58 protein-coding genes, 2 tRNA genes and 1 other RNA gene (2 of these 61 only partly in view) are annotated in these 54,272 nt (G+C 67.7%); 27 read left to right on the top strand and 34 right to left on the bottom strand.

Annotation, left to right across the window (positions count from 1 at the left end; translation table 11 throughout):
* Positions 1–642 carry the 3' portion of a CehA/McbA family metallohydrolase gene (locus BM337_RS16740; protein ID WP_089818015.1) on the top strand. The gene continues 45 nt to the left of window position 1, outside the view, so 642 of the gene's 687 nt are visible here — the last part of the coding sequence; the start codon falls outside the window, past its left edge; its stop codon occupies positions 640–642.
* Positions 642–1,730: an asparagine synthase C-terminal domain-containing protein gene (locus tag BM337_RS16745; RefSeq protein WP_089818017.1), complete on the top strand. Its 1,089-nt coding sequence runs from the start codon at positions 642–644 to the stop codon at positions 1,728–1,730. The genes BM337_RS16740 and BM337_RS16745 overlap by 1 nt, the downstream gene beginning before the upstream one ends.
* Before the next feature lie 161 nt (positions 1,731–1,891).
* Here BM337_RS16745 and BM337_RS16750 read toward each other — a convergent pair whose 3' ends face one another.
* The 4 genes from BM337_RS16750 to BM337_RS16765 form a co-directional block, all read right to left on the bottom strand.
* The gene (locus BM337_RS16750) at positions 1,892–2,101 is read right to left on the bottom strand and encodes a hypothetical protein (protein WP_089818020.1); all 210 of its coding nucleotides are present in this window, start codon (positions 2,099–2,101) and stop codon (positions 1,892–1,894) included.
* 123 nt (positions 2,102–2,224) lie between these two features.
* Complete coding sequence (locus BM337_RS16755; protein WP_089818022.1) at positions 2,225–2,425, bottom strand: hypothetical protein; 201 nt, start codon at positions 2,423–2,425, stop codon at positions 2,225–2,227.
* A gap of 37 nt (positions 2,426–2,462) precedes the next feature.
* Positions 2,463–2,945: an NUDIX hydrolase gene (locus BM337_RS16760; protein WP_089818024.1), complete on the bottom strand. Its 483-nt coding sequence runs from the start codon at positions 2,943–2,945 to the stop codon at positions 2,463–2,465.
* Positions 2,946–3,002: 57 nt separating this feature from the next.
* Positions 3,003–3,983 (bottom strand): transcription initiation factor IIB, encoded by a 981-nt coding sequence (locus tag BM337_RS16765; RefSeq protein WP_089818026.1) that lies wholly within the window; start codon positions 3,981–3,983, stop codon positions 3,003–3,005.
* A 235-nt stretch (positions 3,984–4,218) separates the two neighbouring features.
* On the opposite strand from BM337_RS16765, the gene gatC reads away from it, so the two are divergent.
* From gatC to BM337_RS16785, 4 genes are all read left to right on the top strand, one after another.
* Complete coding sequence (gene gatC, locus BM337_RS16770; protein ID WP_089818028.1) at positions 4,219–4,497, top strand: Asp-tRNA(Asn)/Glu-tRNA(Gln) amidotransferase subunit GatC; 279 nt, start codon at positions 4,219–4,221, stop codon at positions 4,495–4,497.
* Between the two features lie 2 nt (positions 4,498–4,499).
* Positions 4,500–5,834, top strand: coding sequence for an Asp-tRNA(Asn)/Glu-tRNA(Gln) amidotransferase subunit GatA (gene gatA, locus BM337_RS16775; RefSeq protein WP_089818030.1), 1,335 nt, complete (start codon positions 4,500–4,502; stop codon positions 5,832–5,834).
* Between the two features lie 81 nt (positions 5,835–5,915).
* Positions 5,916–7,022 carry a M48 family metallopeptidase gene (locus BM337_RS16780; protein ID WP_089818032.1) on the top strand — a complete coding sequence of 369 codons (1,107 nt, stop codon included), beginning with the start codon at positions 5,916–5,918 and terminating at the stop codon, positions 7,020–7,022.
* A gap of 131 nt (positions 7,023–7,153) precedes the next feature.
* Positions 7,154–7,228: transfer RNA gene (locus BM337_RS16785), tRNA-Glu, on the top strand.
* A 302-nt stretch (positions 7,229–7,530) separates the two neighbouring features.
* On the opposite strand, the gene BM337_RS16790 is transcribed toward BM337_RS16785, so the two are convergent.
* Both BM337_RS16790 and BM337_RS16795 read right to left on the bottom strand, forming a co-directional pair.
* Positions 7,531–7,854 (bottom strand): DUF5783 family protein, encoded by a 324-nt coding sequence (locus BM337_RS16790; protein ID WP_089818034.1) that lies wholly within the window; start codon positions 7,852–7,854, stop codon positions 7,531–7,533.
* A 130-nt stretch (positions 7,855–7,984) separates the two neighbouring features.
* Positions 7,985–8,341, bottom strand: a complete 357-nt coding sequence (locus BM337_RS16795; RefSeq protein WP_089818036.1) for a four-helix bundle copper-binding protein — start codon at positions 8,339–8,341, stop codon at positions 7,985–7,987.
* A gap of 180 nt (positions 8,342–8,521) precedes the next feature.
* Here BM337_RS16795 and glmU point away from each other — a divergent pair, with 180 nt between their 5' ends.
* Both glmU and BM337_RS16805 read left to right on the top strand, forming a co-directional pair.
* Positions 8,522–9,712, top strand: coding sequence for a bifunctional sugar-1-phosphate nucleotidylyltransferase/acetyltransferase (gene glmU / locus BM337_RS16800; RefSeq protein WP_089818037.1), 1,191 nt, complete (start codon positions 8,522–8,524; stop codon positions 9,710–9,712).
* Between the two features lie 64 nt (positions 9,713–9,776).
* Positions 9,777–9,968, top strand: coding sequence for a DUF7576 family protein (locus BM337_RS16805; protein WP_089818038.1), 192 nt, complete (start codon positions 9,777–9,779; stop codon positions 9,966–9,968).
* 37 nt (positions 9,969–10,005) lie between these two features.
* On the opposite strand, the gene ddh is transcribed toward BM337_RS16805, so the two are convergent.
* Positions 10,006–10,926: a D-2-hydroxyacid dehydrogenase gene (ddh, locus tag BM337_RS16810; protein WP_089818039.1), complete on the bottom strand. Its 921-nt coding sequence runs from the start codon at positions 10,924–10,926 to the stop codon at positions 10,006–10,008.
* Between the two features lie 177 nt (positions 10,927–11,103).
* Between ddh and BM337_RS16815 the strand changes: the two genes are divergently transcribed.
* Entirely contained in the window at positions 11,104–11,889 is a 786-nt protein-coding gene (locus tag BM337_RS16815) for a CbiX/SirB N-terminal domain-containing protein (RefSeq protein WP_089818040.1), read from the top strand.
* 92 nt (positions 11,890–11,981) lie between these two features.
* Here BM337_RS16815 and BM337_RS16820 read toward each other — a convergent pair whose 3' ends face one another.
* Complete coding sequence (locus tag BM337_RS16820; protein ID WP_089818041.1) at positions 11,982–12,701, bottom strand: precorrin-8X methylmutase; 720 nt, start codon at positions 12,699–12,701, stop codon at positions 11,982–11,984.
* Complete coding sequence (cobN, locus tag BM337_RS16825) at positions 12,691–16,614, bottom strand: cobaltochelatase subunit CobN (protein ID WP_089818043.1); 3,924 nt, start codon at positions 16,612–16,614, stop codon at positions 12,691–12,693. The genes BM337_RS16820 and cobN overlap by 11 nt, the downstream gene beginning before the upstream one ends.
* Positions 16,615–16,649: 35 nt before the next feature.
* Here cobN and BM337_RS16830 point away from each other — a divergent pair, with 35 nt between their 5' ends.
* From BM337_RS16830 to BM337_RS16840, 3 genes are all read left to right on the top strand, one after another.
* A complete protein-coding gene (locus tag BM337_RS16830; RefSeq protein ID WP_089818045.1) occupies positions 16,650–18,842 on the top strand; it encodes a VWA domain-containing protein in 2,193 nt (730 codons plus the stop codon).
* A gap of 89 nt (positions 18,843–18,931) precedes the next feature.
* Positions 18,932–19,120, top strand: coding sequence for a CbtB domain-containing protein (locus BM337_RS16835; RefSeq protein ID WP_089818047.1), 189 nt, complete (start codon positions 18,932–18,934; stop codon positions 19,118–19,120).
* 22 nt (positions 19,121–19,142) lie between these two features.
* Positions 19,143–19,856, top strand: a complete 714-nt coding sequence (locus tag BM337_RS16840) for a CbtA family protein (RefSeq protein ID WP_089818049.1) — start codon at positions 19,143–19,145, stop codon at positions 19,854–19,856.
* Positions 19,857–19,953: 97 nt separating this feature from the next.
* Here BM337_RS16840 and BM337_RS16845 read toward each other — a convergent pair whose 3' ends face one another.
* From BM337_RS16845 to cbiT, 10 genes are all read right to left on the bottom strand, one after another.
* Positions 19,954–20,325 (bottom strand): DUF3209 family protein, encoded by a 372-nt coding sequence (locus tag BM337_RS16845; protein ID WP_089818051.1) that lies wholly within the window; start codon positions 20,323–20,325, stop codon positions 19,954–19,956.
* A gap of 26 nt (positions 20,326–20,351) precedes the next feature.
* Positions 20,352–21,575 carry a CbiX/SirB N-terminal domain-containing protein gene (locus tag BM337_RS16850; protein ID WP_089818053.1) on the bottom strand — a complete coding sequence of 408 codons (1,224 nt, stop codon included), beginning with the start codon at positions 21,573–21,575 and terminating at the stop codon, positions 20,352–20,354.
* The gene (locus tag BM337_RS16855) at positions 21,572–22,234 is read right to left on the bottom strand and encodes a cobalamin biosynthesis protein (protein WP_089818055.1); all 663 of its coding nucleotides are present in this window, start codon (positions 22,232–22,234) and stop codon (positions 21,572–21,574) included. Before BM337_RS16855 ends, BM337_RS16850 begins: the two co-directional genes overlap by 4 nt.
* Positions 22,231–22,494: a ferredoxin gene (locus tag BM337_RS16860; protein WP_089818057.1), complete on the bottom strand. Its 264-nt coding sequence runs from the start codon at positions 22,492–22,494 to the stop codon at positions 22,231–22,233. The genes BM337_RS16855 and BM337_RS16860 overlap by 4 nt, the downstream gene beginning before the upstream one ends.
* Positions 22,495–22,497: 3 nt before the next feature.
* Entirely contained in the window at positions 22,498–23,493 is a 996-nt protein-coding gene (cobJ, locus tag BM337_RS16865; protein WP_089818059.1) for a precorrin-3B C(17)-methyltransferase, read from the bottom strand.
* A 2-nt stretch (positions 23,494–23,495) separates the two neighbouring features.
* Positions 23,496–24,425: a precorrin-3B C(17)-methyltransferase gene (locus BM337_RS16870; protein ID WP_089818061.1), complete on the bottom strand. Its 930-nt coding sequence runs from the start codon at positions 24,423–24,425 to the stop codon at positions 23,496–23,498.
* 1 nt (position 24,426) lies between these two features.
* Positions 24,427–25,422 (bottom strand): cobalt-precorrin 5A hydrolase, encoded by a 996-nt coding sequence (gene cbiG / locus BM337_RS16875; RefSeq protein WP_089818063.1) that lies wholly within the window; start codon positions 25,420–25,422, stop codon positions 24,427–24,429.
* 252 nt (positions 25,423–25,674) lie between these two features.
* On the bottom strand, positions 25,675–26,553 hold the full coding sequence (locus BM337_RS16880; RefSeq protein WP_089818065.1) for a cobalt-precorrin-4/precorrin-4 C(11)-methyltransferase: 879 nt from the start codon (positions 26,551–26,553) through the stop codon (positions 25,675–25,677).
* Entirely contained in the window at positions 26,550–27,344 is a 795-nt protein-coding gene (locus BM337_RS16885; protein WP_089818067.1) for a cobalt-factor II C(20)-methyltransferase, read from the bottom strand. Before BM337_RS16885 ends, BM337_RS16880 begins: the two co-directional genes overlap by 4 nt.
* On the bottom strand, positions 27,341–27,976 hold the full coding sequence (gene cbiT / locus BM337_RS16890) for a precorrin-6Y C5,15-methyltransferase (decarboxylating) subunit CbiT (RefSeq protein WP_089818068.1): 636 nt from the start codon (positions 27,974–27,976) through the stop codon (positions 27,341–27,343). The genes BM337_RS16885 and cbiT overlap by 4 nt, the downstream gene beginning before the upstream one ends.
* A 149-nt stretch (positions 27,977–28,125) precedes the next feature.
* Here cbiT and BM337_RS16895 point away from each other — a divergent pair, with 149 nt between their 5' ends.
* The 4 genes from BM337_RS16895 to BM337_RS16905 all read left to right on the top strand — a co-directional run bounded on the left by BM337_RS16895 (position 28,126) and on the right by BM337_RS16905 (position 31,996).
* A complete protein-coding gene (locus BM337_RS16895) occupies positions 28,126–28,947 on the top strand; it encodes a DUF7839 domain-containing protein (protein WP_089818070.1) in 822 nt (273 codons plus the stop codon).
* 131 nt (positions 28,948–29,078) lie between these two features.
* Positions 29,079–29,228, top strand: coding sequence for a DUF7557 family protein (locus BM337_RS21255; RefSeq protein WP_177227590.1), 150 nt, complete (start codon positions 29,079–29,081; stop codon positions 29,226–29,228).
* A gap of 177 nt (positions 29,229–29,405) precedes the next feature.
* Positions 29,406–29,744, top strand: a complete 339-nt coding sequence (locus BM337_RS16900) for a hypothetical protein (protein ID WP_143117734.1) — start codon at positions 29,406–29,408, stop codon at positions 29,742–29,744.
* A 125-nt stretch (positions 29,745–29,869) separates the two neighbouring features.
* Complete coding sequence (locus tag BM337_RS16905; protein ID WP_089818075.1) at positions 29,870–31,996, top strand: beta-glucosidase; 2,127 nt, start codon at positions 29,870–29,872, stop codon at positions 31,994–31,996.
* Positions 31,997–32,051: 55 nt separating this feature from the next.
* On the opposite strand, the gene BM337_RS16910 is transcribed toward BM337_RS16905, so the two are convergent.
* Both BM337_RS16910 and BM337_RS16915 read right to left on the bottom strand, forming a co-directional pair.
* Positions 32,052–32,570 carry a hypothetical protein gene (locus tag BM337_RS16910; RefSeq protein ID WP_089818077.1) on the bottom strand — a complete coding sequence of 173 codons (519 nt, stop codon included), beginning with the start codon at positions 32,568–32,570 and terminating at the stop codon, positions 32,052–32,054.
* Between the two features lie 283 nt (positions 32,571–32,853).
* Positions 32,854–32,928: transfer RNA gene (locus BM337_RS16915), tRNA-Arg, on the bottom strand.
* A gap of 154 nt (positions 32,929–33,082) precedes the next feature.
* Here BM337_RS16915 and BM337_RS16920 point away from each other — a divergent pair.
* Positions 33,083–33,724: an RAD55 family ATPase gene (locus BM337_RS16920; RefSeq protein ID WP_089818079.1), complete on the top strand. Its 642-nt coding sequence runs from the start codon at positions 33,083–33,085 to the stop codon at positions 33,722–33,724.
* A gap of 100 nt (positions 33,725–33,824) precedes the next feature.
* The gene (locus BM337_RS16925; protein ID WP_089818080.1) at positions 33,825–34,232 is read left to right on the top strand and encodes a CoA-binding protein; all 408 of its coding nucleotides are present in this window, start codon (positions 33,825–33,827) and stop codon (positions 34,230–34,232) included.
* 103 nt (positions 34,233–34,335) lie between these two features.
* Here the strand turns inward: BM337_RS16925 and BM337_RS16930 are convergent, their stop codons facing one another.
* The 3 genes from BM337_RS16930 to BM337_RS16940 all read right to left on the bottom strand — a co-directional run bounded on the left by BM337_RS16930 (position 34,336) and on the right by BM337_RS16940 (position 37,135).
* A complete protein-coding gene (locus BM337_RS16930) occupies positions 34,336–34,632 on the bottom strand; it encodes a DUF5798 family protein (RefSeq protein WP_089818082.1) in 297 nt (98 codons plus the stop codon).
* Between the two features lie 123 nt (positions 34,633–34,755).
* On the bottom strand, positions 34,756–35,856 hold the full coding sequence (locus tag BM337_RS16935) for a glycosyltransferase (RefSeq protein WP_089818084.1): 1,101 nt from the start codon (positions 35,854–35,856) through the stop codon (positions 34,756–34,758).
* A 232-nt stretch (positions 35,857–36,088) separates the two neighbouring features.
* Positions 36,089–37,135 carry a glycosyltransferase family 4 protein gene (locus tag BM337_RS16940; protein ID WP_089818085.1) on the bottom strand — a complete coding sequence of 349 codons (1,047 nt, stop codon included), beginning with the start codon at positions 37,133–37,135 and terminating at the stop codon, positions 36,089–36,091.
* Between the two features lie 126 nt (positions 37,136–37,261).
* On the opposite strand from BM337_RS16940, the gene BM337_RS16945 reads away from it, so the two are divergent.
* From BM337_RS16945 to BM337_RS16955, 3 genes are all read left to right on the top strand, one after another.
* On the top strand, positions 37,262–37,552 hold the full coding sequence (locus BM337_RS16945) for a ribonuclease P protein component 4 (RefSeq protein WP_089818087.1): 291 nt from the start codon (positions 37,262–37,264) through the stop codon (positions 37,550–37,552).
* Positions 37,553–38,284: 732 nt separating this feature from the next.
* A complete protein-coding gene (locus BM337_RS16950) occupies positions 38,285–38,530 on the top strand; it encodes a YhbY family RNA-binding protein (protein ID WP_089818089.1) in 246 nt (81 codons plus the stop codon).
* Complete coding sequence (locus BM337_RS16955; RefSeq protein ID WP_089818091.1) at positions 38,527–39,423, top strand: mechanosensitive ion channel family protein; 897 nt, start codon at positions 38,527–38,529, stop codon at positions 39,421–39,423. The genes BM337_RS16950 and BM337_RS16955 overlap by 4 nt, the downstream gene beginning before the upstream one ends.
* Positions 39,424–39,462: 39 nt before the next feature.
* On the opposite strand, the gene BM337_RS16960 is transcribed toward BM337_RS16955, so the two are convergent.
* The 4 genes from BM337_RS16960 to BM337_RS16975 all read right to left on the bottom strand — a co-directional run bounded on the left by BM337_RS16960 (position 39,463) and on the right by BM337_RS16975 (position 41,090).
* Positions 39,463–39,675, bottom strand: a complete 213-nt coding sequence (locus BM337_RS16960) for a hypothetical protein (RefSeq protein ID WP_089818093.1) — start codon at positions 39,673–39,675, stop codon at positions 39,463–39,465.
* A 102-nt stretch (positions 39,676–39,777) separates the two neighbouring features.
* A complete protein-coding gene (locus BM337_RS16965) occupies positions 39,778–40,179 on the bottom strand; it encodes a response regulator (protein WP_089818095.1) in 402 nt (133 codons plus the stop codon).
* Between the two features lie 135 nt (positions 40,180–40,314).
* Positions 40,315–40,626, bottom strand: an RNA gene (gene ffs, locus BM337_RS16970) — signal recognition particle sRNA.
* Between the two features lie 257 nt (positions 40,627–40,883).
* A complete protein-coding gene (locus BM337_RS16975) occupies positions 40,884–41,090 on the bottom strand; it encodes a DUF7550 family protein (protein WP_089818097.1) in 207 nt (68 codons plus the stop codon).
* 238 nt (positions 41,091–41,328) lie between these two features.
* Here BM337_RS16975 and BM337_RS16980 point away from each other — a divergent pair, with 238 nt between their 5' ends.
* Positions 41,329–42,462: a S1C family serine protease gene (locus BM337_RS16980; RefSeq protein ID WP_089818099.1), complete on the top strand. Its 1,134-nt coding sequence runs from the start codon at positions 41,329–41,331 to the stop codon at positions 42,460–42,462.
* Between the two features lie 106 nt (positions 42,463–42,568).
* Entirely contained in the window at positions 42,569–43,384 is an 816-nt protein-coding gene (gene hisF, locus BM337_RS16985; RefSeq protein ID WP_089818101.1) for an imidazole glycerol phosphate synthase subunit HisF, read from the top strand.
* A 45-nt stretch (positions 43,385–43,429) separates the two neighbouring features.
* On the opposite strand, the gene gfo6 is transcribed toward hisF, so the two are convergent.
* From gfo6 to BM337_RS17000, 3 genes are all read right to left on the bottom strand, one after another.
* Positions 43,430–44,497 (bottom strand): D-xylose 1-dehydrogenase Gfo6, encoded by a 1,068-nt coding sequence (gene gfo6 / locus BM337_RS16990; protein ID WP_089818103.1) that lies wholly within the window; start codon positions 44,495–44,497, stop codon positions 43,430–43,432.
* Between the two features lie 129 nt (positions 44,498–44,626).
* Positions 44,627–46,579 (bottom strand): HEAT repeat domain-containing protein, encoded by a 1,953-nt coding sequence (locus tag BM337_RS16995; RefSeq protein ID WP_089818105.1) that lies wholly within the window; start codon positions 46,577–46,579, stop codon positions 44,627–44,629.
* 44 nt (positions 46,580–46,623) lie between these two features.
* A complete protein-coding gene (locus BM337_RS17000) occupies positions 46,624–47,496 on the bottom strand; it encodes a M48 family metallopeptidase (RefSeq protein WP_089818107.1) in 873 nt (290 codons plus the stop codon).
* 140 nt (positions 47,497–47,636) lie between these two features.
* On the opposite strand from BM337_RS17000, the gene BM337_RS17005 reads away from it, so the two are divergent.
* Entirely contained in the window at positions 47,637–48,479 is an 843-nt protein-coding gene (locus BM337_RS17005; RefSeq protein ID WP_089818109.1) for a CAP domain-containing protein, read from the top strand.
* A 93-nt stretch (positions 48,480–48,572) separates the two neighbouring features.
* Here BM337_RS17005 and BM337_RS17010 read toward each other — a convergent pair whose 3' ends face one another.
* Positions 48,573–48,857, bottom strand: a complete 285-nt coding sequence (locus BM337_RS17010) for a DNA-directed RNA polymerase subunit L (protein WP_089818111.1) — start codon at positions 48,855–48,857, stop codon at positions 48,573–48,575.
* A 111-nt stretch (positions 48,858–48,968) separates the two neighbouring features.
* Between BM337_RS17010 and BM337_RS17015 the strand changes: the two genes are divergently transcribed.
* Positions 48,969–50,357 carry a chymotrypsin family serine protease gene (locus BM337_RS17015; protein WP_089818113.1) on the top strand — a complete coding sequence of 463 codons (1,389 nt, stop codon included), beginning with the start codon at positions 48,969–48,971 and terminating at the stop codon, positions 50,355–50,357.
* Positions 50,358–50,384: 27 nt separating this feature from the next.
* Here the strand turns inward: BM337_RS17015 and BM337_RS17020 are convergent, their stop codons facing one another.
* Positions 50,385–50,687: a C2H2-type zinc finger protein gene (locus BM337_RS17020; RefSeq protein ID WP_089818116.1), complete on the bottom strand. Its 303-nt coding sequence runs from the start codon at positions 50,685–50,687 to the stop codon at positions 50,385–50,387.
* Positions 50,684–52,123 (bottom strand): hypothetical protein, encoded by a 1,440-nt coding sequence (locus BM337_RS17025; protein WP_089818118.1) that lies wholly within the window; start codon positions 52,121–52,123, stop codon positions 50,684–50,686. Before BM337_RS17025 ends, BM337_RS17020 begins: the two co-directional genes overlap by 4 nt.
* Positions 52,124–52,221: 98 nt before the next feature.
* On the opposite strand from BM337_RS17025, the gene BM337_RS17030 reads away from it, so the two are divergent.
* Positions 52,222–53,088: a cytochrome c oxidase subunit 3 gene (locus BM337_RS17030; RefSeq protein WP_089818120.1), complete on the top strand. Its 867-nt coding sequence runs from the start codon at positions 52,222–52,224 to the stop codon at positions 53,086–53,088.
* A gap of 115 nt (positions 53,089–53,203) precedes the next feature.
* Positions 53,204–54,272, top strand: partial view of a DUF1508 domain-containing protein gene (locus BM337_RS17035; RefSeq protein WP_089818122.1) — the 5' portion only. The gene runs 1,736 nt beyond the window's last position; only the first 1,069 of its 2,805 coding nucleotides appear in the window; the start codon lies at positions 53,204–53,206; its stop codon lies beyond the right edge, outside the window.

Raw genomic sequence — 54,272 nt, forward strand, 5'->3', positions numbered from 1 at the left:
GGCCGCGACCCGGTCGAACTCCTGCTCGAACAGGCGGCGGCCGTCGGGCTCGACGCGCTGGCGATCACCGACCACGACGAGATCGACGCGAGCCTCGAAGCGGCCGAACTGGCCCCGGAGTACGGGCTGGTCGGCATCCCGGGGATGGAGGTGACCAGTCGCGCCGGCCACGTGCTCGCGCTCGGCATCCACGAGGCGATCCCTGCCGGTCTCCCGTTTCACGAGACGCTCGCCGCCATCCGCGACCAGGGCGGGATCGCCGTCGTTCCTCACCCGTTCCAGGAGTCCCGCAGCGGCGTCCTCGCGAACATCTCGAAGGAAGACCTCGCCGACGCGGACGCCATCGAGGTGTACAACTCCAGGTTACTGACCGGCCGGGCGAACCGCCAGGCTGCCCGGTACGCCCGCCGACGTAGCCTGCCGATGACCGCCGGCAGCGACGCCCACATCAGCGAGATGGTCGGCCAGGCCGTCACCCTGGTCGACGCCGAAGCGTCGTCGGCAGACGCGATTCTCGACGCGGTCGCCGACGGACAGACGACAGTGGAGGGAAAGCGGACGCCGTGGCGCATCAGCTTCCGGCAGGCGGCCGGCGGGGCGAAACGGCGCGCCAGAAACTGGCTCACGCAGTTCCTCGCATGATGGACGGCGCCGACCCAGCAGTCGTGCGTCGCGCGCTCTCCGACAGAGACCCGCTGTCGGGTACGGACGGCTTCGCCGGCGAACTGGACGGCGCGCTCGTCCGCGACGTCCTCGGCCGCTATCCGGCGTTCTACGAGCGCGAAGCGGGAGACCCGGCCGCTTCGGGCGACTGGAGTTTCGACCCGACCGAGTTGACCGACCCGGAGAGCGTTCCCGCTGGACATCGCGTGGACGCGTCCAGGAGCGAGCAGGTGCTCTCGCTCCCCGACCCATCGCCGTGTCCGGACGACGCAGCAGCCGTCGCGGCGGTCCGCGACGCCGTCTCGGAGAGCGTCGACGCCGTCTCGACGGACGGCCTCGCGATCGCGTTCTCCGGCGGCCTCGACTCGGCGATTCTGGCCGCCCGACTGGACGCGCCGCTGTACGTCGCCGGGTTCCCGGACAGCCACGACGTCGAGGCGGCTCGATCCGCAGCCGAACTGCTGGACGCGGACCTGACCGTCGTCGAACTCACCCACGACGACCTCGTGGATGCGGTCCCGCGAATCGCCCGCGCCACCGGCCGGACCAACGCGATGGACGTCCAGATAGCGCTGGGCCTGTTCCTGGCCGCGGACCGGGCCGCCGGCGACGGGTTCGACCGCCTCGCCGTCGGGCAGGGCGCCGACGAACTGTTCGGCGGCTACGCGAAGGTCGCCAAAGCGCCCGACGACCCCCGCGTCGACGCCGACACCGTTCGTGGCGCGCGACGCGAGGTCGTGCTGGGGCTCCCCGACCAGCTGGAACGGGACGTGCTCACGTTACGGGCCGCGGGCGTCGAACCGGTCGCGCCGCTGCTCCACGATTCAGTGGTCGAGGCGGCACTCGAACTCCCGGGCGACCTGCTCGTTGCCAGTGACGGAACCCGAAAGGTCGCGCTCCGGCGGGCAGCGCGCGAGTGGCTTCCGGACGAAATCGCCGAGCGCGACAAGAAGGCGGTCCAGTACGGGAGCCTGGTCTCCCGAGAACTGGACCGACTTGCCCGTCAGGCCGGGTTCAAACGCCGGATGGACGACCACGTCGGCAAGTACGTGGCGTCGCTGCTGTAGCGAACGGACGGCACGATTGTTGTCCGTGACGGTGTGCCGCCGGCGTCGCGAGGCCGTCACGGGGAGATCCTCAGCGCACGCGCTTTCTGGCCCCGTGTTCTTACTTGAAGCTGAGGGCGGGGTGTCGCTGGTCGACCAAGTTTGACATCGCGCACGTTCCATCAAACGTCGGCGTAGAGCAACACCCTCCCACAGTCGGGACAGAGATGTGCATCGACGTCGTTTTTCTTTGAAACGCCGAGCGTTCCGAGCAATCCACCACTGGATCGTTCGGTCTTGACGTACGGACTCCAGGCGTCGTTGACGCCAACCTTCATGCCGAAGCTGACCGTCTGGAGGGCGACGTCGCAGTCGGGGCAGTTCCTGTCCATGAACTGCAACCCTCACCTGTTTGCCAATAAACTCCCGAAATCGAGCGTCAGTGACTGCCACAATCGTCACGCCGTCGCTACTCCGTACGACGGCTACCGCCACCGCTGTTCGCCTCGCCCGGACTATTCGATGTCCGCGTAGAACCGGAGCAGTCCGCACTCCGGGCACATGAACACCGAGACGTCGCGTCGCTCCTTCACGCCCAGCGACCCGAGGATACCCTCGCTTCGCTCGGGGAGCTTGACGTTCGGATGGTAGGCGTTACTCATCTGGAAGTCGACCTCGCCCATCTCGACGCCGCAGTCGGGACACCGTCGGGGCATGGCTTCGAATTGGGGCCGCGCCGTCTTTTCCCTGGTGCTATTGCTGGGCGACAGTCCGGATGGCCCGCCGTCCGATCTCGGTCACGTCGGACGGGATCTCTTCGCGGTCCGCCAGTTCCGCGTTCGTGACCCACTCCCAGTGATCGGCCGGCTGTTCGCCGGGTTCCGGGTCGATGTCACGGTGTGGAGCCTCGGCGTAGTAGATCAGGTCGATATGCTGGTGGCCGATTCCCTCGTCAGTGACGTTGATGTCGGCCAGTTGCACGTGGGTGGGCTGGGGGAGCGACCGGGTGGTTTCGCTCTCGACGTCGTCCCGGTCGGCGACGAGTTCCACCTCGAAGCCGAGTTCTTCCCGAACCTCGCGGAGGCCGGCCTCGTGGGGGAGTTCGTCGCGTTCGACGTGGCCGCCCGGGGCGAGCCAGAGCCCGTGCTTGTCGTGTTCGTGCAGGGCGACCGCGTCACCGCTGTCGCTCGGATGTACGACGTAGACGGTCGCGGTAAAATGGCGCGTCGTCTCCATGCCATCGCCGTGGGCGACGGGGGAGATTGGCGTTTCGGTCTCGCTGAAAAAGTGTCCTCAGACCGCCTGGATGTCCTCTTCCGTCTCGAGCAGCTCGTGGTACCGGTTGCGGATGGTCACTTCCGAGATGTTCGCGACGTCGCTGACCTGGCTCTGGGTCACCTTCTCGTTGGTGAGCAGCGAGGCGGCGTACACCGCCGCGGCAGCGAGGCCGACGGGGGACTTGCCGGAGTGGACGCCCTCGGCCTTGGCGTTCTGGAGGAGCTGTCGGGCGCGGCGTTCCACCTCCTCGGAGAGGTCCAGATCGCTGGCGAAGCGGGGGACGTAGCTCTCCGGGTCAGCTGGCTGGATCTCGAGGCCGAGTTCGCGGATGACGTACCGGTACGTGCGGGCGATCTCGTCTTTCTCCACGCGGGAGACGGCCGTCAACTCGTCGAGCGACCGGGGCGTGCCCGCCTGTCGCGCGGCGGCGTAGAGCGACGACGTCGCCACGCCCTCGATGGAGCGGCCGGGAAGCAGGTCGTCGTCGAGCGCGCGGCGGTAGATGACGGAGGCGGTCTCGCGAACGTTCTCGGGCAGGCCGAGGGCGCTCGCCATGCGGTCGATCTCGCCGAGCGCCTGCTTGAGGTTGCGCTCCTTGGAGTCGCGGGTCCGGAAGCGCTCGTTCCAGGTACGCAGTCGCTGCATCTTCTCGCGCTGGCGCGAGGACAGGGAGTTGCCGTAGGCGTCCTTGTCCTGCCAGCCGATGTTGGTCGACAGGCCCTTGTCGTGCATCATGTTCGTCGTGGGGGCACCGACGCGAGACTTCTGATCTTTCTCGGCGGCGTCGAAGGCGCGCCACTCCGGCCCGGGGTCGATCTCGTCCTCGTCGACGACGAGCCCGCAGTCCTCACACACGGTCTCGCCACGCTCCCCGTCCGAAACGAGATTCCCGCTACATTCCGGACAGACCATCTGCTCTCCCTGCGTCTCGTCCGCTCGGCTCTCCTCGTCGTCCTCCTCCTCGCTCGTATAACGCCGGATGGTAGTGTCTGTCATTGGTTACTGACTGACGGGTCGGACACCCGCAAAACTCACTGTACAGTAGATATATTGTGAGTGTCAGAACTTAAAACCTTTCCCTATCTGTGAAGGCCTGTTTTCGATTCGGAAACTCAGGTTTGCGTAACTGTTCATATCGTTTGTTCGCGGCTCGCGTACCGGGCTGTGGGCCGTCGGTTACCACACCCGCGGTATCGAAACGCTTACCGCTGGGCCAGCGTTTCGAAGCGATATGAGCGACGACGCCGTCGACCCGGAGGACGTCCGCCACGTCGCGGACCTGGCCCGGGTCGACCTCGACGACGAGGAGGTCGACCGGTTCACCGACCAGTTCGCCGACATCCTCGAATCGTTCGACCGCCTCGACGCGGTCCCAGAAGTCGACCGGGAGGAGGAACTGGCGAACGTGATGCGACCGGACGAACCGCACGACTGCCTCAGCCAGGAGGAGGCGCTCCGGAACGCGCCCGAGTCCGAGGAGGGCCACTTCAAGGGCCCGAAGGTGTCCTGACCATGGCGACGGATCCAGCCGACGCCGTCGACGTGGGCGACGAAACGGACGACGCCACCGACTACAACGGCTACGTCACCACGACGGAGATAGCCGGCGACGACGACGGACCGCTCGCCGGGAAGACGATCGCTGTCAAGGACAACATCTCCACCGAGGGCGTCCGGACGACCTGTGGCTCCGCGATGCTGGCGGACTACGTCCCGCCGTACGACGCCACCGTCGTCGAGCGCCTGAAGCAGGCCGGCGCGACCATCACCGGCAAGACGAACATGGACGAGTTCGGGATGGGCAGCACGACCGAGACCTCGGCGTTCGGCCCGACCGACAACCCCGCGGCGCCGGGACACGTCCCCGGAGGGTCCTCCGGTGGGTCGGCCGCCGTCGTCGCCGCCGGTGACGCCGACCTCGCGCTGGGGACCGACACCGGTGGGTCGGTCCGGAACCCCGCCGCCTTCTGCGGCGTCGTCGGCATCAAACCGACGTACGGCCTGGTTTCGCGCTACGGCCTGGTCGCCTACGCCAACAGTCTCGAGCAGATCGGTCCCATCGCCCCCAGCGTCGAGGAGGCCGCCGAACTGCTGGAGGTCGTCGCCGGGCCCGACCCGAACGACGCGACGACCGAAGACGCGACCGACCACGGCACCGACTACGACTTCGCCGCCGCCGCGGACGGCGACGTCGACGGCCTCTCAATCGGCGTCCCGACGGAACTGGTCGAACCCGCCGACGAGGCGGTCACCGACTCGTTCTGGTCGGCCATCGACGACCTCGAATCCCAGGGCGCGTCCTACCACGACGTCGACCTTCCCTCCGTCGAGCACGCCGTCGAGGCCTACTACGTCATCGCGATGTCCGAGGCGTCCTCGAACCTCGCCCGCTTCGACGGCGTCCGCTACGGCTACTCCAGTGATTCGGACGGGAACTGGAACGAGGCCTTCGCCGAGACGCGCGAGGAGGGCTTCGGCAAGGAGGTCAAGCGCCGCGTCGTCCTCGGCACGTACGCCCTCTCCGCGGGCTACCACGACAAGTACTACAAGCAGGCCCAGGACGCCCGCGCCTGGGTCAAGCAGGACTTCGACGAGTCCCTCTCGGACGCGGACGTGCTCGCCGCGCCGACGATGCCCGTCCCGCCGATGGAGCGGGGCGAGAACCTCGAGGACCCGATGGCGCTGTACCTCGCCGACGCCAACACGACGCCGGTTAACCTCGCCGACCTGCCCGCCATCTCGGTCCCCATCGAGGAGACCAGCGACGGCCTCCCGGTCGGGATGCAGTTCGTCGGCCCTGCCTTCGGCGAGAAGGCGATTATCCGCGCCGGCAGCGCACTCGCGTAGTCCGGTACGGTTTGCAGACGATTCGCCAGACGTTCGTTTCGTTCGACAGTTTTTTCGTTCGCCGACGAGTGGCGTCGAACGATGGCCCTGCGTCACCGATCCTCGCTCCGACGTCACCTCCGCCTCGTCGCCCTCCTCGCCGTCCTCGTCGCTTTCGACGTCGTCGCGGTCGTCGCCGCGTACGTGCTCGGACACCTCTTTTTCGCCGTCATGATGGCGACGCAGTTCAATCCCGACCTGGCTGCCGCGACGCTCGCGATGGACGTCGTCCCGCTCGACCTGTTCGTCCTCCTCGGGACGCCCGCCGTCCTGGTCGCCCAGTCCGTGTTCGGCTACCGGAAGACACTGCGTCACGTCGAGACGATCGACGCATCGGCTGACGACGCGCCCGTGGACGAAGCGCGGGTCGCCGCGCTCGAAGGACGCGTCACGAAGTTAGCGCACACGGCCAGCATGTCGCCCCCGAGCGTCTCCGTCGTCCCCGACGAGACGCCGAACAGCTTCGTCGTCAGTCGCCCTGGCAAGCGGACGCTGTTCGTGACGACGGGCCTCCTCGACACATTCGACGACGACGTCCTCGACGGCGACGAACTCGACGCCATACTGGCCCACGAACTCGCGCACCTCGACAACGGCGACGCGTTCGTGATGACGGCCGCAGCGTTCCTCCCGACGGCAACGCGCCGAGTCGTCCGCTCGTTCGGAACCGAACTAGGCGACGGATGGTTGAGCGCCAGACTCCGCGGCGAGGACGCCGAGTGGCGGTGGCGAGACGTGGTTCACGGCTACAATACGCTCAGGAACCTGCTGTTCGTGGTCGTCCTCGTACCGGTCGCGGGCGTCATCTACTTCGCCAGCTCGGGCTGCTATCGCCTCCTCTCCCGCGTTCGAGAGTACGGGGCCGACGCCGGTGGGGTCGCCATCTGCGGGTCGCCCGCGGCGCTGGCGAGCGCGCTCGAGACCCTGACCGGAGACCGTCGGCCGGAGGCCGACCTGCGGACTGCGACGCCCGGCATCAGGGAACTGTGTATCCTCCCGTACGCGGTCGGTGAATCCACGAGCCCCGACGACGGCGACGCGGACCGGTTCGACCGCATCGCCGCCCGCTGGGACCGGTTCTGCGAACGGACCCTTCCGAGTTCCCATCCAGAACCCGACGAACGGATCGCCGCGCTCCGGGACCGATAGGCGACACCGGGCTGGTTTCGGAGGCGGCTGTCGGTGGCCGCGAACACTGACGGGGGTCCGAGTCACGCCCTTGCATACCCGACGAAGAAAGACGATTTTTTATACCCCCAGCCGAACCATTCTATTGCAGCGCTCGGTTGGTGTAGTCCGGCCAATCATTTCGGCCTTTCGAGCCGATGACCGGGGTTCAAATCCCCGACCGAGCATGGATTTTCGAGCGACCAACGGGAGCGAGAAACATCCACGCGCAGGGAGCGGGATTTGAACACGCGAGTCGCAGCCCGGCCGGCCGAGCGAAGCGAGGCCGCACGCCCGGACCGTCTCGCCTCGGTTCAAATCCCCGACCGAGCATGTTTCTGAGGAACGCAGTGACGAAGAAACAGCACAGGGAGCGGGATTTGAAGTAGACCAGACGCAGCCCGCGCAGTGAGCGAAGCGAACGAGCAGGAACGTCTGGGCGTGGTTCAAAATATCCCCGACCGAGCAATTTCTCTGGTTTAGCGCGCCGTCACTCCTCTTCGAACCCGAAGACGCGTCGCAACTCGACCTCGATTTGCTCGGTGAACTCCCGGAGGACGTCGTCGAATCGCTCGTCGCTGACGGAGAGGTCGCCGACTCGCTCACGGGGATTCTCGGGAAGTTCGACGCGGAACTCGCCGTCCCCTTCGTAGAACGGCTCGCTCCCGTCGAGCACCTGTCGGTCGATGGCCCTCAGAAGTGAGGAGTCGTACCGCCCGTGGAAGTGCTGGTAGGCGTCGTGGTAGGCGGTCTGGAGTTCGTCCATGTAGTGGACGTACTTGTCCTCGAACTTCTCGGGGTCGAAGGTCGTCATGGGTCCCCGTTGGTCCGGTGGCCTGTAAACAACCAGCGTTCGGGACTCCGTGGTGCTTCGAGACCAGAATACACCATCGACTTCGGTGAGTAGCGCCGGGCGAAAAAAGCGGGGACCTCGGTGACGGCCGTTACGCGCCTGCCATCCTCCGGCAACTCTCGGCGCAGTCCTGGAGGACGTCGGCACAGACCTGGCAGTGATTCGCATCGTGCTGGCTGCACTCTTCGGCGCAGGCCTCACAGGCCTCGGCGCAGGTCTCCGCGAGGTCGCTGCTGTAGTCCGACCCGCGAGCCATGAACCGGGCGTGCAGCGACGCGATGTCGGCGACGTCGCGACAGAGGCGGGCGCACTCCTCCATATCGGCGTCGCCGAGACACTCGTCGGCGCACCACTCGCACACCTCTGTGGCCTCGTTGCAGTTCTCGATACACTCGCGCTGGTCGTCGTTCAGTCGGTCGATTTTGGAGACCGTCTCTGCCAAGGACATAGCAGGTCTTCGTTCGGGCGAGAGAGACTTCATCAGACGGCCTGCGTGTTCAGGGTTATGTCAACAGGCAATAGATCGGCGGGATCGGACCGCTATTGGGCACCGGTTCGCGAGGTGCTCGGGACCCGTTGTCGTGCGAATGGCGGTAGGCATATACCGGGTCCCTGCGACCTGTCGGGCATGCAAGCAGTCATCCTCGCCGCGGGTGAGGGAACCAGGATGCGGCCGCTGACGGAGTCGACGCCGAAACCGATGCTGCCCGTCGCGGACCGACCGCTGGTCGCGCACACGGTCGACGCCGCCGTCGACGCCGGCGTCACGGACCTGGTCCTGGTCGTCGGCTACGAGGCGGAGGAGGTCCGGGGCTACTTCGGCGACGAGTACCGGGGCGTCCCCGTCGACTACGCCGTCCAGGAGGAGCAACTCGGGACCGCACACGCCGTCCGGTCGGCTCGCGAACACCTCGAGGGAGCGTTCATCGTCCTCAACGGCGACGACCTCTACGACGACGAGAGCGTGGCCGAACTCGTCGAGGCCGGTGAGCGCGGGCCCGTAGTGGGGACCTATCGGGTCGACGACCCGACGAGCTACGGCGTGTTCGAACTCGAGGACGACGTCGTCACCGGCATCGTCGAGAAGCCCGCCGACCCGCCGAGTGACCTGGTCAACGTCGGCGCCTACGTCTTCCCCGCCGAAGCCAGAGACTGGCTGGACGTCGAGATGAGCGAACGCGGCGAGTACGAGATCACCGACGTCCTCGCGCGCGTCATCGACGAGCGCTCCGTCGGGACGGTCGAAGTCGACCGCTGGCTCGGCTGCGGGCGGCCCTGGGAACTGCTGGAGGCCAACGAGTGGAAGATCGGGGAACTCGACCGTCGCATCGACGGCGAGGTCCGCGGCGACGCGGAACTGCGCGGCGACGTCGTCGTCGAAGCGGGGGCGACTGTCGAACACGGCGTCGTTATCGAGGGCCCGGTGCTCGTCCGCGCGGGCGCCGAAATCGGACCGAACGCCTACGTCCGGGGCGCAACGCTGCTCGGCGAGGATACCCACGTCGGCCACGGCGTCGAGATAAAGAACTCGGTCGTCCGCGCGGGGTCGGCCGTCCCGCACGTCTCCTACGTCGGCGACAGCGTGCTCGGGAAAGACGTCAACTTCGGCGCCGGGACGCAGGTGGCGAACCTGCGACACGACGACGCCACCGTCTCCCACACCGTCAAGGGTGAACGCGTCTCGACCGGTCGCCGAAAGTTCGGCGTCGTCGCGGGCGACGGCGTCAAGACCGGCATCAACACCAGCATCAACCCCGGTGTGACGCTGTCGACCGGCGCTGTGTCCAGGCCCGGCGAATCGGTCACTCGCGACCGCTGACGGCCGCTGGCCATTTTCGCACCAACCGGTGACTTGAGACCTATCCCCGCCGTGTGAAGACGTAATGGTAGATCCGACTTCGGACCTCAACGAGGACGTCGACGACGCCGACGCGCCGACGTGTGCGACGTGCGGGGCGACGGTCGCGATGGAATCGACCCACCGGGTGACCACCAGCGTCGAAGACGGCGCAGTGGAGACGGTGCACTTCTGCGACGACGACTGTCGCGATAGCTGGGACGCCGACGGCCTCTAGCACCGGACCGCGACCGCGAGGGACCGGTATTCCCTGTTCACACGACTTCGTTCGCCAGCGACCGACCGGCTTCCAGGCGACGGCAGTTCTCCCGGACCAAAGCCGCGATGCGGTCCGCGTAGTCCCGCGTCGCGGCCGCGACGTGCGGTGTAACGACCACGTCGTCCATCTCCCAGAGCGGTGAGTCGGCCGGGAGCGGTTCGTCTTCGAAGACGTCCAGGGCCGCGCCGGCGAGCCCACCCGATTCGAGCGCATCGAGGAGCGCCGCCTGGTCGACGACGGCGCCGCGGGCGACGTTGATCAGGTAGGCGTCGGACCGCATCGCGTCGAGTTCGAACTCGCCGACCAGTTTCCGCGTCTCTTCTGTCAGCGGGACTGTGAGGACGACGAATCGCGCGTCGGCGACGGCCTCGGTCAGGTCCGTCGGCGTGTAGACGCGCTCGACGTGGTCGACGGGTGTCGGTGTGCGCCGGACCCCCGTGACGTGCATCCCCAGGCAGTCGGCCCGGCTGGCCACCCCGCGGCCGAGCGTCCCGAGGCCGACGACGGTGACGGACTGTCCGGCGAGCGTGAACGCCTCGTCCCACGCCGGCGGCCCCCACTCCCGTCGCTCCTGATTCGACCGGTAGACGTGGAGGCGACGGGCGAAGCTCGTCATGTAGCCGAAGACCGTCTCGCCGACGGCGTCGCCGTGGATGCCGGTGCTGTTCGTCAACCGGATCCCACGGTCCGAGAGGTCCTCGAAGGGAAATCGGTCGACGCCCGCCTGGACGGAGTGGATCCAGTCGAGATCGGCGTCGAGGAACGCCGGCTCGTAGGCGAAGGTGACCAGCGCGTCGCAGTCCTCCACCGGCCGGTCGTCCGGGACGACGGCGACCGAGCCGACGTCGGCGATCAGTTCGCGGAGGTGGCCCGGTGGGAAGATCTGCCGAACCGAGCGGTGGATACCGACGTCCATGTGCGACCGGTACACACGCGAGGTCCTAAACTGTCGTCCTCGGCCGTGAGCATGGCGACTCCGGATCCTGATCCCGGAGTCGGCCGGGACCCCAACGTATATGTGAGTCCCCGTCGTCGCCCATACCAAGCCAGTTTGGGTTAACCAAAGCGAGCTTGTTAACCCGCGAATCCACCCATGCCACGAGACACGCTCCTTCTCGTCTGTCGCGAGAGCGAGGGTCGGTCCGCCGTCGAAACGCACCGCGAGCGCCTGCGAACCCGCGGCGTGGCCGACGCCGTCGAAGTCGCCAGGTACCAGCACGAGCCCGTCCGGGAGCTCCGCGACCGGCTCGCCGGCCTCGACGCGGACCGCGTGTTCGCGATTCCGATGTGTCTGTCACACTCACGCGAGACCACGGACGCCATCCCGTCGGCGCTGTCGGCCGTCTCCGCTCCAGTCACCTACTGCGAGCCGGTCGGTCACAGTCCGGCCGTCACCGGGGCGGTCCTGGAACGCGCGACGAGCCACGTCGCGGCCGGCGCTAATGCGTCAATCGTCCTCGTCGGGTTCGGCTCCGGCGGGACGCCGTACAACCGCCAGGCCGTCGAGTACCACGCCGCCCGGATCCGCCGCCAGTCCGACTACGGCGAGGTGATGGCGTGCTACCTGATGCAGAACCCCGCCGTCGAGTGCGTCCGGTACAACGTCTCGACGGACCGCGCCGTCGCCGCACCGATGTTCGTCGATCCCGGCGCGGCGACGGAGGAAGAGATTCCCGCGAAGCTCGAACTCGAGCGCGGCGGTATCGAGTACGCGGACCCACTCGGCGACCACTCGCTGGTGACGGATGCCATCGAGGCGGAGGTCGCCAGGCAACGGGTGTTGACGGACGCGAGGAGAGGGAGCCCGCACTCCTTCGAAGCCGCGCTGAGGTCGGGGGCGCACGCTCTCGCTAGCGACGGCGAGGGCGAGCCGCTGTAGCCCGCCGGAGAATCTTCTCGGCCAACGCCGTTCGGGATAGCGCAGGCCTCCGTCGCGGTCAGAGTGAAAGAACTGTGAGCGGCCGGCGTAACCTATAGCCCGACCTCGCCCTCCCGGACGTCGCTCGCGACGTGGACCAGTTCGTTTGTCAGCCCGGCGGCGAGTCCGCTGCCGCCGCGCCGACCGACGTTGGTGATAGCGGGAACGCCGTGGTCGGCCGCCACCTCCCGCAGTCGCTCGCGGCTCTCCGCGGCTTTGACGAACCCCACGGGCGTCGCGACCACGACGGCGGGCCGAGTGCCCTGTTCGATGCAGTCCGCGAGGGCGAGCGCGGCGGTCGGCGCGTTCCCGACGACGGCTATCGCGCCGTCGTAGACGCCCTCGCTGTCGAGTTCGAGGACGGAGGCCGCCGTCCGCGTCATCCCCGTCTCGGCGGCCAGTTCCGCGCCGTTGCCGATGGCCTTCCGGACCGGGCAGTCGTGGCCGCGGCCGGTGATCCCCGCCTGCACCATCGTGATGTCCGTGACGATGGGCTGTTCGTCGAGAACCGCGCGCGCTCCCACTCTGACGGGTTCGTCCTCGTCCGCGCCAGTGAACCGGACGAGATACTGAAATTCGGGGTCGCCGGTGGCGTGGACGGACTTCTGGCGGATCCGGTCGGCCAGCGTCTCGTCGGGGACGAGCTCCCGGACGCGGTCCATGCTCGTCTCGGCGATCTCCATCGCGTCCGCGGTGGTCGCCCCGAGGTCGGCGTACTCTTCGAACGCTTCGTCATGCCCTTTACCGGCCTCGTTTTCCGGGTTAGTCGTCATCGCTGGTCACCTCCGATTGATTCGCACCACTCGCTCTGGCCTCCAGATCACCGTCCACCTGCAAATTGACGTCTCGTAGCCTGTCTCGCATCTCGTCGTCGGCCTCCCAGAGGTCGCGGTTGATGGCCTCCAGCAGGGTTTCAGTGATGGAGTCGAGCGCCCAGGGATTGACCTCGCGGAGCCACTCCTGGCGGTCCTCGTCGAGCGCGTAGCGCTCGGCCACGTCCTCCCAGAGCCGATCACTGACGACGCCAGTCGTCGCGTCCCAGCCCAGCACCACGTCGACCGTCGTCGAGAGGTCGCCGGCGCCCTTGTAGCCGTGTTCCTCCATGGAGTCGAGCCAGTCGGGGTTGAGCACGCGGGCGCGCATCGCCTTCCGGACCTTCTCCTCGTTGGTGTAGACGTCGACGTTATCGGGGTCGCTGGAGTCGCCGACGTAGGAGGCCGGCTCCTCGCCCGCCATCTCCGTGACGGCGGTGATGAAGCCGCCGTGGAAGGCGTACCAGTCCGAGGAGTCGAACTCGTCCTGTTCGGCCGTGTCCTCTATCTTGACGGTGGCCTCGACCGACGAGAGGCGTCGCTCGAAGGCGTCGTGGGCCTCGCTGACGTTCCCTCTGGAGCCCATCGCGTAGCCGCCCCACTGGACGTACACCGACGCGAGGTCCGAGCGGTCGTCCCAGTTGCCCTCGTCGACGGCCTTGTTCGTCCCCGCGCCGTAGCCGCCGGGTCGGGTCGTGAACACGCGGTGCTTCGCGGTGGCCCGGGCGTCGCTCTCGTCGAATCCCGGATCGTCGGCCTCCGCGAGGAGGCGCTCCGTCTCCGCCTCGACGTGCTTCTTGACGTAGTTCATCTCCAGGGGTTCGTCGAGGTCGACCACCGCGTCGACCGCGTCGTGGACGACGCTCGCCGCGGCGGGGAACGCGTCCCGGAACAGCCCGGAGACGCGCGTCGTCACGTCGATTCTCGGCCTATTCAGTTCGTCCAGTGGGATCGGTTCGACGTCGTCGACCCGGCCAGCGTCGGTCCACACCGGCTCGACGCCCATCAGCGCGAGCACCTGGGCGATGGTCTCCCCGCGCGTACGGATGGTGGGTGTCCCCCACGCGACCACGCCGACTTCTTCGGGATACTCGCCGTCGTTCTCGTCGTGGTGACGCTCTGCAACCCCGTCTGCCACCTCGCTACCCACTTCCCAGGCCGACTTTGCGGGGACCTTCCGCGGGTCGAGGGTGTAGAAGTTCCGGGCAGTGGGCAGCAGGTCGACGCCGCCGCGGGTCGGCGCGCCGCTCCCGCCCGGCGGGACGTACTCGCCGTTCAGCGCGTCCGCCGTCCGCGGTACTTCGTCTTCGGCACCCCGGACGCGGGGCGCCGCCTCCTCGCAGATGTAGGCCAGGACTTCGCGCAGGTCGTCGTGCGCCCCGGACTGGGCCTTCGCGTCGCCGAGCGGGTCGACGTCCACGACGAGGAGGTTCATGTTGACCTCCTCGTCCGCGGTGGCGTCGACGTTCGATTCCGGGACGTTGAAGTCGTGTGCGGCCAGGGTCGAGACCAGATCGAGGCTCGTCTCGAACACTTCGTCGGCTGCCTGGGCGTAGGTCATCCCCAGGTCCTCGTCGTAGGCCCCGGGCTCGTCGAGCATCGTCCGGTAGTCGACGCCGAGAACGCCGGCGACGCTCTCGCGGAGGCTCGGCGCGCCTGGATTCTCCAGGCGCGTGAGCGCGACGAGGTACTCCACGAGTCGCTCCTCGGCCGGCGGTTCGCTCATCGTGTGCAGGCCCATCCTGATCTGGGTGGTCTTGACGTCGGTGAGGTACTCGTGGACGCGTTCGACGAGTTCGTCGATGGAGACGTCGTCGCCGTCCACGTCGCCTTCGGCAACTTCGGCGCCTGCCTCGTCCGGACCGCGCACGTCGGCCTGTTCGTCGATGGTCCCGGAGATCCCCAGCTCCACCGCCAGATCCAGATCGTCGACGGTCTCGCGGATCAACTGTTCGAGGTGCTCGCCGTCGTCCGCGCGGGCGTCCTCCATCCCGGCCTCGCGGTACTGGTCGGCCAGTTCCTCCAGGTCGGCCAGGTCGTCGTACGTGCCCGCGTTGCGCATCACGGGCGTGAGGTAGTCGACGATGGCGGCGTAGGAGCGGCGCTTGGCCTGGGTCCCCTCACCGGGGTTGTTGACGATGTAGGGGTAGACGTTCGGGACGTCGTCGATCAACTGGTCCGGCGCGCTCTCGCCGTTCAATCCGACGGTCTTGCCGGGCAGCCACTCCAGGCTGCCGTGGGTCCCCAGGTGGACGACGGCGTCGGCTTCGAACTGGTTGCGGAGCCACGCGTAGAAGGCGACGTAGTCGTGGGGCGGCTGCAGGTCCGAGTCGTGGTACACCTTCGAGGGATCCATGCCGAAGCCGCGCGGCGGCTGGACCGTCACGAGGACGTTGCCCAGTTCGACGCCGGGGACGGCGAACGGTCGGTCCGGAGCCTCGCCCCACTCCTCGACGACGTTCTCGCGGAAGCGCTCGTCGTGGTCGGCGAACCAGGCGTCGTACTGGTCGGGACTGACCGTATCCACGGAGAGGTCACGGACGTCTTCCGGCGCGACCCAGCGGTCGTCGAGGGTGAGCTGGGCGGTCAGTGTCTCGACGAGGGACTGGCCGTCGTCTGGGATCGGGGCGGGGTCCCCCGCGCCCGCTCCGAGGTCGTACCCACGCGCCGCGAGTTCGGCGAGCAGGTTGACGGTGCTCGCCGGCGAGTCCAGGCCGAACGCGGTGCCGATGCCGTCGTCGCTCGGCGGGTAGTTGTGGAGGACGACGGCCACCTGTTTCTCGTCGTTGTCGAGGTAGCGGAGGCGGGCCCAGTTGACCGCCAGGCGGGCGGCGTGGTCGACGCGGTCTTCGATCGGGAAGTGCTGTTTCGGGGCGCTCCCGATACCGGCCTCGTCCTCGGTGCGTTCCTTCCCCGAGATCGGATGGGTGATCACGTTACCGTCGAACTCCGGTAGCGCGACGGAGAGGGCGAGTTCGAAGCCCATGACGCCCGTGTCGCTTCCCTCGTAGCGCGAGCGCGAGCGCATGGTCGTGACGGTCTGGATGACGGGAACTCCGAGTTCGTCGAGGAAGACGTCCTCCGCGGAGTCGCCCTCGTCGCTGGCGCTCCGGCCCCGCTCGTCCATCGAGAGCGAGAACATGAACGACGAGCAGACGGCGTCGACGACCGGATTCCCGTCCGCGTCGAGCAGCCACTCCCTGGTCACTTTCTCCGCGTTCCACTGGCCCTCGTCGTCGGTCGCGGGTTCGCAGAAAATCGGGAGGGCGTTCGCCCCCTGGGCCTCGATGGCCCGAACCTGCGCGTCGACGTAGCGGGTGTTCTCGTGGGTCCAGTGGGATTCGTAGAACCAGACCGCGACGGTCGGCGCCTGGGGGTCGAACGTCGCCACGAGTTCCTCGTAGCCGGTTCCGGGATAGTCCGGGTGGTAGACGCCCTCCGTCGGGAGCGCGACGGGGTCGTCGAACTCGGGGTCGGCGTCGCCGTAGCGTGCGACGAGGTAGCGGACGCAGTTCGCGACGTTGCTCGTCCCGCCGCGGTCCAGGTACTCGCAAACCCTCTCCCGTTCCTCGCCCGGGACCGACGTGTCCTCGACGGCGAAGGCGTCGCCGGTGGCCTTGACGACCAGCGGGACGCCGGCGTCGCGGAGGCGTTCGACGGCGCGTTCGTACCCCGGCATGCTGTCCTCGGCGCCGTGGAGCCAGAAGAGAGCGGCCGTGGCGTCTTCGAGTTCGTCGAGAAACGACTCGACGGCGGGTTCGTCGTCGAGGTCGCTCTCCGAGCGGACGACCAGGTCGGCGTCGACCTCGCCCGCGGCGCGCTGGACGGCGCCCAGTTCGTTCTCCGTCGCGGTGTAGAGTCCGATGGATGACATAAGCTTGTTAAACCTCTGCTTTCACTAATACAAGTATGGTTGAGTTGCGCGCGGGGCAAAAAGGTTCGGGGCCGCCGTCCTTCGCTGATATCGTCGGCCAGGACGACCTCAAGGAGGCCCTGCTCGCGGTGGGGGTCAACGACGCGCTGGACGGCCTCCTCGTCCGTGGCGAGAAGGGGACGGCGAAGTCGACCGCAGTCCGCTGCCTCGCCGACCTGCTCCCGGACCAGCGCGCCGTCGCCGACTGTCCGTACGGCTGCCCGCCGGAAAATCCCAGCAGTCAGTGCGAGAACTGTCGGAAACGGTCCGACCCACCGGTCGAGGAACGGCCAGTCCCGCTGGTGACGCTCCCGCTCGGCGCGACGCGCGAACGCGTCGTCGGCACGCTCTCCGTCGCCGACGCGATGGACGGCGCGGCGGAGTTCGACCCCGGACTGCTCGCCCGTGCCAACCGGGGTATCCTCTACGTCGACGAGGTGAACCTCCTCGACGACCACCTCGTCGACGTCTTACTGGACGCCGCGGCGAGCGGACGGAACCGCGTCGAACGCGACGGGATGAGCGTCGCCCACCCCGCCGAGTTCACTCTCGTGGGGACGATGAACCCCGAGGAGGGCGACCTCCGCCCCCAGCTCCGGGACCGCTTCGCCATCCAGGCGACCGTCACTGCGTGCGACGACGTCGACGACCGCGTCGCCATCATCCGGCAGGCCATCGACGGGGAGCGGCGCGAGGCCGCGCCGGAGTCGACCGAACCGGCGCGTCGGCTCCGCGACGCACGCGAGCGGTTGCACGGCGACGTCGTGCTCCCCCGGGAATTCGCCGAGACGGCCGCCGAGATCTCCCGGGACGCGGGCGTCGACGGCCACCGCGGCGATATCGCCATTGCCCGAACCGCCCGGACGCTCGCGGCGCTCGACGGGCGGGACCGCGTGCTGGAGTCCGACGTCGAACGCGCTGCCGAGTTCGCCCTCCCACATCGCCTCCAATCGCGTCCCTTCGAGGAGGGAGCCGACCTCGACGACGTCCTCGACGACCACTTCGAGAGCGACGACGGCGAGGGCGAACCGGAACACGACGGCGACGAGGGAGACGGCGGTGGAGAACCCAATTCCGACGCCGGAGACGGGAACAGTGACGAGGGAGAAGCTGACGCCGACGAAACCGGCGGTAGCGAACCCGAGTCGGGAACTGACGACGTGGGATCCGACGGTGGGGGTTCCGGCGAGAAACGCGACGGGGAGTCCCCGGGTGAGGACTCCGACAGCGATGGCGATGCCGGACGGGACTCTCCGTCACCGTCTGCAGCGCCCGACAGCGGGCCGGACGATGCGGATTCGTCATCGACCGCCTGTGGTGGTGGACGGGACGACGGTGTCGCCGACGACGGCGCCTCCCCGGAAGACGACCCGGTGGACTCCACGCCGCTCGTTCCGGGGCAGAACCGTGCTGGCGTCGGGGAGGCGTCGAGTCCCGACCTCTCCCTCGATGTCGACGCCGATGCGGTTGCGGCGAGCGGTTCGCGAGCCAGCGGGCAGTCCAGCACGGGTGCGAACGGCGCACGGGTCCGGACGACCCCAGCCGGCGACGGCGACGCCATCGACGCCGCCGCGTCGGTCCGGGCCGCCGCACAGCGCGGGAACGACTCGGTCGGCCAGCGGGACCTCCGGGCGTCCGTCAGGGAGAGCGACGCCTCCGCGCTGGTCGTGTTCGCGGTCGACGCGAGCGCCTCCATGCGACCGGCGATGCGGACTGCCAAGGGCGTCGTGCTCGAACTGCTCGAAGACGCCTACCAGCACCGGGACGAGGTGGCGTTCGTCGCCTTCTCCGGAGACGACGCCGAGGTGCTGTTGCCGCCGACGGACAGCGTGACGCTCGCCGCGCGGCACCTGAAGGACCTCCCGACCGCCGACCGGACGCCGCTGCCCGCGGGCCTGCGGACGGCGACGGACGTGATCGACCGGGCCGACCCGGACGTCGGCGTCGCGGTCGTCGTCACGGACGGCCGGGCGAACGTCGGCGAGCGGCCGACGGCGGCCACCCGCGCCGCCGCCGAGGGGCTTCGGCAGGTCAGCGACGAGGTGCTCGTCGTCGACGCGGGCGAGGACGGGCGCGCCAGTCTGGCCGACGTGATCCTGGATGCGACGGGCGGATCGGTGGTCCCGCTCTCGGAACTCCGTGCGAGTGGTGTCGACAGCGTCGCTTCCGTGGCCCACAGCGACGACTGACCTGTGGGCCGCCCCCGCTGGTCGAGAAGCGATCGAGTCGGACGCGAAAGTTTTACAATCTGGTTTGTTCTAATGAAATTGTGATTTAGATGGCCGGAGATACAGACACCGTTCGTCGACGTATCGACCACGCGAGAGCGACGCTGACGCCGGCACAGATGGCCGTCGGTGTGGGGCTAATCGCCGCGCTCGGGTTCACGCTCCTGTTCGTCCAGGACCCGCTGGTCCACGACGGACTCCACAACATCCGGCACGGCGCCGGCGTGACCTGCCACTGATGGCCCGGGAGGAGTTCCACCGATGACGACCGACTATCTCGAACGCGGCGCGCTCGCGGGTGCGGTCGGCGGCCTCGCCTACGGGCTGTTCGTCGCGCTCGTCGCCAACCCGTTCGTCACCGGGCTGGAGACGTTCGAGTCCGGGCACGCTCACGCTGGGGAGCCGGCCGTCTCGTCGCTGACGACCAGCGCCGTCAGTATCGGGGGTGGCGTCCTCTGGGGGCTCCTGTTCGGGATCGTCGCGTTCGGTGTCGCCTACTACTTCCTGGAACCCGTTCTTCCCGGCGGTCCGGTGACGAAGCGGCTGATCCTCGCCGGCGCCGGGTTCCTGACCGTCTCGGGGGCGCCGTGGCTCGTCCTGCCGCCCCAGCCGCCGGGCGTCGAGCAATCGCTCGCGACCGGGAGTCGGACCGCCTGGTACGCCGGGATGATGGTCGCCGGTGCCGGCGTGGCGGTGGTGGCGGGGGTCGTCTACAGTCGTCTTGACGAGCACCGTCTGGCTCTCCGGTCTGTGGCTTCGCTGGCCCCGCTCTGTCTGCTCGCCGTTCCGGTCGCACTCGCGCCGAGCAACGTCGTCCACGGTGACGTTCCCGCCGGCCTGGTCGCCGCGTTCCGCTGGACAGTCGTCTTCGGACAGGCCGGCCTGTGGGCGACGCTCGCCGGGGTGCACGCGTGGCTCGGCGATTCCACGGTACAACCCGTCGAAGCGGCGGATTTCGTTGCCCCGAGCGACTGAACGACGCTGTGCGTTTACGGTCCCTCCGGGAGAATTTCTCAGGCCCGTCCCGCAGAACTGTGTCGAGACAAAAGTAGATCTCGCGAGGGCGTCGATTTCAGTCCTCGACCGGGAACGTCTCGTGGAGGACGTGGTGGGCCTCGCCGAGGCCCGCCAGGACGTCCTCGCCCTGGCTCCGGAGCCGGCGGACTGCGCGCTCGGCGTCCCGAACAGCCACGAGACGGCCCCGCAGGTAGTCGTACTCCTGGCTGTCGGCGTCCGCGGCGGCGACCTGCTCCTCCAGGTCCACCAGCGCGGCGTCGAAGTGGCGTTCGATTTCGGCGAGCGACTGGGCGTTCGCGAGGGCCTCGATAGGCCCAGACAGTTCGCCGTCCAGTTCGGCCTCTGCGTGCTCGCGGACGCTCTGGTCTTCGGTACCGAGGACGTTCAGCAGGCCGAGTCTGAGCGCTTCGAGTTCGTGGCAAGTCATAGCTGTGAGTGTCTGTATACGACGTATTATAACGTCTGATCGACGAGATCGCCGACGATTCGGTCCCGGTCGAGGTGGGACGAGACGATGCGGTCAGCGTCGGCCGAATCGAGGCCGCCGTACCAGACGCCGTCGGGGTAGACGGCGACCATCGGGCCGTCGCCGCAGCGACCGAGGCACGAGGAGCGCGTGATGCGCGCGTCGCACTCCTCGGAGTCGCGGGCGGCCTGTCGGAGTCGTTCGAGGACTGCTGGCGCGCCGTCGGCCGCGCAGGTCTGGTTCGTGCAGACGGCGACGTGCTTCTCCGGGGCGTCGTGGACGTGCGGGTCGTCGTCGACGTTCTCGCGGTCCGCGTGGCTCGCCTGGTGGGTCAGCGCGCGCAGCATCGCCCGCGCGCCGCCGGTATCCTCCTCGTACCCGTCGAGTTCGACCTTGTACTTGCACGTGTCACACGACATGTCGACGCTCTCGGTGCGGGCCTCCTGCCAGCGGTCGCCAAGCACGTCGAGCAACCGGTCGTCGGTGCCCAGTGGGTCACCCGGCGCGGCCGACACGTAGGGGTACTCGTCGTCGAACTCTCGGGTCCGCTCCCGGATGCGCTCGGTCAGCACGCCGTCGCCGAGCATGTAGGGAAGCACGACGACGGTGTCGGGCCGGTGTTTGGCGACGTCGTGCAGCGTCGTCGGGAGGTCCGGCTCCGTCACGCCGATGAACGTCGCGTCGACGCGCGAAAACTCGCGACCCTCGTACAACAACCGGGCGAGTTTGTGGACATCCGCGTTCGCGTCCGGATCGCTGGACCCGCGGCCGCAGAGGACGACGGCGACGTCGTCCGTCTCCCGGTCTGCGTCCATCTCCGCCTCCACGGCGGCGACGCGGTCGTCCAGCAGGTCGACGAGTGCCGGGTGGATGCCCAGGTGGGCGCCGTTGCGGATGGTGAGGTCCGGATGACGGCTCCGGGCCTGCTGGACCGCCAGCGGCACGTCGTTCTTGACGTGGCTGGCCGCGAACAGCGAGAGGTGGACGACGGTGACTCGCGAGACGGTCGGTGCGAGGCCGGCGATGGCCTCGTCGATGGCCGGCGATGCGAGTTCCAGAAAGGCGGCGTCCACTGGGAGCCGGAGCCGCGATTCGAGCGCACCAGCGAGTTCCCTGACCTGTTCGTTGGACTTCTCACGACGGGAGCCGTGGCCGACGAGCAACACGGCCTCGTCGTCGAGCGTCTCGGGGGCTGCAGTCGCTTCGCTCATCGGTCTATCCGATCCAGGCTCTTCCGGAGTTTCCGCCGGCGGGACGGTGCGAACAGCCCGGACTCGTCCGTCCCGTCGTAGACCCACTCGCCGAGCGCCGGGACGCGGTCGTCGTCGACGCCGAACCAGTAGCCCGACGAGGCGTCGGCGAGGTCGTCGTGGGGCGAGTCGACCGGAATGCGGTCGAGCACCGACTGGACGGTCCGGAGGAGTCGCTCGTCCTCGTGGACGAAGGAAACGCCGACGGCACCGGCGTCAGATTTGAAGCAGACCGTACCACAGCCCTCCAGCAGTCCGCGGAGGAGCTGTCGGTCGTGGTCGGCGAAGACGTCGAACCGGTAGCCGCCGGGCTGGCCGTCGAATGGAAGCCCGAGCGCGGCGCCGGCCCGGTCGGCCAGGTCGCCGAGCACCTGCACGACGTACTCGTCTGCTTTCCGGGTGATGGCCGTGTCGTGGGCGTACTCGCGTTCGAGGATCCGCCTGTCTATCTGGTCCGCGCCAGCGATGGCGGCCAGGCGTCGCGCGGCTGTCTCGTCGGTGGTTCTGACGGTGACGCACCCTTCTTCGCACTCGCCATCCCCGGCGACGCGGCCCCAGAAGTACGCCGTCTCCGGGTGGGCGGCGAGCAGGTCCCTCGGCGTTTCCGACTGGATACTCATCCGTCCACCTCCGTGACTGATATCGCGTCCAGGGGGCAAGCAGCAGCCGCCTGTCCCGCGTCGTCGAGGGCCCCGTCGTCGAACCGTGCGGTGACGAACTCGCCGTCTGATTCGACCGACACGGCCAACTCCGGGTCGACGTTGGCGAGGCCGTCCTCGTCCTCGACGAACCGCGGGTCGCGGACGAGGCAGGCGAACACGCCGTCGCAGGCCTCGCGGTCGACGGTGACGTCGTAAGTCGCTGTTTCAGTGTCGGTCATGGTTCAGTAGTCGTACTTGGTCTCGTAGCCCCGCGGCGTCACCATTCGGTCGTCCCAGACGTAGGTGTCCTCGTTGCCGACGAGGATCGTCGTGGTCATGTCGACCAGGTCGGTCTCGCCGAGGTCGGGGAGGCCCCCGAGGTGGACGATTTCGACCCGTTCGTCCTCGCGGCCGGCGCCGTGGACGACGCCGACGGGCGTTTCGGGGTCGCGGTGTTCGAGCAGGATCTCACAACAGGTCTGGTAGTTCTCCCGGCGCTTGCGGCTCCACGGGTTGTAGATAGCTATCGTGAACCCCTCGCTCGCGACGGCCTCCAGCCGTGACTCGATGTCCTCCATCGGCGTCAGGTGGTCCGACAGCGAGATGGTGACGGTGTCGTTGACCAGCGGTGCGCCGAGGCGGGCGCCGCAGGACTGTGCCGCCGGCACGCCGGGGACGACCTCGAAGTCGACCATCGACGCCGTCCCGCCCTTGGACTCGATGATCTCCAGGGCGAGGCCGGCGAGCGCGTACACGTTAGGGTCGCCGCTGCCGACGATGGCGACGTCGTTGCCGGCCAGCGCCCGGTCGATGGCCTCCTCGGTCCGGGAGACCTCGCCGCACATCGGCGTGTCGTACAGTTCGTCCGCGGCCTCGGTTATCTCGTCGGGGATCAGGTCGATGTAGGTGGTGTAACCGACGATGTGTTCGGCCTCCATCAGTGCCGCTCGCGCGCGCTGGGTCATGCCCTCCGGTTGCCCAGGGCCGAGTCCCACCGCGAGGAGCCGGCCGGGCTCCGCGTCGAAGTCCTCGACGGTCGAGCCGACTTCCTCTTCCTCACTGCTGGAGACAGTATTCGACGAGGAGGCGCCACAGTCCGACGACGAGGGATTGGGGTCACCGGTCGATGCCCCGCACTTCGAAGCGTTGTCGTCGGTGGTCGTTTCGCTGCTCGATGCGCCGCACTTCGGTTCGGTCTCTGTGCTCGCGTCCGTCTCGGTGTCGCTGTCAGTACTCATGTTCAGAAATCCTCCACGTCACGCCCGCCGCGCGGGGTGACGAGGTACCGCTCGTAGTCGTTGGCCCATTCCTCCGTCTCGGCGTTGCCGACGACCAGCGAGGTTCCCATGCCGCCGACCTCGTCGTCGTGGTCGGCGGCCTCGCCGAGCGTCGTGATGGTGTGCGTCTCGTCGTCGAGGTTGCGTCCGGCATCGCCGCGACCGGCGTCGTTGACGATGGCGACGGGGACGTCGTCGTGGCGTTCCTCTCGCAGAATCTCGACCGCTCGTTCGTAGTTGCGCCAGCAGTTGTAGAGGACGACGACGAACCCCGAGATGGCGGCGGCCCGCAGTTTCTCCGCTATCTCGTCCCAGCCGCGCCACTTGTCCGAGAGCGATATCGTGCAGAAGTCGTTCGACAGCGGCGCGCCGAGGTTGGCGGCCGCGCCCAGCGCCGCCGTGACGCCGGGGACGATCTCGATAGGGACGTCCGTCGCGTCGTCGGCGTCGGCCATCGTGAACACCAGGTCGCTCTTGCCGTACACGTTCGGGTCGCCGCCGGAGACGTGGGCGACGTCCTGGCCGTCGCGAACCCGCTCGAAGGCGTCCCGGGCTAGCTCAACCTGGCGGCCCATCGACGAGCGGATCAGGAGCTGTCGGGAGCCGTCGGGCCGTTCGAGGACGGTGCCCTCCTCGCCGGCTGCCGTCAGGTCGTTCCCACTGGCCACGGCACCGCTGCCACCGTCCGCGGCGGCCTCCACCGCAGCGCTCTCCGGCGGGAGTGTCCCATCCTTCCGGAGGAACTCCTGGTAGAGGTTCGAGGCGACGACGACGTCGGCGGACTGGATGACGTCTTTCGCTCGCTGGGTCATCGCGTGGGGAAGGCCGGGACCGATGCCGACGACGTACAGGGTGCCGTAGTCGTCGGCCGATTGCTCGCTGGTTTCGGCCATGCTACCGCCCCACCGCCACGGTCACGGCGTCGTCGTGGCGCTTCTTCTCCAGGAGGAGTTCGTGCTCCGAACCGCCGGCGATGGCCGACGCCTCGGCGATGCCGGGCCAGCCGATGAGTTCCCTGGATCGAGATGGGGTCGGTCCCTCGAACTCCTCCAGGTCCTCCTTCTCGAAGGCGACGACTCCCATCCCCCACTCCTCCGCGGCGGCGAGCATCCCGTCCTCGTCCTCTTTTCGGGTACCCGTCGCGACGAACTCCACGTCCCCGCGGTCGTAGTCGGTCTCCGCGAGGGTGGCGTCCCAGGCGTCGTGGAACTGCTCAACCGTCGCGCCGGAGACGCTCCCGGTGCCGAGGACGATTCCGTCGTCCGCGTTCCGCTTGAGCACGGTGACGTCGTCGCCGACCATGACTGCCTTTGGCCCGTCGAGGCGCTCGATAGGTCCGAGTTCGTCGTCCAGCACGGCCAGGTTCGTCGCAACCGTCGAGTCGCCGTTGACGACGTGGGCGTCCAGCGCTTTGGCCTGCTTCTCGACGCCCTGTTTGTCCGCCGCCTCGCTGGCGGTGGTCATCGCCGGCACGGCGCCCATCGACGCCAGGTCGTCGGCGATCTGGTTCGCGCCGTGGTGGCCGCCGGTGATGGGGATTGCCCAGGTCAACGCTTCGTCGACGACGACGATGGCGGGGTCGTCCCACTTGTCGTCGAGCAACGGTGCCGTCTTCCGCATCGCGATGCCCGACGCCATCAGGCCGACGAAGCAGTCGTACTCGCCCCAGTGCTCGGCGAAGACGTCGCCGTGGTACTCGATAATCTCGATAGCGTCGTACCGGTCGCCGATGCCCTCGACTATCTCTCTGGCCGTCTCCATCTTCCGTTCGAAGGCGACGACGGCTATCTCCTCGGCCACTTCCCCGTCGGAATCCGGCGTGGAACAGTGGCCGCTCGATCCGTCCGAGTCAGCGTCGCTCGTGTCTGTGTCGTCTGTCTCAGTACTCATTGGAAATCACCGGCCGGTGAATTGACCGCACGCGGTGGCCGACCGACCAACCGCGTCGGGTGGACTGAAAGGGGCCGCTGGCTGCGGGAACCCCGGCGACGGTGAGCCGAGTGCAACGAGGCGAACGTCGGAAGGCGAGCGAAGCGAGTCTTCCGGAACAAGCACGCGAGCGAAGCGAGCGCGCACAGCGAGCCGCGGGACCGCAGCCAGCGGGGGCTTTCGGGCCGTTCTCGCGGGATGTTGCAGTCCATACTAATCGTCGGCCTCCGTCTGTTCGGCAGCGTCCTCGCCATCAGATCCTCGATTCGCCCAGCCGTCGTAGAGATAGGAGCGCTCGTAACCCGACCCACTCACCGCCTCGCCGATGACGACGAGCGCAGAGGCACGGTACCCGGCGTCCTCCACTTTGTCGGCGATAGTCCCCACAGTCCCTTCGATGACGTCCTCGTCGGGCCAGGAGGCGTGGTACACCACGGCGACCGGCGTCTCTGGGTCCCGACCGTCGTCGAGCAGGCGGTCCATCGTGTCGCGGACCGCATGAGTTCCGAGGTAGACGCAGGTCGTCACGTCGCCCATCGCGACGAACTCCGAAATGTGGTCCTCGTCCTCGGAGAGCGTCTTCCCCTGCGGGCGCGTGAACGCGACGTGGTTGGCGACCTCGTTGAGAGTGAGTTGCGTCCGGAGCGTCGCGCTCGCGGCGAACGCCGACGTGACGCCGGGGACGAAGTAGGTCGGGACGCCCTCGTGCTCCAGCGCGTCCATCTGCTCCAGGGCCGCGCCGTAGATGGCCGGGTCGCCGCTGTGGAGGCGGACGACGGTCCGGTCCGCCTCGTAGGCGTCGCGCATCAGGGGGATCAGCTCTTCCAGGTCCTTCCCGATGCTCGACACCTGCTCGGCGTCGGCGCAGAACTCCTCGAGCAGTTCGCTGTTGACCAGCGAACCGGCGTGGACCACCAGGTCCGCTTCCTCAACGAGTTCCCGGCCTTTGACCGTCAGCAGTCCGGGGTCGCCGGGTCCGGCGCCGATGAAGGGGATACCCTCCTGTTCCTCGCCGGCCGTCTTCTCGTGGACGCGCGGGTCACGCTCACCGGCCGTGGTCCCGTCGTCGACTACCGGTTGGGAGCCCGTCATCGGATCGTCTCCGGCGGTTCGTCGCCACAGGCCTCGCTCTCGGCCGGTTCGATCGCTGCGTCGTCGTTCGAACGACGACCCCCGTCCGTCGCAGTCGGGGAGTCGGTCGGCTCGAACGCGGCGGTCGCGAGGTCGGCCGTCGGGTCGTCGCGTTCGGCGTAGGCCAGGGTGTAGTAGTCCCGCTCGGCGACGTCGGCCGGGTCGTCGGTGACCAGGGTCTCGCCCTGCTCCATGAACAGGCGGCGGCCGTAGACCACGTCGTAGTCGGCGTCGACCAGCCCCTCATGAGTCGCCGGCGCGTCCGTGACCTTGAACAGGACCATCCTGTCGGGTCCCGTGGGGGAGTGACCGCCGGCCGCCTCCCGGAGTGCGAGGCCCGACCCAGCCGGAATTTCGACGTCCAGTGCGGTCGCGAAGGCAGTCACGGCGCTGACGCCCGGCACCACCTCCAGGTCGACGTCGTCGTGGAACGCCGCCATCGTCCGCCGGAGGTGACCGAACGTCGAGTAGACGTTCGGGTCGCCCAGCGTCACGAACGCGACGTCGCCCTCGCGGGCGGTCGGCGCGATGGCCGCGGCGGCCTCCTTCCAGGCGCAACGCAGTTTCTCCTCGTCGCGTGTCATCGGGAAGTCGAGGTCGCCGATGCGCTCCTCGGGGACGTGTTCGGTCGCGACCGACCGGGAGAGGCGTCCGGGCGAGTAGACCACGTCGGCGCGTTCGAGGACTCGCTTGCCCCGGACCGTGACGAGGTCGGACTGTCCGGGCCCCAGCCCGACGCCGTAGAGCGTCATCGGGACCCCTCCGGGTCGGATCGAGCCAGTTTGTCGGTGGTCGGGGTGCGTCCGCCGTCGGCTGCGACCGCGTTGTCGTCGGTCGCTGACTCGCCGGCGCCGCCGACGAGCATGTAGACGGGATTCTCCGCGTCGAAGCTCGTCGCGCCCGCCAGCTCGTAGCCGTGGCTCACCTGGAACTGGAGGACTTCGTCGAGCAGGTCGCGCTCGCGGAACGCCTGCGTCGCCGCACCGGCGACTTCCAGGCGCGAGACGTTCATCACGACTCTGTCGATGCCGGCCGCGACGGCGCGGTCGAGGACGGCTTCGTAGTTCCGACTCCCGCCGAGAAACAGCACCGTTGCGTCGTCCGGTATCCCGTCCGGGGCTTCGGCCTCTCGCAACTCGACCTCCGCGTCCGTGTCGTTGGCAGCGAGGTTCTTGCGGGTCACGTCGAGGCGCCCGGGTTTCCGTTCGAGCGCGGTGACCCGACCCGCCCTGCGGGCCGCTTCGATCGTGACGGCGCCGGTACACGACCCGACCTCGACGAAGTGGTCGGCGTCTGACAGCGCGAGTTTACTCGTGAGGACGGCCCGAACCTCCGGTTTGGTCGGTCCGGCCTTCGCGTCGTGGGGGAGCGCAACGCGGGACATCGACTAGTGCAACTTCCGTGACTCGTAAAACAATTGTGGTTGTATTAATCAAACCCATGTTGTCCAAAGGGGCCAGAGGACACCGATCGGCGCAAGCGAGCGCGAACTAACGCAAAGGTATTTGCACGTCGGTGCCGGAACAGTACTCGATGGCGAAGGACGCCACGTCCGGGACGAGCGCGTCGGTCCTCCGGAACAAGCGCAACGCGACCCAGTACCAGATCCTCGTCCAGATAGCGGACCGCCAGCCAGCGGTCAGCCAGCAGGAGATCGCCGACGTGATCGGCATCACGTCCCAGGCGGTCAGCAACTACCTCCAGGACCTCGTCGAACGCGAGTACGTCCGCAAACTCGGACGCGGGCGCTACGAGGTCACCAAGGAGGGGGTCGACTGGCTTATCTCGCACACGACCGAACTCAGGGAGTTCGTCGACCACGTCTCCGACGACGTCGTGGGCCAGGTCGACATCGACGCGGCGATCGCGACCGGCGAGATCGAGGAGGGAGAGCGCGTCTCGCTGTCGATGCGCGACGGGATCCTCCACGCGACACCGGGTGCGGCGGGAAGTGCAACCGGAGTTGCAGCCACCGACGCCGAGTCGGGCGAGGACGTCGGCGTGACGGACTTCGACGGTGTCGTCGATTACGACTACGGCGCGGTGACCATCGTCTCCGTCCCGCGGATCGAGGACGGGGGAAGCGAGATGGTGGACGGCGACGCGATCGTCGCCTTCGCCGACGACCACGACCTCGTTGCCGTCGCCGGGAACGAGGCCATCGTCGCGGCGCGGCGGGCGGGCCTGTCTATCGACATTCGCTTCGCGAGCACCGACGCCGTCCGGGAGGCGGCGACGAAGGGGCTCGACGTGCTCCTGGTCGCGACTGCCGACCGGCTATCGTCACACACCGACAGCCTCCGCGACCAGAACGTCAGCTACGAAGTCCGCGACGTCCCCGACGACGGCGAGTGACCGATATCGGTTGGCCCGGGGGTCCGGGTCTGCTCGTCCCTGCCGACAGTGGGCGAATCGACGGACGACTTTTGTCGACGGACGACGTCTGTCAACACGCACCGGTCGCGACCAGTGCGGGAGCCCAACCAATGACCTACGAGATCGAACTCGACGACGAACTGGGAGAGCGCATCGAACGCCACCTCGAGGACGACGAGACGCCAGCGGAGTTCATCGGCGAGCTCCTGTCCGTTTACGAGACGGAAGGGAGCTTTCTCCAGGAAGGCTACTCCGAGTAAACCGGTTCGGACCCTGTCTGGAGGCTACCGACGACGTGAACGGCGAATTTGCCGAACCCGGCTGTGTGCGAGTTGATTCCCGCCTCTACGAAGCGCCAGACCGTGAGCTTCGAGAACCGGCAGACGTGTCGCCTGACCGACGAAAGTATGCGTCGGGCGTCCGAACTCGGACGTACGATGAAACGATCACAGACGGCACGGACCGGACCGGAGTCTCCGGCGCGTCAGCACCACAGTACCGGGACGAGCGGCGTGTCTTCGACGGCGAGAGCCTACGCCCGTAGCGCGTTGCACTCGGGTGCGCTCGCGGGACTACTGGGAGTCATCACTGCAGTTCGGGCCAGGCGGACGCTTCTGGCCGGTGCTACCGACGACGCGACGCGCCAGAGCATGCTGGCCGTGTTCTGGCTCGGCGTGGCGATGACCCAGTGGGGGCTCAACAGGTCGGCTCGCCAGGAGGCGCGGGCCGAAGCCGTCGAAGTGACAGACCTCGAAGCGCCGGCCGTGGACGGATAGGTCACCGGCTGTCGTCAGCGCGAATCCGACGAGTCGGTTCCCTGACCAGCCTCTCAAACTAGAATGTGTCCAGCGGACGGCGCCAGCAACAATTAAGTGGAGGTTGACTGAATAGTCAGTCAGTTATGGACCACAGCGATCGGATCGTGGACCTGGTCGAATCGCTCACTCGCGCGGAGAAGCTCGCTCTCGTCCACGGAGCGCCCGACCCGGACGGAACGGCGACGGGCTATCTTCCCGGCGTGGACCGACTCGGTGTGCCCGAACTGAAGCTGGCAGACGGTCCACTCGGCGTCAGAACCCCCGGACAGGCGGCGACGGCGTTCCCGGCGTCCATCGCGCTCGCGGCGACGTTCGACGACGACCTCGCGCGACGGCAGGGCGCAGCTATCGGGCGCGAGGCGAACGCGCGCGGGCAGGACGTCCTCCTTGGCCCGGGGCTCAACCTGATACGGGTCCCCCACTGCGGTCGCAACTTCGAGTACTTCTCGGAAGACCCCGTGCTCACCGGCTCCTTCGCCGGCGCTGTCGTCGAGGGGCTCCAGTCCGAGGACGTCGTCGCGACGCCGAAACACTTCGTCGCGAACAACCAGGAGACCAGACGCACCAGAGTCAGCGCCGACGTCTCCGAGAGAGCCCTGCGGGAGTGCTACTTGCCCGGTTTCCGCGCCGCCGTCGACGCCGGTGCCGGTGCGATCATGACCGCCTACAACCAGATCAACGGGACGCACGCGAGCGAGCACCACCGACTCCTGACAGAGGTTCTGAAGGGCGAGTGGGGGTTCGAGGGGTTCGTCATGTCCGACTGGTTCGGCACGGAGACCACCGTCGGCGCCGCCAACGCCGGCCTCGACCTGGAGATGCCCGGGATCACCAGCGAGGAGATGATGGAATCGTTCGACATGCCGGACCTGGAGCTCTCGGACATCGACTTCGGGAACGCCGACGCGCTCCCGACGCCGGAGACCGCCGGCACGCGCATGTTCGCCGAACCGCTCGACGAGGCCATCGACGCCGGAGACGTGCCCGAGGCGCGCCTCGACGACATGGTCGCCCGCATCCTCGGCCAGATGGAGCGATTCGGCGTCCTCGACGACGAGCGGAACGAAGGCGAGATCGACACCCCTGAACACCGCGAAATCGCCGAGGAGGTCGCGACCCGTGGTACCGTCCTGCTCGAAAACGACGGCGTCCTCCCTCTCGACGACGACGCGGATGTGGCGGTGGTCGGACCGGCCGCGACCGTCGCCATGCTCGGCGGCGGCGGGTCCTCGGAGATGACGGCGTTCGACGAGACGCCGACTGTCGACGGGATCCGGGAACGAGCCGGCGGGACGGTCACCTACGCCCAGGGCGTCCCCGAGATCGAGATTCCGTCGTTCTTCGACGACATCTTCGGCGACGACGAGGCCGCAACCGACGCAGACGCCGACACCGATTCGGCGTCCGTCGCCATCGACGACGCCGTCGAGGCGGCCGAATCGGCCGAGGTCGCCGTCGTCGTCGTCCAGGACGCCACGACGGAGGCCGAGGACCGCGACGACCTCCGGCTCCCCGGCGACCAGGACGCCCTCGTCGAGGCGGTCGCCGCCGCGAATGACCGGACCGTCGTGGTCGTCCAGTCCAGCGGCCCCGTCGAACTGCCCTGGCGCGACGACGTCGCCGCCGTCGTCGAGTCGTGGTACCCCGGCCAGGCCGACGGCGACGCCGTCGCGTCGGTGCTCTACGGCGACGCCGACGCCGGTGGCCGCCTCCCTGTCACCTTCGCGCCCGAGTCTGAGTACCCGGCGACGGAGCCCCACCAGTACCCCGGCGACGACGAGGTCCACTACGACGAGGGCGTCTTCGTCGGCTACCGCCACTTCGACGACACTGACGCCGAGCCGACCTACCCCTTCGGCCACGGCCTCTCCTACGCCGAATTCGCCTACCGTGACGTCGAGATGGTCGACGACGAGACGGTCCGCGTCACCGTCGAGAACACCAGTGAGCGGGACGGCCGCGAAGTCGTCCAGGCGTACGTCCGCCCGCCGCACGTCGCCGACGTCGAGCGACCCCTTCGGGAGTTCGCCGGCCACACCGCCGTCGATATCCCCGCCGGCGAATCGGTCACGGTCGACGTCACGCTCGACGACCTGGCCTTCCGTCGCTACGACGAGTCCGACGGCTGGACGGTCGACCCCGGTGCATACGGCGTCGAAGTCGGCCGGTCCTCCCGTGACGTCCGCGCCGAGACCGGCGTTTCGCGGTAGCGACGTCGGAGGAGAGCCTCTGTCTCGGTTTTGGTGGTCTCGTTCGCGTTCTCCGTTAGAATCCGAGGAGGTCTCCCATTCCGCTTCCACTGCCGAAATCGTGTGGGTCTCCAAAGTTTTCCCGTTTCTTCACTATGAACGTGAATTCGGTTTGATCCATACCCATCCCGCGTCCTCCCGAGAACTTGTTTTCGAGCTCGCGCCAGCCGTCCATATCGTCAATGCCGCACGTTAAGGCAATCACGTAGGGATAGTTATCGGCGTAATCTTCCAACTGGCCCCGGAGTTTCTTCTTCTTCCCGTTGTCGAAATGGCGTTTCATTTCGATTCCGACTACATCATCGATGACAACGTCTCCTCGTGAATTTCCACGCTCGCGACTGACAACGTATCCACCATCTCTGCCACCCATGATGCCGTCCATCCCTCCGGTATTCTGCTCGTTTAGCTGTTCATCAAGAAAGTCAGAAAGGTCGTTCTGGAATTTACTTTCGTGGCCGTAATCTTTCGCTGGTCTCCACGCTTCCGCAAGTTCAACCACTTTCTGATACGTTTGATTGCCCTCCCCAAACATAGCCACTTGTGGAGTACGGAACATGATAAAGTTAGGGTCTGAATATACAAAACCGCCGTTTTGGCAACGGTGGAGGCCAATGATAGGAAGTAACTGTAAATAGACGTGATTTGAGGTACCATCTTATCAGTAGATACCTCTCTACGTTCAATTCAATTTACACACCAACCATGAGACTGAGGGATTTGAACCACGCCCACTTCGGTCGCTCCGCTCCCTCGTGGTCTACTTCAAATCCTCAGCGGACGCTCTTTGTTCGTCACGTCCGTTCCTCACAAAATCACGAGCGCTGAGGGATTTGAACCCCCGACAACATGGTCCGAAGCCATGCACTCTGTCCAGGCTGAGCTAAGCGCCCTGTACCAACTGCTATACTGCGGTTCCGGTTTAAACTCCCCGGTTCGGAGTGGGGGTGTCACGTGTTAGGTTACGACGAAAAGGATATAGGAGCCGACTGACACCACTTCACCAGTGCGGGAAATCGACTCGAACGGACTGTGGGGGGACCACCTGTGAGCTACACACTCGGTGGTCGACTGGACGGAGCATCGATCCGTCCCGGGACGAACGTGCTCGTCACCGGGCCGCCGTTGACCGGCAAGCGCCGGCTGGGACGCGAGATACTCCGCCACGGCATGGCAGCCGGTGAGGGGTCTATCGTCATCTCGACGCACGACTCGGCCGAGCGGGTCGAGGAGGTGTTCGCGGCCGCCAACGGCACCGACGACGACTTGCTGGGTATCGTCGACTGCGTCACCAGACACGTGGGCAGGTCACCGACTGACACCGACCGGGTCCGCTACGCGTCCTCGCCGACGGACATGACTGGCATCGGGATCAAATTCGCCGAGTCCATCGAGTACTTCCAGTGCGAACACGGGGTCGAACACAACCGCGTCCTGTTGAACTCCGTCACGACGCTGCTCCAGTACACCTCGCTCCAGACCGTCTTCCGGTTCCTCCACGCGCTCACGACGCGCATCGAGGAAGTCGACGCCATCGGCGTCGCCATCGTCGAATCGACGGTCCACGACGAAGAGGCGATGGGCACCATCCGCGAGCTGTTCGACGGCGTCGTCGAGACCGACCTCGACGGGTCGCTGTCGGTCGACCTCCCGGCGACCGACGGAGACGACGGAATCCGCGGGTCCTGATCCCCGATAGACTCACTTCGTTCGTCTATCGAGCCCTGCGTTCGCTGCGCTCGCGCATGCTGCCAGCACGCTTTTTTGCGCGCCACCCCTCGATTCGGGTATGCCCGTCGAATCCGACGAAGACCTTCGGGAGATTCTCGACCACGACACCATCGCCGTCGTCGGCTGTTCGACGACGCCGGGCAAGGCTGCCCACGACGTCCCGGCCTACCTCCAGAACCAGGGCTACCAGATCATTCCCGTCAACCCGTTCGCGGACGAGGTTCTGGGCGAGCGAGCCTACGACTCCCTGACGGACGTGCCGGACGAAATCGACGTCGTGGACGTATTTCGCCCGAGCAAGGAGGTCGAGGGCATCGTCGACGCGACGCTGGAACGCGACGACGTGACAGCCGTCTGGCTGCAGCTAGGCATCGAGGACGACGAGGCCGCCACACGGGCCGAGGACGCCGGGCTCGACGTCGTTCAGGACCGGTGTATGAAGGTCGAACACGAGCGGCTGGGCTAGTCCTCGGCCGTCGCGGTAGTCTCTGATAGTGGTGGTTGTAAGCCCGTACCGGCGTTCGACGTGGCCTGTACCGGCGAACGCCGGTACAAAGTTACAACCACCACTATGAGTCCGCGGGCGCGTCCTCGGCCGCTGACCCCTCCGCTGGAGACTCCCCGGCGTTCGCGTCGACGTCGGCGGCGATGGCGTCCGCGTCGAGGTCCAGCTCCCCGGCGACGGCGTCGAGAATCGCCCGCTGTTCGGCCAGCTCGGTTTCGAGCGTCTCGACGCGTTCACCCGTCTCGTCGACGGTCGAACGGACGTCCTGTACCTGTTCCCGCAGTTCGTTGAGCCGTTTGTACGTCTTCTCTGCCACGTCGGCCAGTTTCTGCACCTTCTTGGCCGTACTTCCCAGTCCCATACGGGGCCGTTCGACGCGGGGCCTTGTGGCCGTTTCGACTTCCAGATAGTTGTCAGGTACCCGGGAGTGACTCGAACGGGGCCGCCGGAACTGCTGTGAGAGAATTTCGACGGAAGTGCGGGCTCAGATGCGGTCGTACACGTCCGCGAGGCGGTCGACCGAGTGTTCGACGCTCACCGTCTCGCGGTGGTCGAGACAGGTCTCCCGCAGGTCGTCGTACTCGGACAGCGCGCGCTCGATGTCGCTGCGGAACGCCTCGATGTCCCCTTCGGGGTACGTGAATCCCGTCTTCCCGTCGACGATGGTGTCGCTCAGCGCGCCGCTGTCGACGCCGACGACGGGCGTCCCGCAGGCGTTGGCCTCCATCGCGACGAGGCCCTCCGTCTCGACGGGGCTGGGGAAGGCGAACACGTCGAGCGCGCTGTAGAACTCGGGGAGTTCCTCCCGGTCGAGGAAGCCGAGGAACCGGGCGTCGACGCCGACGTCGGCCGCCTTGCGTTCGAGATCCTCGCGTGCCGGCCCGTCGCCGCCGAACACCAGGGTCACGTCGAGGCCGTCGGCGGCGTCGACGACGTCGTCAAGGCACTTCTCGTAGCCGTGGCGGCCGGTGTAGCCGACGAGGGGGCCCTCGGGCAGGTCGTATCGCTCGCGGAACGAGTCGGTCTCGACCGGGTGGAAGAACTCGACGTCGACGCCGTTGGCGACCACTTCGACGGGTGTCGCGACGCCGACGTTCTCCCGGACGTGCTCGGCGGTGCGCTCGCTCGGCGCGACGATGAGGTCGGCGCGGTCTAGGAACCAGCGCTCGTAGCGCGAGGCCGAGCTGCGGACGGCCTTCTCGACGGCGCCGTTGAACGAGATGTAGGAGGCGTACTCGCTGATCGGCGTGTGGTAGGAGGCGACGAGCGGGACGTCGAGGCGCCGGGAGAGGCGATAGCCTCCCACGCCGAGGCTGAACGGCGTGTGCGCGTGGACGACGTCTGCCTGACTGACAGCCTCGGGAATCTGCGGGACGCCCACCCTGAAGCCGTCGTAGAAGGGGAAGGGCAGACTGGAAACGGGGTGTTCGCCCGCGGTCGCCTCGTGGTCGCTCCGCGGGTAGACGACGTCCATGTGACTCCCACGACCGAGCCATCGTTCGCGCCACGTCTTGACCGTGTAGGTGACGCCGTTCACGGTGGGGAGATAGGTGTCCGTGAACGCGGCGACGCGCGGGAGTTCCATCGGAGAGAGGTTTGCCGACCAGTGGCTAAATGGTTGTTCCTTCCATCCGGATGGTGGGTGCTTACGTGGAACCGTCCACGTTCGACGCGAGCGGTCCGGTACTGGCAATCCGATAGTCGCGTCGGTGTGACACGACGGACCGACGGGCCGACGGACAGGACGGGCCGACGGACAGGACGGACAGACGGAACGAAGGTCCGACGCGCGGGTCCCCAGGCCCGGGTCGCCCCAGTCAGACGAGGTCGACGTACAGCGATTCCAGTCGCTCGCCGACGCGGTCGAGACCGTGTTCGGCGGCCGTCTCGCGGGCGTTCTCGCCCAGGCGCTCGCGCAGGTCGGGATCTTCGGCGAGTCTGTCCAGCGCGTCGGCGAACTCCGCTTCCGACGAGCAGATCAGGCAGTCGTGGCCGTCCTCGTAGAACTCCCGGAAGACGGGGATGTCCGAGAGGACCACGGCCTTCCCGCAGGCCATCGCCTCGAGGACGACGATGCCCTGGTTCTCCACCTTCGCGGGGAACATGAACACGTCGCCCGCGCCGTAGGCGCCGCGAATGTCGTCGACCCAGCCGGTGAAGGTGACGTTCTCGGGCGGCTCGTTCGTCCACTTGCGGACCGTCGCCGAGGCGCTCGGGCCGCTCTCGTAGGTGCCGTACCAGGTGAAGTCGTAGTCGGTCCGCCGGGCGACCCGACAGAACGTCGAGAGGCCCTTGCGCTCGAAGACGTTGCCGACGGCGAACACGCCCATCCCCTCGACGTCGTAGCGCTCGCGGTACTCCTCGCGAAACCCCTCGAATCCGTCGAGTCGCCCCAGGTCGATGCCGTTCGTGATGGGCTGGATGGGGGCGTCGACGGGATAGGACTCCAGGACGCCTCTGGTGTACTCGCTCGGGCAGAGGACGAGGTCGGCCTGGGAGTAGAACCACCGGAGGTACCGGCCGAGCGCCGGCGCGACGGCGTTGGACCCCCGGAAGCTGTTCCGGAAGTCCTCGCGCGTGACGTGGGCGTGGAGGACCAGCGGCGTGTCGGTCCGCATCGCGTGGCGTGCCGTCGCGACCGTCCCGGGTCCGATCATGTTGCAGTGGACCACGTCGACGTCCGCGAAGAACCGGTCGCCCCCGAGCTTCGCGAGGCCGGCCCGGACCGGGTCGTCGCCGTTCCACGGCGAGGTGACGACGTCGACGCCGGTGTCGGCCAGCGCCTCCCGCTGGTGTTTCACCGACGTGCCGATGCCGCTCCGGTCCAGTTGCCCCGCCAGTTCCAGGTAATTCAGCGCGCGCACGGTGTTCCGTCCTCCACAATCCGACAAAGATGTGTCGGATCCCCACGGGTCGATTGCTCTCGCTCGCACCAGCACCACCGCGACGAAGCGATAGCTATTCCCGGCGAGGTGGCCGAGTAGTGGGCGATGACTGCCGGCGAAACCGAGATCGCCCACGAGCGCATCGACCGCCTCCACGCGTTCGCGAAGGAGGCCGCCGGCGAGGGCCAGACCGACCGCGCCCGCGAGTACGTCCGCCGGGCTCGCAGGGTCGCGGAACGCAACCGGCTTTCCCTACCCCGCGAGTTCAAGCGCTTCACCTGCGACGCCTGTGACGCCTACCTGATCCCGGGGAAGAACGCCCGCGTCCGCCTCCAGGACGGCCACGTCGTGATAACCTGCGACTGCGGGACCCAGGCGCGCTATCCTTACCACTGAGTGTTCGAGAAGGTGCGTTTCGTGCTACTTGGGTGAGGATTGTCGCGCTCTGTCTCTCGATGACTAGCTTCGTGAGTTGAACGGGGGGTTCGTCTGAATTGCGCTGGAAGAAGCGACACCGCCACCAACCAGAAAGCCCTCGGCGGGCTCGGGTCGCGGGGACCACCCTGCGCTCCTCGCCTTCGGCTGCGGTGCTCGGGGGCCCCGGCTTCCCCGAGCCCACCTCGCCCTTTCAGTCCTCCGTCAGAGCAAGTCGTTCGAAAGGCGCGGAGCGCCTTTCGTGATGACGAGAGACCTTCGGTCTCTCGAACCACTCTGACGAGCCCTGCCTCGCTCCGCTCGGCAGGACACCAGGTCAGCACAGCACCGCAGCCCTGCCCTCCCCCTAGTCGCGAGAGCCTCGCTTTCGCTCGGCTACTCGCTCCCGGCCGACCGCCGGCGGTTGCGAAAGGACGCGTGATTCGCGCCGGACGGCGTGAATTCGGGGAGGAGTGGGGAGTCGATCGCGAGCGCCTTCATGGTGCGCGAGCGCGCCGAGGGCTTTCGACGTGTTTGGCTTCGTACTCACTGCTCGAACATCGACACCCACGGATCGATACGTAGCTCATCTGCACTGAACGGTCCAGTACACGGACATCTGAACTCGAGCCCCAGGTCAAGTGTCTATCCGTCGGCACACCCGACCAGTTGGGCAAGTGTTTAACGCCTCCAGTCGATAGAACTGGGAAGTACATGTCCAGCGACGACCGAACCCGGAAGATCCACGAACTCGACGCGACACTTCGCGTCGGCAAGAGCGGTATCGACCCTGTCGCCGACGAACTGCGCAACCAGCTCGACAACGAGAACCTCGTGAAGGTGAAGTTCCTCCGGTCCTCGCTCGGCGGGACGACGACAGAGGAACTGGCCGACGAACTGGCTGACCAGGCCAGTGCAACGGTGGTCCAGACGCGTGGCCACACGGCCGTGTTCGAATGATACTCCAGCAGAACCTCACGGGGTTCGTCGCCGAGTTGCTCGGACGGGTCCTGCCGGACGTCGTCGCCGACCCCGCCGCCTCGTTGCTCGTGTTCGTCGTCGTCCTGGTCACCATCTACCTCGTCGGCAAGGTGGCCATCATCCCGGTCGTGAACCGGTTCCTCTCGGCGCGGAACCTGGACGCCCACGCGCGGCGCCCGATCACGAAACTCGTCAACATCGCAGTCATCTTCGTCGGGATCGCCGTCGCGTTCGGGCTCGCCGACTACGGTGACTTCCTGCAGTCGCTGGCGACCATCGCCGCGGCGGCGACGCTGGCCATCGGCTTCGCGATGCAGGACGTCCTCCAGAACTTCGTCGCGGGTATCTTCATCTACACCGACCGCCCGTTCCGCATCGGTGACTGGATAGAGTGGGACGGACATTCGGGCGTCGTCGAGGACATCTCCCTGCGGGTGACGCGGGTGCGGACGTTCGACAACGAGCTCCTGACGGTGCCGAACTCCCAGCTCACCGACGGCGTCATCAAGAACCCCGTCGCGAAGGAACAGCTGCGACTCAAGTTCGACTTCGGCATCGGCTACGACGACGACATCGACAGGGCGACCGAGATCATCCTCGAGGAGGCCGACGCCCACGAGGGGATCATGGACGACCCGGCGCCCTCGGTCAGGCTCGTCGAACTCGGTGACTCCTCGGTCGGTCTCCAGTCCCGCATCTGGATCGACAATCCGAGCCGGTCGGACTTCGTGAAGGTCCGCGGCGAGTACGTCCAGTCGGTGAAGGAACGGTTCGACGCGGAAGACATCGACATCCCGTACCCGAACCGCACCATCGGCGGCGGCATCGAACTCTCGAACGTCGACGGCGTCGTCGAACCCGCCGACGACTGACGACGCACCGGTTTTCGCGAATCCGTTTTCGAACGGCCGTCAGCGGCCGGTCAGTTGCTCAGCCGACGCGTTCCGGTGGACCGTGAGTCCGACGGCCACTGCCGCCACCAGCGCGGCGACCCCGGCCAGGCCGAACCTGAGCAGGTCCGCGCCGTCTGTCAGCGACCCGACGACCGTCAACACGACGAACAGGGTGACCGACCCGGCCGCGAACGCGACCAGGAGAACGGTCAGCGTGCGTTCTGCGTCCATAGGATGGCCAGGCGGCTCTGGTCAAAGTAGTTTGTCCACGCCGGCGAGGACGTTCGAGCGAAGTCCAGACAGGTCGAGTCTGGAGTTTCGCGTCCGCCAGCGTCAGTAAATCGAGCGAACCAGGTCGACGTACGCGGTCGGTTCCGTCGGTTTCGTCAGGTACGCGTCCGCGTCGGGTGCCACAGACCTGATGGCCGCTTCCGTGGCCTGCGAGCCGGTCATTATCGCCACCGGGACGTCCTCGTAGGCGGCCTGGAGTTCGGAAAGGAGCCGTTCGCCGTCCATCGCTGGCAGGTTCCAGTCGAGCAGTATCAGGTCCGGTTCGGGCGCAGCCTCGTACTCGCCGCGCAGGTGGACGAAGTCGAGGGCTTCCTCGCCCGTCGAGACGACGTGGAGCGTCGCCTCGGAGTTCGCCTCCCGGAACCCCTCCTCGATGAGGCGACTGTCGCCGGGATTGTCCTCCACTACCAGGAGGTTCTCCGGCCGACCGGACTGCGTCGTCATAACAGCCACCTCAATATGAATAGAGATGAAAGTACCGCTTGTGTGGCCAACCCGTTCGAAACTGGGACGGAAGTCGTCTACTCGATGCGGTTCGATGCGCGGAGCGACGGCTCGACGGTGGAGAAACGGTACGAATGGCGGACGCCGGGATTGCCCGGCGTTCGGACGTGGGTAGTCCCGTTCGCCTCCTCCACCCCGCGATCCGACGAGCGCCGAGTGTCCGAGGGTTCGCTGCTCGCTTCCGCGCCTGACGAACTGCCCTCGGTAAACCGCGGCAGGACGCCCCTGCAGGCGTACTCCCGCGGACCGTCGGCCCCGGCGGACGAGGCTTCTCTGTTGGCTCACAGGGTCCACGCCCGGCAGACCGGACGCCCCCGGGTTCGGTCCCCGCTCAAGACCATAGTGCGGGCGAGGGAGGGGGGCCTAACCCCCCGACCTAGTCCACCTGAATCTCCGCCGTGCCCCCATAAGGGCCTTTCGGATACCCGATCTGTGTGGCAATCTACCACCCTGGATGGCGCCGCCTCGACGACGCGCGAAAGTCGGTTCCCGGGCTCGCCCCGACTGACACTGCGTGCTCGACGAGGCAGCGTACCGAGTGGAAGATTCTACCTGGTCAGTGCTGGAAGAAATGGGGCTGCGAACAGCCAGAGAGCGGACGCAAATCGAACGGCTGGTAAAATCGACCACACCGCGTGGTCCGGTCAGACCAGAACGAGCGCGAGGCCGAACGTCAGGGCGAGACCGACGGCGAGGACGGCGAAACCGGTGGTGACCTGGCCGAAGGTGTACTCGCTCTGGGGAGCCGTCGTCCGGAGCGGCGGTTCTCGGGAGGGAAGTTCTGGGTTCTTCGGGTCGTAGTCCGGGCGTTCCGCTTCCTCGTGGCCGTGCTCGTGGTCGGTGTCGCTCATGGTCGAGGATTCCGCGTCCGCCTACCTGTAGCTGACGGATCCGGGCCGGGGCCGACGACGACGCCGGCAGAAATGTGCTCCAAACACGACGACCGCGTCGTCCGTGAGTCGTAAGGAGAGGATACGAGTTCGTGACCGGGAGTAACGTCACGGAAACGGTTTGGTCCGGAGCTTTCGGTCGGATTACCGCGAGAAACGGTCGTCGCCCGGTTTGTGTGGTCCCGCCGTCCATCGAACGATGCGACACAGAACAGGGTACGTAACGGTAGTCGTGATAGTCGCGGTGCTCAGTGTCAGCGGCGTCGCGACGGCCACAGTCGGCGCAGCACCGGTCGGGCCGGCGGCCCAGCAACAGGCCGGTGGGTCCCAGCAACAGGCCGATGGAGCGTGCGACTACACCGCGCTCTACGAGGACAGTATCGATTCGGTCGTCTCGGTCCAGCAGGTCCGCGGACAGGGCTCCGGATTCGTCTACCAGACCGGCGGGAACGGGTCGGCGAGTTACGTCGTCACGAACGCCCACGTCGTGGGTAACGCGACGGACGTCACCGTCCAGTTCAGGGGAGGAGAGTCGCTGCCCGGCACCGTCGTCGGCACGGACGTCTACAGCGACCTGGCGGTCGTCCGGGTGAACGAGACGCCCGGCTACGTCGAAGCGCTACCCGTCGCCGAGAACCAGACCGAACACGGCGAGCGCGTCGCGGCGCTGGGCAGTCCGTTCGGCCTCGAAGAGACGATCACCCACGGCATCGTCAGCGGGCTGAACCGGTCGATGCCGACGCGGCTCGGGTTCGAGATCCCGAACGTCGTCCAGACCGACGCGCCGATCAGCCCCGGCAACAGCGGCGGTCCGCTCGTCTCCTGCGACGGTGCGGTCGTCGGCGTGAACACCGCCGGCATCGCCGCACAGGGCGCCGAGAACATCGGCTTCGCCGTCTCGTCGACGGCCGTCGAGCGCGTCGTCCCGTCGCTGATCGAGACCGGCGAGTTCACGCATCCGGCCCTGGGGATCTCCGGGACGGGCGTGACGCCGGCCATCGCCGACGCGAACGACCTCGAGAGCGACCGGGGCGTCATCGTCGCCTCGGTGAACGAGGGCGCACCCGCGGCCGAGGTACTCCAGGGAAGTGACCGCGTGGAACGCGCCGACCGGCAGTTCGTCCCCATCGGCGGCGACGTCATCGTGGCCGTCGACGGCCAGAACGTCTCGACCTCCGAGGAGCTGGCGTCGGTGCTGCTCGCAGAGACTCGCCCCGGGGACGAGGTGGCGCTCACTATCGTCCGGGACGGTGAGCGAATGACCGTCAACACGACGGTCATCGAACGGCCCGATCCGGAGGCCAGTCCGGGCCCGAACGAGGGACAGCCGTAGCCGGGAGGGCGACCCGTTACCCGGGAACGGGAACCACCGATCCGCGGCAGGATTCGGACGATTCGGACTGCTTTTGACCGTCGGCGTGCCTACCGTCAGGTATCCAATGGCCCTCACCAAGCGGATCATCCCCTGCATCGACGTCGACCTGGACGAGGACGGGAACGCCGCCGTCTACACCGGCGTCAACTTCGAGGACCTGGCCTACACCGGCGACCCCGTCGAGATGGCCCGCAAGTACAACGAGTCGGGCGCCGACGAGTTCGTCTTCCTCGACATCACCGCCTCGGCGGAGGGCCGCGAGACGATGCTCGACACCGTCTCCGCGGTCGCCGACGAGGTGTTCATCCCGCTGACCGTCGGTGGCGGCATCCGCACGCGAGAGGACATCAAGGAGACGCTCCGGGCCGGCGCGGACAAGGTCTCCATCAACTCCGGCGCCATCGCGAACCCCGAACTCATCACCGAGGGCGCGCGCTCGTTCGGGAACCAGTGCATCGTCATCTCCGTCGACTCGAAGCGCCGCTTCGACGAGCAGGGCGAGCACTACGTCGAAGTGGACGGCGAGTCCTGCTGGTTCGAGTGCACCGTCAAGGGCGGCCGCGAGGGCACCGACCTCGACGTCGTCGAGTGGGCGAAAGAAGCTGAGGAACGCGGCGCCGGCGAACTGTTCGTCAACTCCATCGACGCCGACGGGACCAAGGACGGCTACGACATCCCGCTGACGAAGGCCGTCTGCGACGCCGTCTCGACGCCAGTCATCGCCTCCTCTGGCTGCGGCGGTCCGGAGGACATGGAGGAGGTGTTCCGCGACGCGGGCGCCGACGCCGCGCTGGCCGCCAGCATCTTCCACTTCGACGAGTACTCGATTCGCGAAGTGAAAGAGTACCTGGACGAGCAGGGACTGCCGATTCGGCTGTAAGATCGGCCGAGCGACGCGAGGCCGCCTCTTCTGGCCGAATCCAACTCAGAGGTCGCTCCACTGCCCCGTCTCGGCCGACTCGTAGGCGGCGTCGATGACGCGGACGTCCTCGAGGCCGTCCCGGCCGCTCGGCCCGGGTTCGGTCCCGGTGAGGACGCAGTAGCCGAAGTAGTCGAACTCCTCTTCGACCTCGTCGTCCGGGTTACCGGTGTACTCGACGCTGAACTCGCCGCGTTCGACGATCACGTTCTGGGGGACGACGCCGCCGAAGGGGGCCGAGATCGATATCATCCCGTCCGTCCCGACGAGGCGGAGGTGGCTGCTCGCGTGCGCGTTGAAACTGGCCGTACACGAAGCCGTGATCTCGCCGGGGAACCGGAGCGTGAACGTGACGTGTTCGTCCACCTCGTCGAAGGCCGGCTCCAGCGAGCAGGTCCAGGCGTTGACCGCGACGGGGTCGCTTTCCAGGAGATATCGCGTGGTGTTGAGCGGGTAGATACCCAGGTCGACGAGCGCGCCGCCGCCGGCGAGGTCGGGGTCCAGCCGCCAGGTATCAGGGCTCGTCGTCTCCAGGACCGGGTGGGAGAAGCCGCCGTACACCTGAACGACCTCGCCGATGTAGCCGTCGGCGACGATTTCGCGGGTCCGCCTGGCCGTCGATTCGAGCTGGATGCGGTAGGCCGTCATCAGCGTCACGCCGGCGTCGGCGCAGACGTCGACGAGTTCCCGAGCGCGCTCGGCCGTGGTCTCCAGGGGCTTCTCGCAGATGACGTGTTTGCCCTGGTCTGCCGCGGCCCTGACGTACTCTCCGTGGAGCGCGTTCGGCGTCGCGACGTACACCGCGTCGTAGGCGTCGGCGACCTCGCCGCGGCGGAACTCGTCGTAGTCGACGACGTGCTCTACGTCGTAGCGCTCTGCCGTCGTCGCGGCTTTCCGGACCGATCCGCTGACCAGCGTCGTCGTCTCGCAGTACTTGCCGGCCGCGATGGCGGGGAGTGCGCGTTTCAGTGCGAAGCCGCCCAGGCCGACGACGGCCATCCTGACCGTGCCGTCGACGTCCTCACGTTCCCAGTCGCGCTGTGAGAAGGGCTGGAAGTAGTCTTCGAGGGCCATGTCGAACGTATTAGACGGCCGACAATATATGTGCGGCGCCCAGCACACGCTTCTGTGGGGCCGACCGTGAGCAGTCGACCCTGTCGAGCGGGTCGCGCGAGCGAATCGAGGGATCAGTTCGCTCTCGAACTAGAGCAGCCCGAGCAAGAAGTCCAGGACCAGGAACCCGACCGATAGCACGAGGAGGATGAGGAGCCACCCGAGGATGCCGTTGATCACGAAGGCGAACAGACGCCAGACCAGACCCAGCGAGACAGCGACGGCACTCCAGGCCCTAGACAGGATGCGCTCGTGTTCCAGACCGAACCGGATCACGCGGTCGGTCGCGTCCGCCGTCGCACCGATCACCCGATCGGCGGCGCGTAGCAGGCGGCTGTTCCGGCGGGCGATGCGAGCGAGCGCGCTGTCGGCGGCCGTCGTCACGAGGGGCGAGGGGTCCGTGGCGTGAACGGCCCGGATCGTCTCCGCCGCGCTCGAGTCGCCGACGTATCCCAGCCCGATGGTCGCCCACCGCCTGACAGTGGCCGCCTCGTCCTCCACTGCGGCGGTCTCCAGTACCGCCCGAACGTCTCCCACGGCCGGACAGTCGGCCTCGTAGAGGGCGCCCATGGCGGCCACCTGGGCGGCTCGCGCCCGTGGCGCCGACTCGACGTCGAACGCCGACCGGACCGCCGGCAGCGTGTCACAGTCACCGAGCTTCGCTACCGCGAACGCCGCGCGCTCGCGGACGACCGGATCGCGGTGGGTCAACCGGTCGACTACCGCCTGAAGGACGGACGCCTCGCCGAGGACGCCGAGCGAGTCGAGCAACTGGGCTACGACGTCGTCGTCGGTCTCGACGTCGAGTCGGTCGCGCAACGGCTGCACGCGCTCGCCCGGAGCATCGAGACTGACTGCCGCCCCCGTGAGCGGGAGACGTCTGCCCGCGACGGAACGGACCAGCCGACCGTGGTCGACACCGAGGTGACCGAGTGCGAGCGCTGCCTGCTCCCGGATCACGGGGTCGGCAGCCGAGAGTGCGTCCACACAGCGGCCGACGTCGTCGGCGGTCCCGTAGACCGCTAACAGCGAGAGTCCCTCGGCGCGCTCGCTCGTGACGTCCGTCTCGACCATCTCTATCGCGACCTCGCGGATCGATTCGCGGGCACTGGCACGCGATTCCAGCCCCAGCGAGGCGATCAGTCCCATCCGGCGCTCGAGGAGCGCCTCGGCGGCGATCGCACTGTCGCGTGGGGCAGTCTCGACGACCCAGCACAGCCGCTGGATTCTGCGCGGGCCCGTCACGTCGTCGACCGCTTCGTCGATGGCGTCGAACACGTCGTCTCGCTCGTCGACCAGATGCCGACAGAGCGTCGGGAGTGACCGCGGATCGCCGATAGAGCCGAGTGCCTCAGCGGCCGCGACACGGACTGCCGGGTGGTCGTCGTCCAGACGCGCCTCTATCGGTGCTCTCGCCTCGCTCCCGTGCGCCTCAGCGTGGGCCCGGACCGCATCTCGTCGGAGGAACGGATCCGGCGCAGATAGCGCCGCCCGGTCGGTCAGAGTGACGTCCTCGCGGACCAGTTCGGCGGCTGCGATGGACACGTCCGCCAGCGCCGCTGCGACGTCGTCGTCCTCGTACTGCGCAGTGCGGACCGCCGGCAGGGCGGACGGGTCGTCGATCGCCCCGATAGCGGCCGCGATGGCCGCCGCGTCGTCGGGACCCGAACCGCGGTCCGCGGCGTCAGCTCCGTCGTCTGCCGGCGTCGCTTCGGCCAGGGCGTCGAGGAGGCGTTCGACGGTGGAGGCGCCCGCGACGCCGTCGAGCGACCGAAGCCCGTCGCGGGCGGCACGCCTGATCGCACCGTTCTCGTCGTCCAGGTGGTCGAGCAGTGTCGGAACGCCTTCGCCCTCCGCTCCGAGACGACCTATCGCACGGAGCGCCGCCGCCGTGACCGTCGTGTCGCTCTCCCGCTCGACGAGTGCCGAGAGGGGGCCGACGGCCCGCGCGGCGTCCTGCTCGACGAGCGCGTCGATCGCATCTCGTCTCCGGCGGGGGTCCGGGTCCCGAAGCCCCCGGACCAGCTCGTTCGTCGTTGACATACGACTGGTTCCCAGCACCTCCACGGGCAGTCACCGTAAGCGTTTCACCTGACGAGCCGTTCCAGCCGCGCGTCGAGGGGTGGATGCGACGCCAGCAGACGGTCGATCCACGTTCGCCTGTCGCTGTAGCGTGGAACGTCTCCGGGCGTCGGCGTGGAGACGGCTGCGGCGGACAGAGAGACGTTGGTGAGCGCGCGCTCGACTGCCGCGGGGTCGGAACAGCACGCCAGTGCGCACTGGTCGGCGCGATACTCCCGCCAGCGCGAGACGGCCTGGGAGAGCACCAGTAGCGGCAACTGAGTGAATCCACCGAGAGCCAGCCAGAGGACCGTCGCCCGGGACGACGTCAGCACGCCGGTCGCCAGGTAGACGACGACCCCGCCGACCTGGACGGCGACGGGTGCGTGGCGCAGGACCGCCAGCCAGAGGACCGTCGCGCCCGTGACTTCGACGACGTAGCTGCTCGCGATCGCCAGGAGCGCGTCGTGCGAGCGGACGTGTCCGAGTTCGTGACCCAGGACCGCCGTCCGTTCGTCCGGCGGGAGGCGCTCGAACAGCGAGTCGCTGACGTACAGGTGCGGTCGGAGGCGGCTCTGGTCGACCATCGCGATCGGATCCGCCGTCTCGACGACGGTCACCGCCGGCATAGAAATCCCGAGGTCGCCGGCGAGCTCCCAGACGGCCGCCCTGTACTCGCTCGCGTCGGCGTCCGACACCGCTCCACGGCCCCGTTCGTCGAGTTCAGCTGCGAGCGACAGAGAGGCCTGACCGACGGTCACCGCGAGGACGAGTCCCCACAGGCCGACGAGCGGTGCTCGCTGTTCGAGCGAGACGGCCGGTAGCGCGTGGACGAGCAGGCCGACGACGCCCATCACCGCAAGCGAGAGCGGGCCGAGGACGCGATCCCACTGGCGCACGTACCGACCGATTACGGCACCCGAGATAAACGTACCGCCGGGTGGCGCCGGCGTCGGTGCCGTGAAACGAGCGGGCGCCGGCGTCGCTCGGCGGGACCGACATCAGTACGCTTTTGCACGTACTTCCCCAGAGCCCTCCAATGGAGTGGCGGTGTGAGTGGTGTGGCAAGCCCCACGAATCCGACGACCCGCCCTGTGACAACTGCGGGCACGCCAAGTTCGAGAAGGCCGTCGAGCGGGTGCCGGCGACGGCCGACGAGCCCCAGGGGTCGGTGTGGGTCTGTCCGGAGTGCGGCCGCCAGCACCAGAAGCACTCCCCGCCGTGTAGCCGCTGCGGGAACCTCGAACTCGAACAGCGTGACGTCGCGGACCTGGACGACCCGCTGGAGGACATCGGGACAGGCTGGCGGGACGTCGTCGAGGCGAAGTACGTCGCCGGTTACGTCGCCGTCGGCATCCTCGTCCTGATACTCGGGCTCGGGTTCGTCGGCGTCATCGACCTCCCGGGCATGGGCGAACCGGACATTCCCGACGCACCCGGCCAGGCCGAAACGGAGGGGAACCTCTCGCTGGCAGCGGTCGAGGACGCGTACGTCGCCGAACTCAACGAGCGACGCGAGTCAGCGGGAGCCTCGCCCCTGTCGACCGACGAGACCCTCGGCCGCCTCGCCGCCTACTACAACAAGGCCAGCGTCGACGCGATCTACGACGACGGGAGCGGCCCAGCGAGCGACGCTATCGGCCGGTTCGACCACGGGTGTGCGTCGCGACCACAGACACCCCAGCACCGAACGCTCGAAGGGCCGGACGGTACGGCCATCGTCGAGGCCGAAAGCGCCGACGCGGCCGCGTCGGCACTAGTCGAGCGAGTCGAACACGGTGACCGATTCGACGACTTGCTCGACCCCGAACACGAGAGAGTCGGCGTCGACGTCCACGTCGCGACGGACGACCGGGTGTTCGTGACGGTCGCTATCTGTTAGCCGGGATAGCGCCGGGGACGCGGCAGCGAGTACGCTCAGGTCTCGAACCCAGAACGAAGATCGAAGAACGACCGAAGACGGCCAGCGAGACGTTCAGACCGCCGCTTCGAAGGCGTCGGTGAAGTTGTCGGACTTCTCCATGACGCGTTCGGCGCCGGCCTCGAGCGCGTCGAGCGCGTCGACGTCCGTCTCGGTCTTGACGGTGAGGACCGGGTCCGTCTGGCCACCGGACTGCTCGGGGTTCATGTCGTAGGTCGCGGCGGTGACGCCGTCGGTCTCCAGGAGCGCCCCCTTCAGGACGTTCATGAACGTGTGGTCCTCGCCGGCGACCTCGATAGAGAGCATCGTGTCTTCCTTCTCGATGACGCGCAGATCCATATCAGGTGAATCGGCCCCTCGCGCGCTTGAAACCTTCGCTTCGCGACGGTCGACGGCGCCCGCCACTCCGCCGGCGCAACTGTTACCGAGTTTGCACGTAACTGGTGACACATGGACGTTCCCGAGGAGATCAGGGACGAACTCGAAGCGTGCGCCAACGTGGTCGGGACGGCGTGGGGGGAAAAGCGCGTGAACGACCAGGCCGTCGGCGAGGACGCCGTCGTCGTCCTCGTCCGGCGGAAGGTTTCCGAGGCCCAGCTCGACCCGGACGACCGCATCCCGAAGGAGGTCGACGTCGACGGCCGGCGCGTCAAGACCGACGTCCAGGAAGTCGGCGACGTGCGGGCGCAGGCGACCGCGACGCGACCGGCGAGCGAACCGGACCGCGAGCGCCGCTGGCGACCGGCACCGGCGGGCGTCTCGCTGGGCCACCCGGAGATAACCGCGGGAACACTCGGCAGTCCGGCGCTGGAGACCGAGGACGGGCAGACGGTCGTGCTGACGAACGCCCACGTCGCCGCACCGCTGGGAGTAGCCCGGGAGGGCGACGAGATACTCCAGCCCGGCCCCGCCGACGGCGGATCACCGGGTGACGACGTCATCGGGACGCTCGCGGCGGCCTCCGAGATCGCGGCGGGCGAGCCCAACACGACCGACAGTGCGATCGTGGCGGTCCACCCCGGCGACGTGTCCGACACGATACTCGGGGTCGGCGAGTTCGCCGGCTTCACCGGGCCCCGGACGGACGCCACGTACACCAAGAGCGGCCGGACGACCGGCGTGACCACGGGCGAGTTGCGGGCCCGCGACGTCCGCATCCGCGTCGGTGGCTACCACGACGAGCCCACGGTGTTCGAGGGCGTCGACCTGTTCGGCCCGATGAGCGCCGGCGGTGACAGCGGCAGTCTGGTGGGCATCGTCGACGGCGGCTTCCGGGCGACCCACCTGCTGTTCGCGGGTAGCGACCGCGCGACCATCGCCACCCCGATGGACGCCGTCGAGGCCGAACACGGGGAACTGACGCCCCACAGAGACGTGGGCGGTGATGGAGGGAGTGGCGACGGCGGGGAGAACGGTACCGATGGGAATGACGACGGCAGGGACGGCGACGGGAACGGCGATAGCGGTGGAGACGGCGGAGAGAACGGTACCGATGGGAATGACGACGGCAGGGACGGCGACGGGAACGGCGATAGCGGTGGAGACGGCGGAGACGACGGCGCGACACTCGCCGAAGCGGTCGGCCACCGCCTCCAGAGCGCGTACGGCGCCGACGCCGTGACGACCGGATCCGACGTCGAGTACCGCGTCACGGGCGCCGTCCAGATGGCGGTCGCCGTCGCAGACGGCGCGGCAGATCTCGCCGCGGCGGCCGGCCGAGCGATCGCCGCCACCGACGGCGGCGATATCCCCGTGCTCGCCTACCCCGCGAACGTGGACAGTCCGGTCGTCGAACGGATCGGCAACCGGGTCGCCCTCCTGCCGGTCGAGGCGGCCTAGAAGCGGTGTGATTCGCGCGGGCGGCGGTCAGACGACCGCGTACACCATCAGCAGGGCGAAGTACAGGAGCACGAGCGTTCCCAGGGCCTTCAGCCGGAACCGGCGGAGGTCGGCCTCCTCGTCGGCGTGGGCCTCGCGGAACGCCGCGATCTCGTCGTCGTCGAGGTCGCCCGGGTGGGACTGCCCGCGGTGGAGGGCGAGCCACGACTCGCGGGCGAACGGCCGACCGCAGTGCTCGCACTCGTACACCGGGAGGTCGGTGCGTAGCTCGTACTCCTCAGCAGACCGGTCGGACGCGTCAGGTTCGCGGTCGGTGACAGTCTCGGTCATAGGTAAGGGGGCTCGATAACGGGCTGGGAGAGTATCCAGAGGCTCGTCATCGTGTACAGCACCATCACGGCGATGAAGGGGTACTGCGACCGGATCGCCTGCAGGCGACTCGGGAAGCGGTCGTAGGCGCTCGCGTGGGCGACCCAGATGGCCAGCAGGTGGCCCAGGATGATACTCGCCAGGCCCACGCCGCCGAACCAGTCGGGGAGCGAGAGCGTCAGCACCGTCCCCGAGGCCGTGAACGGGTCGAAAAAGGACTCGACCATCCCAGGCGAGAGGCGGAGGAAGTAGCCCAGGTAGTGCGCGAGGTGGTAGCCCGCCGCGATGGCCAGCAGCGGCGGCGCGAACCGGTGGGCGAGTTCCGCACGCGAGACGTGGGCCTCCGAGAGGTCGCGGCTCGCGCCGACGGCGAGCCGGTAGACCCAGTAGAAGACGAGAAAGCCCACCGCCATAGCAATCAGGTAGACCGCGCGCGCGGCGAGATCGGAGACCCCGAGCGGGCGGAGCAGCGCCCGCCACGCTGGCGTGGAAACCAGGCCGTCGAACGTCGTCGCCCACAGCAGCGCGACGACGAACGCCACCTCGTCGCGGCCGTCGACGAGTCGGGGCTCCGACAGCGCCGTCCCGGGGAGACGGAGCCGGAAGCCGCTCCCATCGCCATCGCCGTCGGTGCCGTCGGTGGCGTCGGTGCCGTCGTCACCGTCTCGGTCGAACGCGACCGGCGCGACGCGGCCGTAGTACCGGAAGACGCGCGAGACCGGGTCGGCTCGATCGAACCAGCTGGTTCCGTAGTAGAGCGCGCCCGCGAGCGTCACCACGGAGTAGGCGACGGCGAGGGTCGCGATGAAGACGGGCGGCGTCAGGGTGTCGGCCAGCGCCGCGGGCGGGCCGACGACCTCCAGGTAGACGAGCGCGAGCAGGCCGACGACGGCCGGCCAGGCCCCGTAGCGGACAGGGTACGGCCGGTCGAGCGACGGGAGCAGACCGGCCATCGTCCGCCAGGGGTTCAGCGCGGGCCACCAGTTGCCCACGAGGTAGGTGGTCATCGTGAACCCGGCCCACCAGCCGACCCACACGAGCAGGTAGCCGGCGTTCTCGACGGCCTCGGACGGACCGAGGAAGCCGACCACGACGACGGCCGCCAGGCCGGCGACGCCGAGGAGCGAGACCGCGCCCGCGAGGATGCGACGGCCCGGGACCGGAAACTCGCGGCGCCAGTCGTGGATCGCAGCGATGAACGACCGGTCGGTGACGAAACTCGCGAGCAGGAACGAGGCGCCCACGGCGGCCCCGCCCGTCGTGAGGAACAGCCACGTCGGGACCACGAGCGAGTCGCGCGCACCGGCGTCGAGGCTCCCACCGTGGGCGCTGGCCCGGCCCGCGAGCGTTACCCCGGCCACCAGCAACGCGAGACCGAGACGGCGGCGACGATCCATCGGCGGCGATTCGTCCTCCTGGTGTGTGTACCCATCGATCTGCGGTCGCGCAGACGCACTTGGATGCCTTTTTAGTAGTCGAATCGCAAGATGACCGTATGACTGTTGCCGAAGATTCAGCGGAGGATCACGGCGGGCACCACCTCCCGGCCGTCGAGGACTGGCCCCAGGGGTTCGGCGAAGCGAGCTGGTGGCCGTTCATCACCGCCGCGGGCGCGGCGGGCATCTACCTCGGCGCGGCGCTGTTCGTCCTCTCGATGGCCGAGGAACCGCTCGTATCCTCGATGGTCGCCGGCGCCACCACGGTCGGCAGTGTCGGCCTCTTCCTGGTCGGGCTGTACGGCTGGCTCTACCACGCCTTCGTCGTCAACTTCTGGGAGGGCGGCACCGACCGCCACTCCGACCGGACGCTCCGGTTCGCGATGTTACTGTTCCTCGTCACCGAAGTGGCGACCTTCGGCGCGGGCTTCGTCTACTACTTCTTCATCCGCGGCGGTGCGGTCTGGAGCGCCGACCTGCTGCCCCACGGCGGCGTCACCGGCCCGCTCGTCTTCGTCAACACCGTCATCCTGATCATCAGCTCGATCACGCTCCACTACAGCCACGTGGCGCTCCGGAAGAACGACCGTCAGCGCTACATCAACCTGCTGGCCGCCACGCTCCTGCTCGGAATCGTCTTCATCGGCGGGCAGGTGTACGAGTACTACGAGTTCATCGTCCACGAGGGATACACCATCGCCGAGGGCGCGTACGCGAGCGCGTTCTACGGGCTGACGGGGCTCCACGGCCTCCACGTCTCGATGGGCGCCGTCCTGCTTGGCATCGTCTTCGTCCGGTCGCTCTACGGCCAGTACTCCAGTGACCGACACACCTCCGTCTCGACGGTGTCGATGTACTGGCACTTCGTCGACGTCGTCTGGGTGTTCCTCGTCGTCGTCCTCTACGTCGGGACGGCCGTCTTCTAGACCGGTTCACATCGGTCATCGGACAATATACGCGCCGTCTGCGGGTTTTCTGAAAGTCGTCACTGGTCTGAACAAACCTAACAGTTATTCCACCGGCGCTCAACGGGTACTTCTCATGGGGGTAGAAACGACGCAACACACGGGGATCGGTGGAACGCTCTTCAAACTGTATACGAAGTACGTCAGTGAGCCGGAGTCGACCAAACACGTCTACGGCTACACGTTGCTGGTGGTGGGCTACCTGCTCGCGATGGGCGGCATCGGGCTGTACCTGCTCGGACCCTCCGAGGGGAACAGTGCGATGGCCTACCTCGTCCAGGAGATCGCCATCACGCCGGCCGCCATCGGGCTCGTGGCGACGCTGCTTGGCATCGTCCTGATGCTGCCAGTCAGACGGCGCGGGACGATCCTCGCTATTTTCGGCGCGCTTCTCTGTCTCGTCGCGATCGGCTGGTTCACCGTTGCGTATCCGAACGACTGGTCCCAGGGAGCCAGTTACAGCGACCAGATCATCCCCATCTACACCACTGGCCTGGCGCTCGTCGCGGGCGTCGTCGTGATGGTGCCCGTGGTGACGGGCGAACGCAGTTACTTTTCGGAGACGACGGCTGGCCACGAGTACGACCACCCGGACATCATGATCGGCGAGACCGATCGCGGCGGTCTCTTCGCCGTGTTCAAGCGCGGTACGGAGTGGACCTGGCGCCTCATCGACCAGAGCGCGGTCGCCTCCAGTACCGAGGAGTTCCTCTCGCGCATCGAGGCCGAGGATCGCGTCGACGCGGTCAAGGAACAGGTCGCCGCCGCCGGGCTCCTGGAGATCAAACACGCCGCCTTCAGGCTGTACGAGTCCGGCTCGGACGCCTGGCAGTGGTACCTGATGCACGAGGACGGCTCCGTCCTCGCCGAGGGCGGCCGGGACTTCGACTCGCGCGACGGGGCCGAAGACTCCATCAACGCGATGAAGGACCACGGTGCCGACGCCGACGTCTTCGTCCTCGACCGGGCGGGCTACGACTGCTTCCAGGAGAACGGCGAGTGGGGCTGGCGCCTCATGGACGAGGACCGGACCACGCTCGCCCGCGGCGCCGAGACGTACTCGGCCCACGGGAGCGCCGTCGACGGTATCGAGGAGTTCCGCGCGCTGACGGCCGACGCCACCGACCTGGTCATCGAGTCCTACG

The sequence above is a fragment of the Halomicrobium zhouii genome, from assembly GCF_900114435.1.
Lineage (GTDB): Archaea > Halobacteriota > Halobacteria > Halobacteriales > Haloarculaceae > Halomicrobium > Halomicrobium zhouii.

Excerpts from the sequence above, each read along its gene's own strand:
- BM337_RS16745 (WP_089818017.1), top strand. The coding sequence starts at position 642 with ATGGACGGCGCCGACCCAGCAGTCGTGCGTCGCGCGCTCTCCGACAGA.
- BM337_RS16750 (WP_089818020.1), bottom strand. The coding sequence starts at position 2,101 with ATGGACAGGAACTGCCCCGACTGCGACGTCGCCCTCCAGACGGTCAGC.
- BM337_RS16755 (WP_089818022.1), bottom strand. The coding sequence starts at position 2,425 with ATGCCCCGACGGTGTCCCGACTGCGGCGTCGAGATGGGCGAGGTCGAC.
- BM337_RS16760 (WP_089818024.1), bottom strand. The coding sequence starts at position 2,945 with ATGGAGACGACGCGCCATTTTACCGCGACCGTCTACGTCGTACATCCG.
- BM337_RS16765 (WP_089818026.1), bottom strand. The coding sequence starts at position 3,983 with ATGACAGACACTACCATCCGGCGTTATACGAGCGAGGAGGAGGACGAC.
- gatC (WP_089818028.1), top strand. The coding sequence starts at position 4,219 with ATGAGCGACGACGCCGTCGACCCGGAGGACGTCCGCCACGTCGCGGAC.
- gatA (WP_089818030.1), top strand. The coding sequence starts at position 4,500 with ATGGCGACGGATCCAGCCGACGCCGTCGACGTGGGCGACGAAACGGAC.
- BM337_RS16780 (WP_089818032.1), top strand. The coding sequence starts at position 5,916 with ATGGCCCTGCGTCACCGATCCTCGCTCCGACGTCACCTCCGCCTCGTC.
- BM337_RS16790 (WP_089818034.1), bottom strand. The coding sequence starts at position 7,854 with ATGACGACCTTCGACCCCGAGAAGTTCGAGGACAAGTACGTCCACTAC.
- BM337_RS16795 (WP_089818036.1), bottom strand. The coding sequence starts at position 8,341 with ATGTCCTTGGCAGAGACGGTCTCCAAAATCGACCGACTGAACGACGAC.
- glmU (WP_089818037.1), top strand. The coding sequence starts at position 8,522 with ATGCAAGCAGTCATCCTCGCCGCGGGTGAGGGAACCAGGATGCGGCCG.
- BM337_RS16805 (WP_089818038.1), top strand. The coding sequence starts at position 9,777 with ATGGTAGATCCGACTTCGGACCTCAACGAGGACGTCGACGACGCCGAC.
- ddh (WP_089818039.1), bottom strand. The coding sequence starts at position 10,926 with ATGGACGTCGGTATCCACCGCTCGGTTCGGCAGATCTTCCCACCGGGC.
- BM337_RS16815 (WP_089818040.1), top strand. The coding sequence starts at position 11,104 with ATGCCACGAGACACGCTCCTTCTCGTCTGTCGCGAGAGCGAGGGTCGG.
- BM337_RS16820 (WP_089818041.1), bottom strand. The coding sequence starts at position 12,701 with ATGACGACTAACCCGGAAAACGAGGCCGGTAAAGGGCATGACGAAGCG.
- cobN (WP_089818043.1), bottom strand. The coding sequence starts at position 16,614 with ATGTCATCCATCGGACTCTACACCGCGACGGAGAACGAACTGGGCGCC.
- BM337_RS16830 (WP_089818045.1), top strand. The coding sequence starts at position 16,650 with ATGGTTGAGTTGCGCGCGGGGCAAAAAGGTTCGGGGCCGCCGTCCTTC.
- BM337_RS16835 (WP_089818047.1), top strand. The coding sequence starts at position 18,932 with ATGGCCGGAGATACAGACACCGTTCGTCGACGTATCGACCACGCGAGA.
- BM337_RS16840 (WP_089818049.1), top strand. The coding sequence starts at position 19,143 with ATGACGACCGACTATCTCGAACGCGGCGCGCTCGCGGGTGCGGTCGGC.
- BM337_RS16845 (WP_089818051.1), bottom strand. The coding sequence starts at position 20,325 with ATGACTTGCCACGAACTCGAAGCGCTCAGACTCGGCCTGCTGAACGTC.
- BM337_RS16850 (WP_089818053.1), bottom strand. The coding sequence starts at position 21,575 with ATGAGCGAAGCGACTGCAGCCCCCGAGACGCTCGACGACGAGGCCGTG.
- BM337_RS16855 (WP_089818055.1), bottom strand. The coding sequence starts at position 22,234 with ATGAGTATCCAGTCGGAAACGCCGAGGGACCTGCTCGCCGCCCACCCG.
- BM337_RS16860 (WP_089818057.1), bottom strand. The coding sequence starts at position 22,494 with ATGACCGACACTGAAACAGCGACTTACGACGTCACCGTCGACCGCGAG.
- cobJ (WP_089818059.1), bottom strand. The coding sequence starts at position 23,493 with ATGAGTACTGACAGCGACACCGAGACGGACGCGAGCACAGAGACCGAA.
- BM337_RS16870 (WP_089818061.1), bottom strand. The coding sequence starts at position 24,425 with ATGGCCGAAACCAGCGAGCAATCGGCCGACGACTACGGCACCCTGTAC.
- cbiG (WP_089818063.1), bottom strand. The coding sequence starts at position 25,422 with ATGAGTACTGAGACAGACGACACAGACACGAGCGACGCTGACTCGGAC.
- BM337_RS16880 (WP_089818065.1), bottom strand. The coding sequence starts at position 26,553 with ATGACGGGCTCCCAACCGGTAGTCGACGACGGGACCACGGCCGGTGAG.
- BM337_RS16885 (WP_089818067.1), bottom strand. The coding sequence starts at position 27,344 with ATGACGCTCTACGGCGTCGGGCTGGGGCCCGGACAGTCCGACCTCGTC.
- cbiT (WP_089818068.1), bottom strand. The coding sequence starts at position 27,976 with ATGTCCCGCGTTGCGCTCCCCCACGACGCGAAGGCCGGACCGACCAAA.
- BM337_RS16895 (WP_089818070.1), top strand. The coding sequence starts at position 28,126 with ATGGCGAAGGACGCCACGTCCGGGACGAGCGCGTCGGTCCTCCGGAAC.
- BM337_RS21255 (WP_177227590.1), top strand. The coding sequence starts at position 29,079 with ATGACCTACGAGATCGAACTCGACGACGAACTGGGAGAGCGCATCGAA.
- BM337_RS16900 (WP_143117734.1), top strand. The coding sequence starts at position 29,406 with ATGAAACGATCACAGACGGCACGGACCGGACCGGAGTCTCCGGCGCGT.
- BM337_RS16905 (WP_089818075.1), top strand. The coding sequence starts at position 29,870 with ATGGACCACAGCGATCGGATCGTGGACCTGGTCGAATCGCTCACTCGC.
- BM337_RS16910 (WP_089818077.1), bottom strand. The coding sequence starts at position 32,570 with ATGTTTGGGGAGGGCAATCAAACGTATCAGAAAGTGGTTGAACTTGCG.
- BM337_RS16925 (WP_089818080.1), top strand. The coding sequence starts at position 33,825 with ATGCCCGTCGAATCCGACGAAGACCTTCGGGAGATTCTCGACCACGAC.
- BM337_RS16930 (WP_089818082.1), bottom strand. The coding sequence starts at position 34,632 with ATGGGACTGGGAAGTACGGCCAAGAAGGTGCAGAAACTGGCCGACGTG.
- BM337_RS16935 (WP_089818084.1), bottom strand. The coding sequence starts at position 35,856 with ATGGAACTCCCGCGCGTCGCCGCGTTCACGGACACCTATCTCCCCACC.
- BM337_RS16945 (WP_089818087.1), top strand. The coding sequence starts at position 37,262 with ATGACTGCCGGCGAAACCGAGATCGCCCACGAGCGCATCGACCGCCTC.
- BM337_RS16950 (WP_089818089.1), top strand. The coding sequence starts at position 38,285 with ATGTCCAGCGACGACCGAACCCGGAAGATCCACGAACTCGACGCGACA.
- BM337_RS16955 (WP_089818091.1), top strand. The coding sequence starts at position 38,527 with ATGATACTCCAGCAGAACCTCACGGGGTTCGTCGCCGAGTTGCTCGGA.
- BM337_RS16960 (WP_089818093.1), bottom strand. The coding sequence starts at position 39,675 with ATGGACGCAGAACGCACGCTGACCGTTCTCCTGGTCGCGTTCGCGGCC.
- BM337_RS16965 (WP_089818095.1), bottom strand. The coding sequence starts at position 40,179 with ATGACGACGCAGTCCGGTCGGCCGGAGAACCTCCTGGTAGTGGAGGAC.
- BM337_RS16975 (WP_089818097.1), bottom strand. The coding sequence starts at position 41,090 with ATGAGCGACACCGACCACGAGCACGGCCACGAGGAAGCGGAACGCCCG.
- BM337_RS16980 (WP_089818099.1), top strand. The coding sequence starts at position 41,329 with ATGCGACACAGAACAGGGTACGTAACGGTAGTCGTGATAGTCGCGGTG.
- hisF (WP_089818101.1), top strand. The coding sequence starts at position 42,569 with ATGGCCCTCACCAAGCGGATCATCCCCTGCATCGACGTCGACCTGGAC.
- gfo6 (WP_089818103.1), bottom strand. The coding sequence starts at position 44,497 with ATGGCCCTCGAAGACTACTTCCAGCCCTTCTCACAGCGCGACTGGGAA.
- BM337_RS16995 (WP_089818105.1), bottom strand. The coding sequence starts at position 46,579 with ATGTCAACGACGAACGAGCTGGTCCGGGGGCTTCGGGACCCGGACCCC.
- BM337_RS17005 (WP_089818109.1), top strand. The coding sequence starts at position 47,637 with ATGGAGTGGCGGTGTGAGTGGTGTGGCAAGCCCCACGAATCCGACGAC.
- BM337_RS17010 (WP_089818111.1), bottom strand. The coding sequence starts at position 48,857 with ATGGATCTGCGCGTCATCGAGAAGGAAGACACGATGCTCTCTATCGAG.
- BM337_RS17015 (WP_089818113.1), top strand. The coding sequence starts at position 48,969 with ATGGACGTTCCCGAGGAGATCAGGGACGAACTCGAAGCGTGCGCCAAC.
- BM337_RS17020 (WP_089818116.1), bottom strand. The coding sequence starts at position 50,687 with ATGACCGAGACTGTCACCGACCGCGAACCTGACGCGTCCGACCGGTCT.
- BM337_RS17025 (WP_089818118.1), bottom strand. The coding sequence starts at position 52,123 with ATGGATCGTCGCCGCCGTCTCGGTCTCGCGTTGCTGGTGGCCGGGGTA.
- BM337_RS17030 (WP_089818120.1), top strand. The coding sequence starts at position 52,222 with ATGACTGTTGCCGAAGATTCAGCGGAGGATCACGGCGGGCACCACCTC.